Raw genomic sequence first — 57,671 nt, forward strand, 5'->3', positions numbered from 1 at the left:
CGACATCGAGATATCTGCCGAGGTGCACCGCAGCCGCCACCCTGGTAAGGGGTACCTAACTTAGCCTTACCTTAGCGGATCGGTCGAGACGTGGGTGGCGGCACCACGCGGCGGTAGCCGCACACGGTTTGCGGTGTGGTGGTACGCGTACATCAATGAAGGAGACTGTCGTGTCGGCGAACAGCTTCGACGCCCGCAGCACGCTGCAGGTGGGCGACGAGTCGTACGAGATCTTCCGGCTGGACAAGGTCGAGGGCTCCGCACGCCTTCCCTACAGCCTGAAGGTGCTGCTGGAGAACCTGCTCCGCACCGAGGACGGCGCGAACATCACCGCCGACCACATCCGAGCGCTCGGCTCCTGGGACTCCCAGGCCCAGCCGTCGCAGGAGATCCAGTTCACCCCGGCCCGTGTGATCATGCAGGACTTCACCGGCGTCCCCTGTGTCGTGGACCTCGCCACCATGCGCGAGGCCGTCAAGGAGCTCGGCGGCGACCCGGCGAAGATCAACCCGCTGGCCCCGGCCGAGCTGGTCATCGACCACTCCGTCATCGCCGACAAGTTCGGCACCAACGACGCCTTCAAGCAGAACGTCGACCTGGAGTACGGCCGCAACAAGGAGCGCTACCAGTTCCTGCGCTGGGGCCAGACCGCCTTCGACGAGTTCAAGGTCGTCCCGCCCGGCACCGGCATCGTCCACCAGGTGAACATCGAGCACCTGGCCCGTGTCGTCATGACCCGTGACGGCAAGGCCTACCCCGACACCCTGGTCGGCACCGACTCGCACACCACCATGGTCAACGGCCTCGGCGTCCTCGGCTGGGGCGTCGGCGGCATCGAGGCCGAGGCCGCCATGCTCGGCCAGCCGGTCTCCATGCTGATCCCGCGCGTCGTCGGCTTCAAGCTGACCGGTGAGCTCAAGCCCGGCACCACCGCCACCGACCTCGTGCTGACCATCACCGAGATGCTGCGCAAGCACGGCGTCGTCGGCAAGTTCGTCGAGTTCTACGGCGAGGGCGTCGCCGCGACGAGCCTGGCCAACCGCGCCACCATCGGCAACATGTCGCCGGAGTTCGGCTCCACCGCCGCCATCTTCCCGATCGACGGCGAGACGCTGAACTACCTGCGCCTGACCGGCCGCAGCGAGCAGCAGGTCGCGCTCGTCGAGGCGTACGCCAAGGAGCAGGGCCTCTGGCTGGACCCGAAGGCCGAGCCGGACTTCTCCGAGAAGCTGGAGCTCGACCTGGCCACGGTCGTGCCCTCCATCGCCGGTCCGAAGCGCCCGCAGGACCGCATCGTCCTCGCCGACGCCAAGGCCCAGTTCGCCCAGGACGTGCGCAACTACGTCAAGGACGGCGGCGACGTCGACGAGGCCAGCAAGGAGTCCTTCCCGGCCTCCGACGCGCCGGCCATCTCCAACGGCGCCCCCAGCCACAAGGTGAAGGTCACCGCCGCCGACGGCACGGAGTACGAGCTCGACCACGGCCACGTCACCGTCGCCGCGATCACCTCCTGCACCAACACCTCCAACCCGTACGTCATGGTCGCCGCCGCCCTGGTGGCCAAGAAGGCGGTCGAGAAGGGCCTGACCCGCAAGCCGTGGGTCAAGACCACCCTCGCCCCGGGCTCCAAGGTCGTCACCGACTACTTCGACAAGGCGGGCCTGACCCCGTACCTCGACAAGGTCGGCTTCAACCTGGTCGGCTACGGCTGCACCACCTGCATCGGCAACTCCGGCCCGCTGCCGGACGAGGTCTCCAAGGCGGTCAACGAGCACGACCTCGCCGTCACCTCGGTGCTCTCCGGCAACCGCAACTTCGAGGGCCGGATCAACCCCGACGTCAAGATGAACTACCTGGCGTCCCCGCCGCTGGTCGTGGCCTACGCCATCGCCGGTTCGATGAAGGTGGACATCACCCGCGAGTCCCTGGGCCTGGACCAGGACGGCAACCCGGTCTTCCTCAAGGACATCTGGCCGACCGAGGCCGAGGTCAACGACGTCGTCGCCAACACCATCGGCGAGGACATGTTCTCCAAGTCCTACGCCGACGTCTTCGCCGGCGACGCCCAGTGGCAGGCGCTGCCGATCCCGACCGGCAACACCTTCGAGTGGGACGCCGAGTCCACCTACGTCCGCAAGCCCCCGTACTTCGAGGGCATGGGCATGGAGCCGGCCCCGGTCGAGGACATCGCCGGCGCCCGCGTCCTCGCCAAGCTGGGCGACTCGGTCACCACCGACCACATCTCCCCGGCCGGTGCCATCAAGGCGGACACCCCGGCCGGCAAGTACCTCACGGAGCACGGCGTCGAGCGCCGCGACTTCAACAGCTACGGCTCCCGCCGCGGCAACCACGAGGTCATGATCCGCGGCACGTTCGCCAACATCCGCCTGCGCAACCAGATCGCGCCGGGCACCGAGGGCGGCTACACGCGCGACTTCACGCAGGACGGCGGGCCGGTGTCGTTCATCTACGACGCCTCGCGCAACTACATCGACCAGGGCATCCCGCTGGTCGTCCTGGCGGGCAAGGAGTACGGCTCCGGCTCGTCCCGCGACTGGGCCGCCAAGGGCACCGCGCTGCTCGGCGTCAAGGCCGTCATCGCCGAGTCGTACGAGCGCATCCACCGCTCGAACCTCATCGGCATGGGCGTGCTGCCGCTCCAGTTCCCCGAGGGCCACACCGCCGAGACGCTCGGCCTCACCGGCGAGGAGACCTTCTCCTTCACCGGCGTCACCGAGCTGAACGACGGCACCATCCCGAGCACGGTGAAGGTCACCACCGACACCGGCGTCGAGTTCGACGCGGTCGTCCGCATCGACACCCCCGGCGAGGCGGACTACTACCGCAACGGCGGCATCCTGCAGTACGTGCTGCGCAGCCTGATCAGCAAGTGACTTGGTCAGCGAGTGACCTGATCAGCGAGTAAGCGGTACCGCAAGGCAGTCGAGGGCCGCATCCCCGTCCGTCGGGGATGCGGCCCTCGCTGCGTCAGCCGTTTACAACCGGAGCGTACGGCGCTACCTTCCCTGACGAGTGGGATGGGAGCGCTCCCATTCCTTCGGCGGACCGGAACCCGCCGCAGGTGCGCTCCCGTCCCGCTCGGCCCCACGCACACATGCGCACGACCCGTAACCGCAGCGACGGACAGGTGTGTCATGATCCCGACAATCACGGGGCGCGCTGCCGCTCCCCGATCCCCCCTCCCCACCCGCACCAGAGCCCTCTTCCTCGTCCTGGTCTCCCTGCTCGCCACCATCCCGGCCGTCGGCCTGGTCATGACGGCGGGCGGCGAGGCGGAGGCGCACGGCACTCCCATGAAGCCCGCCAGTCGGACCTTCCTGTGCTGGCAGGACGGACTGACCGACACCGGTGAGATCAAACCGGTCAACCCGGCGTGCAAGGCCGCCGCACAGGTCAGCGGCACCACGCCGTTCTACAACTGGTTCTCCGTACTGCGCTCCGACGGCGCCGGCCGCACCGACGGCTTCGTGCCGGACGGGCAGCTGTGCAGCGGCGGCAACACCAGCTTCACCGGCTTCAACCAGCCGCGCGACGACTGGCCGCTCACCCACCTCACCTCGGGTGCGACCGTCGACTTCTCCTACAACGCCTGGGCCGCGCACCCGGGTTGGTTCTACGTCTACATCACCAAGGACGGCTTCGACCCGAAGCAGACCCTCACCTGGGACGACATGGAGGAGCAGCCCTTCCTCTCCGTCGACCACCCGCCGCTCAACGGGTCCCCGGGCACCGTCGAGGCCAACTACTCCTGGACCGGGCAGCTTCCGGAGGGCAAGTCGGGCCGCCACATCGTCTACATGGTCTGGCAGCGGTCGGACAGCGCGGAGACCTTCTACTCCTGCTCCGACGTCGTCTTCGACGGCGGCAACGGCGAGGTGACCGGCATCAAGGAGCCCGGCAACCCCCCGACCGATCCCGTTCCCGGCCAGTGCACCGCCACCCGCAGCACGACGGGCAGTTGGAACGGCGGCTACCAGTCCCAGGTGACCGTCACCAACAGCGGGAACGTCCCCATGCTCGGCTGGATGGTCGACTGGACCCTCCCGGCCGGTCAGCGGATCGACAGTCTGTGGAGCGGCAACGCCACCTACCAGGGCCAGAACGTCATGGTCCACAACGCCGACTACAACGGCGCGCTGGACCCGGGGAAGAGCGCCACCTTCGGCTACGTCGTCTCCGGCTCCGGCGGCGACAGCACGACGAGCCTGCCCTGCCGGGTCGGCTGAACCCGATGCACGACGAAGCGGGTCCGGGCCACCACGGCCCGGACCCGCTTCCCGTGCGCGGTCGGCTCGGCTCAGCTCAGGAGCTCCACCTCCGTCAGCGCCGCCTCACCGGTGAGGACCAGCCGGTAGTGGCCGTAGGCCTTCGGCTCGGCCACCGAGAAGGCCCGCGTCTGCCGGTCCCAGCGGAAGGACTCGTCCGTCCGCCTGTCCAGGTCCGTCCACGTCGTGCCGTCGGCCGACCCCTGCAGTACCCAGCCCGTGGGCGCCTTGGCGGCGTCCGAGGACGTCAGCGTGTACTGCACCGCCTTCGTCTCCCCGGTCACCGGCAGGTCGACCGCGGACACCGTGGCGCCGGTCGCCGACGTGTCGTCGAACAGGGCGCCCTCGCCCTTCAGCGCGTCCTCGCGGGGCGTGGGCACCTTGTCGTCCTGGGTGATCGACACCGGCGCCGCGTCCTTGCCGGTGCCCCACGTCGACGGACGCGGGCCCATGTCGAACTCCAGGACGCCGCCCTTCGCGATCAGCGAGTGGGGGAGCGAAGTGGAGTTCCAGCGCTTGCCGTTGACCTTCAGACCCTGCACGTAGACGTTCTTCGCGCTGTTCTTCGGCGCCTTGACGACCAGTTCGCGGCCGTTCTCCAGGTGCACGGTCGCCTTCGTGAACAGCGGGGAGCCGATGGCGTACTCGCCGCTGCCCATCACCAGCGGGTAGAAGCCGAGCGAGGAGAACAGGTACCAGGCGGACTGCTCGCCGTTGTCCTCGTCGCCGTGGTATCCCTGCCCGATCTCGCTGCCGGTGTAGAGCCGGGACAGCACCTCACGGACGTTCTTCTGGGTCTTCCAGGGCTGCCCGGCGGCGTCGTACATGTACAGGGCGTGGTGGGCGACCTGGTTGGAGTGCCCGTACATGCCCATCCGGACGTCCCGCGCCTCGGTCATCTCGTGGATGACTCCGCCGTAGGAGCCCTTGAACTCCGGGGAGGCCGTCTCCGGGGTGGCCAGGTACTCGTCGAGCTTGTCCGCGAGGCCGCGCCGCCCGCCGTAGAGGTTGGCCAGGCCGCGGCTGTCCTGGGGCGCGGTGAAGGCGTAGCCCCAGCCGTTGGTCTCGGTGTAGTCGTAACCCCACACGCGCGGGTCGTACTTCGAGGACTCCACGCGCCAGCCGCCCTTGAGATCGCGGCCCTGGAAGAAGCCGGCCTCGGGGTCGAAGAGGTTGACGTAGTCCCGGGCGCGGTTCAGGAAGTACGCGGACTCCTCCCGGTAGCGCTTGTCGCCGGTCTTCTCGTACAGGGCCTCGCCCATCTTCGCGATGCCGTAGTCGTTGAGGTAGCCCTCCAGCGCCCACGACAGGCCCTCGTGCGTCTCGGTGCCGGTGTAGCCGAGGAACGGCGAGGTCGCCATGCCCTTGCGGCCCACACCGGACGACGGGGGCACCACGGTGGCGTTCTTCACCGCCGCGTCGTACGCCGCTTCCGCGTCGAAGTCGACGCCCTTGACGTAGGCGTCCGCGAACGCCACGTCCGAGGAGGTGCCGGTCATCAGGTCGGCGTAGCCGGGGGAGGACCAACGGGAGGTCCAGCCGCCGTCCTTGTAGTGCTGTACGAACCCGTCGACCAGCTCACCCGCCTTGGAGGGGGTCAGGAAGGAGTAGGCGGGCCAGGTGGTCCGGTAGGTGTCCCAGAAGCCGTTGTTGACGTACACCTTGCCCTCGACGATCTTCGCGCCGGTGTGCGTCGGGGTGTCGGGCCCGGGCATCTTCGAGAACGGCGAGGCGTACTTGTAGGTGCCGTCGACCTTCTCGAAGCCGGAGTTCGGGTACAGGTACAGCCGGTACAGGCTGGAGTAGAGCGTGGTCAGCTGGTCCGGGGTGGCGCCCTCGACCTCGACCTTGCCGAGGATCCGGTCCCACTGCCGCTGGGCGCTCTTCTTGACCGCCTCGAAGGACCGGCCCTCGGGGACCTCCTGGCGCAGGTTGTCCTTCGCCTGGTCGACGCTGATCAGGGAGGTGGCCAGGCGCAGGGTGACCGTACGGTCCCTGCCTGCGTCGAACCGCAGATGGCCCTTGACGCCGCTCGCGTCGCCGCCGGTGACCTTCTTGTCGAACTCGCCGTACACGAACAGCCGGGTGGCGCCCGTGGACAGCCCGGACTTGACGTCCGAGTAGCCGGTGAAGGTGCCGTTCTCCTTGTCGAGGGTCAGGCCGGCCTGGTCGGTGACGTTGTCGAACAGGACGCTCGCGTCGTCGCCGGGGTAGGTGAAACGCATGACCGCCGCGTGGTCGGCCGGCGCGATCTCGGCCTTCTGGCCGTTCTCGAACCGCACCCCGTAGTAGTACGGCCGCGCGGTCTCGTTCTCGTGCCGGAAGGCCAGCTCGCGTTCCTCCCGGCCGAGGGCCGGGGTGCCGGACGCGGCGGAGGGCAGCACCTGGAAGGTCTGCCGGTCGCCCATCCAGGGGCTCGGCTCATGGCTCGCGCTGAACGCCTGGATCGTCGGCAGGTTGTCCGCGTTGTTGCCGCGCGCGTAGTCGTACAGCCAGCTCAGCGAACCGGCGTTGGTCACCGGGGTCCAGAAGTTGAAGCCGTGCGGCACGGCCGTCGCCGGGAAGTTGTTGCCGCGGGAGAAACCGCCGCTGGAGTTGGTGCCCCGGGTCGTCACCGCGTAGTCGGACAGGTGGGCCTCGGGCCGTTCGGGTTTCACCGTCGTCAGCGAGATGTCGTCCAGCCAGCCGCGGAACTTGGCGGGACCCTTGGGGGAGTCGTACGCCACCAGGATCCGGTCGACGGTCCTGCCGGCCGCGACCGAGCCGATCCGGGAGGTCACGTTGTTCCACTGGTTGACGTACAGGACCTTCGAGGAGCCCTGTCCGCGCGGGGTCAGCGGGAAGCCGTGCTGGTCGGTGGCGCGCAGGTCGCTCAGACGGGAGCCGTCGGTGAAGACCAGGTCCACGGAGACGTGGGTGGCGTCGTAGTCGAGGTCGCCGTCCGCCATGGAGGGGAAGACGCGGTAGGCCAGTTGGGTGTTCCGGCCGACCGCCACATCGACGTCGAAGACCTTGTTGTACGAGTACGCCCGCCCGTCGGCGGTGTGCCGTCCGGCGTAGCGCAGTGCACGCTTGCCGGTGAATCCGGCGCCCGACTTCGCCGTCGGGGAGCCGCTCGGGCCGCGGTCGACCAGCGAGAGCATGTCCTGCGGGACGGGACCGTCGCTGCCGCCGGTGGAGAACTGGACGTCGGCGAGCTGGAGCGCGTCCGCCCCGCCGTTCTTCGTGATCTCCAGCCGGAAGTGCCGGTACTCGGCGACGGCCGACGCGTCGAGGTCGTAGACCTTGGTCTGGAACCGCTCGGCGAACGACTCGCCCGAACGGGTGTCGAGGGTCTTCCAGTTCTCGCCGTCGGCCGACCCCTTCAGGGTCCAGTCCCGGGGGTCGCGTTCGGCGTGGTCGTTGGCCGAGGTGAGCGCGTACCGGACGATCTCGGCCGGGGCGTCCAGGTCGAACTCGGCCCAGCCGGTGGACGTGAAGGCCAGCCACTTGCTGCTGGGCTCGCCGTCGGCGAGGTTCTCCTTCACCTCCCCGGCGCCCGTGTGCTCCGAGCTGGCGCGCACGTCCGTGACGTGGTCGGTGACGTTGCCCGGTATACCGCTGCTGTAGCCGCCGTCGACGCCGGAGGCGCGCTTCTTGCCGCCCGGTGCGGTGTCGACCGTGTTCAGCCAGTCGGGGGCGGGCTCCCCCGGCTCGAACGACGAAGCGAACTCCCGGTCGGCCTTGGCCGGGGCCCCGGGCAGGGCGACCGCGACGCCCGGCGAGGCCGCTGCTACGGCGAAGGCGGTCGTCGCGACGACCGCCGGACCCCATCTGAGTCGAACTCTGTGCCGAACTCCGTGCTGCATGCGCGAGCACCCTCCCTGCGCTGGACAACGTTGTCAAAATTGCTGCGCAAGCACCAGTAGTGGGCCAAGTGGCGAGTGGTGTCAAGGGTGTTGGCTGCGGCGCTCGCGTCCGGGGGCAGGGATTCTTCCGCTGCGAAACGCGGTGACCGATCATTTTTCCGCCAGGTCTCAACTCGGAAAAGACCGGTGGTGAACCTTGTGTTCGATCTTGCTCCGTCGGAGGGAAGTGGACTATACCTGTCGGCACTCCGGGGCATTCTCACAGCACCTCGAACAGCAGACGTCCCGTACCACTGGTGCCGCCGGCACCGGCCGCACTTCCTGCACGACCCAGCTTGACCCGAACGCGGTGCCGGGAAGGATCCGGTTCACCGCCTGAGTCCTGGAGAAGGCGAGGACTTGAGCATGGGATCCACTTCCGCCGAGAACGACGGCACCCGTGACCACGGCACGCGTACCCACGGCATTTTCGGCCACAGCACCACCGGAGTCGGCCGCCGCGACCTGATCAAGCGGTCCGCGGCGCTCGGCCTGATCTCCGTACCCGCGATGGGTTTCCTGTCCGCGTGCGCCAGCGGCGGCGGGGAGGACCAGGACAAGGCCAAGGCGGGCAAGAAGACCGAGCAGAACCCGCTCGGCGTCAATGACACCGCGCAGATGGAATTCGTCCTGTTCGACGGCGGTTTCGGCAAGGAGTACGCCGAGGACGCGGTCAAGATCTACGAGAAGGCGTTCTCCGGGGCGACGGTCGAGTTCTCCGCCACCCAGAAGATCCAGTCCACCCTGCAGCCGCGGTTCAACCAGGGCACCCCGCCCGACCTCATCGACAACTCCGGTGCCGAACAGATGGACATGGGCGTCCTGGTCGGCAAGAAGCAGCTCGCCGACCTCACCCCGCTGCTGGACGCCCCCTCCTACGACGACCCGGCCAAGAAGGTCCGCGACACGCTGCGCCCCGGCATCGTGGAGATGGGCCAGTTCGACGGCGAGCAGGTCTGGATCCTGTACTACGCCTACACCGTCTACGGCGTCTGGTACTCGCAGAAGGCCCTGGACTCGCTCGACGAGCAGTACCCCGAGACCTGGGACCAGATGCTCGCGGTCTGCGCGAAGGCCAAGAAGAAGGGCATGGCGGGCTGGACGTACGCGGGCAAGTACCCGTACTACCTCCCCTTCTCGCTCTACCCGATGATCGGCAAGGTCGGCGGGCGAGAGGTGCTCGACGCCATCGACAACCTGGAGCCGAACGCCTGGAAGCACCCCGCCGTCAAGGCGTGCTTCGAGGCCTACTACGAGCTCCAGCAGAAGGGCTACGTCCTCAAGGGCACCCCGGGCCTGGACCACGTCCAGTCCCAGACCGCCTGGGCCCAGGGCAAGGCGCTGTTCATCCCGAACGGCTCCTGGGTGGAGAACGAGTCGGCGAAGGTCATCCCCGCCGACTTCGACCTGGCCGTCTCCGCGCCCACCGGTCTGGACTCCTCCGACAAGCTGCCCTTCGGCACCATCTGGGCCTCCGGCGGCGAACCCTTCGTCGTCCCCGCCAAGGCGAAGAACGGCCCCGGCGGCATGGAGCAGCTGCGCATCATGCTCAGCGAGGCGTCCTCGAAGAACTTCACCAGCAAGGTGAAGTCGCTGACCGCGTACAACGGCGGCACCGACGGCATCGAACTCACCCCGGGCCTGAAGGCCGGCGTCGCCGCGCTCGACAAGGCCGGCGAGAACGTGGTGAACCCGCGCATCCAGGACTGGTACGTGCAGCTCCAGAAGGAGAAGATCGGCGTCTCCGGGCTCGGCGAGATGATGGCCGGCCGCGCGACCCCGGCCGAGACCATCAAGAAGATCCAGGGCTTCGCCGACGAGGCGGCCAAGGACTCGTCGATCAAGCACTACAAGCACCAGTGAGAATCCGTCACCAGGGCCCGTCCGGCACACCCGTGCCGGGCCGGCCCTGGCGGCGCCCGCGCGCAGAACGGGGTCACCAGCAATGCAGCACGGCAAGTACCGGTTCATCGTGGGGTTCCTGGCGGTCCCCCTGGGACTGTACGCGCTCTTCGTCGTCTGGCCGTTCATCCAGTCGATCTACTACTCGTTCACGGACTGGACCGGTCTGAGCCCCGATTTCACGATGGTGGGGCTCGACAACTACGCACGCATGCTGGACGACGACATCTTCTGGAAGTCGTTGCGGCACAGTCTGCTGTTCGCCCTGCTGGTACCGGTGGTGACGATCGGTCTGGCGCTGTTCCTCTCCTTCATGATCAACGTGGGCGGCCGGCGGCGCCGCGGCGGACCGGTGATCTCCGGGGTCCGCGGCTCCGCGTTCTACAAGATCGTCTACTTCTTCCCGCAGGTCCTGTCGATCGCGATCGTCGCCCTGCTGTTCGCTTTCGCGTACAACCCGGACAGCGGTGCGATCAACTCGTTCCTGCGGGCGGTCGGGCTCGACGACGTCCAGCCGCTCTGGCTGGGCGATCCGGACCTCGCCCTGTGGGCCGTCATGGCGGTGATCGTCTGGTCCACGGTCGGCTTCTTCGTGGTCCTCTTCTCCGCCGGTATGGCGTCCATCCCGATGGACCTCTACGAGGCGGCGCTGCTCGACGGCGCCAACCGGATCACCACCTTCTTCCGCATCACCCTGCCGCTGCTGTGGGACACCGTGCAGTCCGGCTGGGTCTACATGGGCATCCTCGCCCTGGGTGCCGAATCGTTCGCGGTCGTGCACATCATGACGACCGGTCCCGGCGGCCCCGACTACTCGACCACCGTCATGGTCCTGTACGTGTACCAGAAGGCGTTCCGTGACGGTCAGGCCGCCTACGCCACCACCATCGGTGTCGCCCTGCTCGTCGTCACGCTGGCCTTCGCCGCCGTCGTGATGAAGCTGGGGCGGCGCGAGCGGCTGGAGTACTGATCAGATGAAGACGACCGAGACCCCCGCCCCGGTACCGGCCGATTCCGGTGTCACCGTCACCAAGACCGACAGCGCCGGCGGCGCGCCCCCCAGGGAGGAGAAGACGGGCGGCGTCCTCAACGTCTTCTCCCACGGCATTCTCGTGATCTGGGCGATCATGGTGGCCCTGCCGCTGGTGTGGGCGGTGATGACGTCCTTCAAGGACGACGCCGCCATCTTCGGCTCGCCCTGGTCGCTGCCGGACAAGCTCCACTTCGAGAACTGGTCGCGGGCCTGGACCCAGGCCCATATGAGCGACTACTTCCTCAACACCGTCCTGGTGGTGGGCGGTTCACTCATCGGCACGCTGGTGCTCGGCTCGATGGCCGCCTATGTGCTGGCCCGCTTCGAGTTCCCGGGCAACCGGTTCATCTACTACCTGTTCATCGGCGGCATGAGCTTCCCGATCATGCTCGCCCTGGTCCCGCTGTTCTACGTCGTCAACAACATGGGCCTGCTGAACACGATCCACGGGCTGATCCTGGTCTACATCGCCTACTCGCTGCCGTTCACGGTGTTCTTCCTGACCGCGTTCTTCCGGACCCTGCCCGGCACCGTGGCGGAGGCCGCGTTCGTGGACGGGGCCTCGCACACCAGGACGTTCTTCCAGATCATGCTCCCGATGGCCAAGCCGGGCCTGATCAGCGTGGGCATCTTCAACTTCCTGGGCCAGTGGAACCAGTACATGCTGCCCACCGTGCTCAACACCGACGAGGACAAGCACGTCCTCACCCAGGGCCTGGTGCAGCTGGCCGTCAGCCAGGGCTACAAGGGGGACTGGTCCGGCCTCTTCGCCGGCCTCGTGATGGCGATGCTCCCGGTGCTCGCCGCGTACATCGTCTTCCAGCGCCAGGTCGTGCAGGGCCTCACCGCGGGCGCCCTGAAATGACGTCCCGGGGCCTCCCCGGGCAGCCCGGCGGCCGTCCCGGGGCAGCCCCGCGGCCGCCTTGGGGAGCGGCCCCCGGGATCCCCTGAAGTCACCCTCTGGGTTTGCTCGTGCACCCACCGTACCCGTCCCTGGGAGCGGCGGGTGCCGACGTGTGCAAGTACTCGGAAACGGTTCAACCTCTTGACGGGAGGCGACCGGAACAGCTCATCTTAGAGTTCACTAGTTGGACACGGGATGGGGCCTCATCGAAGCGGCCCCGCGCGCAGGAGGTCGTCGTGGAGACTCCGGGGTCGCAGTCGTCGCTGCACCGAGCCAATCTGGAGCGGGTCGTTCGAGCGGTACGGCTGGCCGGCTCCCTCACCCAGGCCGAGATCGCGCGGACGACGGGCCTGTCCGCGGCGACGGTGTCCAATATCGTCCGGGAACTGAAGGAAGGCGGGACGGTCGAGGTCACGCCCACTTCGGCGGGCGGCCGCCGGGCCCGCAGCGTCTCGCTCAGCGGGGACGCCGGGATCGTCATAGGGGTGGACTTCGGGCACGCCCATCTGCGGGTGGCCATCGGGAACCTCGCCCACCAGGTGCTGGCCGAGGAGTCCGAGCCGCTGGACGTGGACGCCTCCTCGACGCAGGGCTTCGACCGGGCGGAGCAGCTGGTCAGCCGGCTGATCGAGGCGACCGGGGTGGACCGTGCCAAGGTCGCCGGGATCGGCCTCGGCGTGCCCGGTCCGATCGACGTGGAGTCCGGCACCCTGGGCTCGACCGCGATCCTGCCCGGCTGGACCGGCACCAAGCCCGCCGAGGAGCTGCGGGGGCGGCTCGGCGTGCCCGTGCACGTGGACAACGACGCGAACCTCGGCGCTCTCGGCGAGATGGTCTGGGGCAGCGGCCGGGGCGTGCGCGACCTCGCGTACATCAAGGTCGCCAGCGGTGTCGGCGCCGGACTGGTGATCGGCGGGAGGATCTACCGCGGACCCGGCGGCACGGCGGGTGAGATCGGGCACATCACGCTCGACGAGTCGGGCCCGGTCTGCCGTTGCGGCAACCGCGGCTGCCTGGAGACGTTCGCGGCGGCCCGCTATGTGCTTCCGCTGCTCCAGCCCAGCCACGGCACGGACTTGACCATGGAGGGCGTCGTGCGGTTGGCGCGCGAGGGCGATCCCGGCTGCCGTAGGGTGATCGCCGACGTCGGTCGTCACATCGGCAGTGGAGTCGCCAACCTCTGCAACCTGTTGAACCCGAGCAGGGTCGTGCTGGGCGGTGACCTCGCCGAGGCCGGTGAGTTGGTGCTCGCGCCGATAAGGGAGTCCGTCGGCCGCTACGCGATCCCCAGTGCGGCGCGTCAACTCTCCGTTCTCCCCGGAGCACTCGGGGGCCGTGCGGAGGTACTCGGCGCGCTCGCCCTCGCGTTGGGTGAAATGGGCGATTCCGCCCTGTTGGACGGCACCGCCACCGGAACCCTCACCGCGGCTTCTCCTGCCTTCACTTAGAGAACGGATGGCACCGTTGCCATCTCGTTAAGGATTTACTTCTTGACGTCGCACGCGTGGCCGAGTTGACTTCCAGCCACCTCGGCCGCACCGTCGCGGCCTCGTCAGGGAGGTTTCTGAAGTGAACACCCGTATGCGTCGTACCGCCGTCGCCATCGCCGCCGGCGCGATGGCCGTCTCTCTCGCCGCTTGCGGCAGCGCCGCCGAGTCCGGCGACAAGGGCGGCTCGAGCGAATCCGCCGCCAAGAAGGGCGACGACATCAAGGTCGGTCTGCTCCTGCCGGAGAACCAGACCGCGCGGTACGAGAAGTTCGACAAGCCCTTGATCGAGAAGAAGATCAAGGAGCTCACGAACAACAAGGCCGAGGTCGTCTACGCCAACGCCAAGCAGGACGCCAGCCTGCAGAACCAGCAGGTCGACACGATGGTGACCAACAAGGTCGACGTGCTGATCGTGGACGCGGTGGACGCCAAGGCCATCGCCGGCTCGGTGAAGAAGGCCAAGGAGGCCGGTATCCCGGTCGTGGCCTACGACCGCCTGGCCGAGGGTCCGATCGACGCCTACACCTCGTTCGACAACGTGACCGTCGGCAAGACGCAGGGCGAGGCCCTGCTCGAGGCGCTGGGCGACAAGGCCAAGAAGGGCCAGATCGTCATGATGAACGGCTCCTCCACCGACCCGAACGCCGCCCAGTTCAAGGAGGGCGCGCACGCCGCCCTCGACGGCAAGGTCAAGGTCGGCCGCGAGTACGACACCAAGGAGTGGAAGCCGGAGAACGCCAACGCCAACATGGAGGGCGCCATCTCCGCCCTCGGCAAGGACAAGATCGTCGGCGTCTACTCCGCCAACGACGGCATGGCGGGCGGCATCATCACCGCCCTGAAGGCCGCCGGCATCAAGGTTCCGGTCACCGGCCAGGACGCCGAACTCGCGGGTGTGCAGCGCATCGTGACGGGTGAGCAGTTCATGAGCGTCTACAAGCCGTACGCCCCGGAGGCCGAGGCCGCCGCCGAGATGGCCGTCGCGCTCGCCCAGGGCAAGTCGCTCGACTCCGTCGCCAAGGACACGGTCGACAGCCCCACCACCAAGGGTGTTCCCTCCGTGCTCGTCCCGGTCGTGTCGCTGACCCAGGAGAACATCAACGACACCGTGATCAAGGACGGCGTCTACACCGTCGAGGAGATCTGCACGGGCAAGTACAAGGCCGCCTGCGACAAGCTCGGTCTGAAGTAAGCAGTCCCGAAGTCCCATGAGATGTACGGGAGTCCGCACCGGGCTCCCGTACGGGACGGACTGCCGCGAACTCCGCCGGCGCCCCGCACACACCAGCCCCGCAAGCTACGCGGGGCGCCGGTCGGAACACCCCCCCAAAAAACTTCTGCACAACCTCCCGCCGGGTCAGGCGGCGAAGGAGATGGTTCACGTGTCCGCTACGCCCGTGCTGGCGTTGCGCGGGGTCTCCAAGCGTTTCGGTGCCGTCCAGGCGCTCACCGACGTAGAGCTTGAGGTCCGCGCCGGTGAGGTGGTCGCCCTGGTCGGCGACAACGGCGCCGGTAAGTCCACGCTGGTCAAGACGATTGCCGGCGTGCACCCCATCGATGAGGGCGTCATCGAGTGGGACGGCAAGGCCGTCCAGATCAACAAGCCGCACGACGCCCAGAACCTGGGCATCGCGACGGTCTACCAGGACCTCGCGCTGTGCGACAACATCGATGTCGTCGGCAACCTCTACCTGGGCCGGGAGATCCGCAAGCGCGGCGTCCTGGACGAGGTGGAGATGGAGCGCCGCTCCCGCGAGCTCCTCGACACCCTGTCGATCCGCATCCCCAGCGTCCGGATCCCGATCGCCTCGCTCTCCGGCGGTCAGCGCCAGGTCGTGGCCATCGCCCGGTCCATGCTCGGCGAGCCCAAGCTGGTGATCCTCGACGAGCCCACCGCCGCCCTCGGCGTCGAGCAGACCGCGCAGGTCCTCGACCTGGTCGAGCGGCTGCGCGAGCGGGGCCACGCGGTCATCCTCATCAGCCACAACATGGCCGACGTCAAGGCCGTCGCGGACAAGGTCGCCGTGCTGCGCCTCGGGCGCAACAACGGCACCTTCGAGGTCAAGTCGACCTCTCAGGAAGAGATCATCTCCGCCATCACCGGAGCCACGGAGAACGCCGTGACCCGCCGTGCGGCGCGTACCAATGGGGAGGTCAGCAAGTGAGCACCGAAAAGACCTCGACGCCCACCGCCGACACGGTCGAGAACACCGAGGCGGCCGCCGCGGCGGTCACCGCCGTCGACCCCCGGCTGCTGGTCCGCGAACAGGGCTTCGCCGGCTACATCGGCGAGTTCAAGCGGAAGATGAAGGCCGGTGACCTCGGGTCCGTTCCCGTCATCATCGGCCTGGTGATCATCTGGGCCATCTTCACCGGCCTGAACTCCAACTTCCTCACCGCCGGCAACTTCTCCGACATGTCCGTCGCCATGGTCGGCACGGGCATGATCGCCGTCGGTATCGTCTTCGTCCTGCTGCTCGGCGAGATCGACCTGTCGGTCGGCTCGGTCAGCGGTGTCGCGGGCGCCGCCTTCGCGGTGCTGAGCGTCACCCACGGGATGAACGAGTGGCTGGCCCTGGTGCTGGCCATCCTCACCGGCACGGCGGCCGGCGCCATCCACGGCTTCGTCTTCGCCCGCATCGGCGTCCCCGCCTTCGCCGTGACGCTGGCCGGTCTGCTGTTCTGGCAGGGCTTCATGCTGCAGATACTCGGCAGCAACGGCACCATCAACCTGGACAGCGAAGGCATCGTCGGCAAGTTCACCAGCTACTACTTCACCGACGTCGCGGCCGCCTACGGCCTCGCCCTCGTGGCCGTCGTCGGGTACTTCCTCACCGCGTTCCTGGGCAACCGCCGCCGCGAGGCCGCCGGTATCCCCTCGCGCCCGCTGAACGACATCATCGTGCGCACGGTGCTGCTGGCCGTCGTCTCCTTCGCGGTGGCGATCGTCTACAACCAGCACAAGGGCCTGCCGCTCGCCGTGGTGATCTTCCTCGCGGTGCTGGTGTTCACCGACTTCCTGCTCCGCCGCACCGCCTACGGCCGCAAGGTCTTCGCGCTCGGCGGCAGCGTCGAGGCGTCCCGCCGCGCCGGTATCAACGTGGAGATGGTCCGGATCTCGGTGTTCGCGATCGCGGGCACCTTCGCCGCGGTCGGCGGCCTCTTCGTCGCCTCGAAGATCGCCTCCGCCAACCAGGGCGCGGGCACCGGTGAGTTCCTGATGAACGTCATCGCCGCAGCCGTGATCGGCGGTACGTCCCTCTTCGGTGGCCGTGGCCGCACCTGGAACGCGCTCCTCGGTGTCCTGGTGATCGTCTCCATCCAGTACGGCCTCGCCCTCGAGGGCATCGCCTCGCCGGTGCAGTACATGATCACCGGTGGCGTGCTGCTGGCGACCGTCGTCATCGACGCGATCACCCGCAAGACGCAGAAGACCGCGGGCCGCGCCTAGCCGTCAGGCGCACTGTTTCCGCCGTGCTGTGCCCGGTACCCGTGGCGGTACCGGGCACAGCCGTGTCCCACGGCCTGGCGCAGGGCGGTCCGGGCTCGGGCGGAGCCGGACCGGGTGAGGCATGACGCACGGCCCGGACGCCGCCCGCCGGAGGGGAACATTAGACTCGTCGAGCCCGGCAACAGCTCGATCAGCTCTACTGCAAGGAGGCACGGGTGCCGCTGCTGACCCGTATCAGGGGACCGCGCGATCTGGACCGGCTCACCGCGGAGGAGCTGAGCCAGCTGGCCGAGGAGATCCGGACCTTCCTGGTCGACGCGGTCTCCAAGACCGGTGGCCATCTCGGCCCCAACCTGGGTGTGGTGGAGCTCACCATCGCCCTGCACCGCGTCTTCGAATCCCCCAGGGACAAGGTGCTCTGGGACACCGGCCACCAGTCCTACGTGCACAAACTGCTGACCGGCCGACAGGACTTCTCCCGGCTGAAGATGAAGGGCGGCCTCTCCGGCTACCCCTCGCAGGCCGAGTCCGAGCACGACGTCATCGAGAACAGCCACGCCTCCACCGTCCTCGGCTGGGCCGACGGCCTGGCCAAGGCCAACCAGCTCAGGCGGACCGGCGACCACGTCGTCGCCGTCATCGGGGACGGCGCGCTCACCGGCGGCATGGCCTGGGAGGCGCTGAACAACATCGCCGACGCCAGGGACCGGCCGCTCGTCATCGTCGTCAACGACAACGAGCGCTCCTACGCGCCCACCATCGGCGGCCTCGCCAACCACCTGGCGACCCTGCGCACCACCGACGGCTACGAGCGCTTCCTGGCCCGCACCAAGGAGGTCCTGGAGCGCACCCCGGTCGTCGGCCAGGCCCTCTACGACACCCTGCACGGCGCCAAGAAGGGCCTGAAGGACTTCATCGCCCCCCAGGGCATGTTCGAGGACCTCGGGCTGAAGTACGTCGGCCCCATCGACGGCCACGACATCGAGGCCCTGGAGTCCGCCCTCACCCGCGCCAAGCGCTTCGGCGGCCCGGTGATCGTGCACTGCCTCACCGAGAAGGGCCGCGGCTACCAGCCCGCCCTGGCGGACGAGGCCGACCGCTTCCACGCCGTCGGCAAGATCCACCCCGACACGGGCCTGCCCATCGCCAGCTCCGGTGCCGACTGGACGTCGGTCTTCGGGGAGGAGATGGTCAAGCTCGGCGAGGAGCGCGAGGACGTCGTCGCCATCACCGCGGCCATGCTCCAGCCGGTCGGCCTGGACCGGTTCGCCAAGCGGTTCCCGGACCGGGTCTACGACGTCGGCATCGCCGAGCAGCACGGCGCGGTCTCCGCGGCGGGCCTGGCCCACGGCGGGGTGCACCCCGTCTTCGCCGTGTACGCCACCTTCCTCAACCGCGCCTTCGACCAGGTGCTGATGGACGTGGCCCTGCACAAGTGCGGCGTCACCTTCGTCCTGGACCGGGCCGGTGTCACCGGCACCGACGGCGCCTCCCACAACGGCATGTGGGACATGTCGATCCTCCAGGTCGTCCCCGGGCTGCGGCTGGCCGCCCCGCGCGACGCCGACCAGGTCCGCGCCCAGCTGCGCGAGGCCGTCGAGGTCACCGACGCGCCGACCGTGGTCCGCTTCTCCAAGGGCGCGGTCGGGCCCGCCGTACCGGCCGTGGGACGCGTCGGCGGCATGGACGTCCTGCGCGAGCCCGGCACCGACACCCCGGACGTGCTGCTGGTCTCCGTGGGCGCCCTCGCCCCGATGTGCCTGGAGATCGCCGGTCTGCTCGAGAAGCAGGGCATCTCCACCACCGTCGTCGACCCGCGCTGGGTCAAGCCCGTCGACGAGGCCATGGCCCCGCTCGCCGAGAAGCACCGGGTCGTCGTCACCGTCGAGGACAACTCCCGCGTCGGCGGAGTCGGCTCGACGATCGCGCAGGCCCTGCGCGACGCCGGCGTCGACGTACCGCTGCGCGACTTCGGCATCCCGCCGCGCTTCCTCGACCACGCCTCCCGCGCCGAGGTCCTGGCGGAGATCGGGCTCACCGCTCCCGACATCGCCCGTCAGGTCACCGGCCTGGTGGCGAAGCTGGACGGCGGCCTCCCGCCCTCCCGGATCCGCTCGAACGGCACGCACGACGCGAACCCAGGCGTACGCGCCGCACGTGCCGCCGCCGACTCGGTGGAATCGGCCCGCGACTGATCCCTCCGCCGATGCGCCCGAACGGGTCGCCCGTGCCACTGTGAAGAGTGGTGAGGGCGACCCGTTCGCGTGAGGGCGCCCGCGCCGGGGCATACGAACCACGCCCCCTCTCGATCATGTCGAGGACGACACAGCGTGGGAGGTACCTGTGAGCAACACCCTCTTCCGGACGAAGAAGGTCGAGCAGTCCATCCGTGACACCGAGGAACCGGAGCACGCGCTCAGGAAGTCCCTCTCCGCGCTGGACCTGACCGTCTTCGGCGTCGGCGTCATCATCGGCACCGGCATCTTCGTGCTCACCGGCACGGTCGCCAAGAACAACGCCGGACCCGCGGTCGCGCTGGCCTTCGTGGTGGCCGGCGTCGTCTGCGCGCTCGCCGCCCTCTGCTACGCCGAATTCGCCTCCACCGTCCCGGTGGCGGGCTCCGCCTACACCTTCTCGTACGCCTCCCTCGGCGAACTGCCCGCTTGGATCATCGGCTGGGACCTGGTCCTGGAGTTCGCGCTCGGCACGGCGGTGGTGGCCGTCGGCTGGTCCGGCTACATCCACTCGCTGCTGGACAACGCGGGCTGGCAGCTGCCCGCGGCGCTCGGCACCCGGGACGGCGCCGAGGGCTTCGGCTTCGACATCCTCGCCGCCGTACTGGTGCTGGTCCTCACCGGCATCCTCGTGCTCGGCATGAAGCTGTCCGCCCGGGTGACCTCGGTCGTCGTCGCCATCAAGGTGACCGTCGTCCTCGTCGTCATCATCGCCGGTGCCTTCTTCGTGACCGCCGACAACTACGACCCGTTCATCCCGAAGGCGCAGGCCGTCCCGGCCGGCGCCGGCCTCGACTCGCCGCTCATCCAGCTGATGTTCGGCTGGGCACCGTCCAACTTCGGCGTGATGGGCATCTTCACGGCGGCCTCGGTGGTCTTCTTCGCCTTCATCGGCTTCGACATCGTCGCCACGGCCGCCGAGGAGACCAGGAACCCGCAGCGGGACATGCCGCGCGGCATCCTCGGCTCCCTGCTCATCTGCACCGTGCTGTACGTCGCCGTGTCGATCGTCGTCACCGGAATGCAGCGCTACACCGAGCTGTCCGTGGACGCCCCGCTCGCGGACGCCTTCAAGGCCACCGGCCATCCCTGGTTCGCCGGCTTCATCAGCTTCGGCGCCGCCGTCGGCCTGACGGTCGTCTGCATGATCCTGCTGCTCGGCCAGACCCGGGTGTTCTTCGCGATGAGCCGGGACGGGCTGCTGCCCCGCTTCTTCTCCCGCGTCCACCCCCGCTTCAAGACCCCGCACCGGCCGACCATCCTGCTCGGTGTGATCATCGCGATCGTCGCGGGCTTCACCCCGCTGTCGGAGCTCGCCGAGCTGGTGAACATCGGCACGCTGTTCGCCTTCGTGATCGTCGCGCTCAGTGTGATCATCCTGCGCCGCACCCGCCCCGACCTGCCCCGGGCCTTCCGCACCCCGTGGGTGCCGTTCCTGCCGATCCTGTCGGTCGCCGCCTCGCTGTGGCTGATGCTGAACCTGCCCGCCGAGACCTGGCTCCGGTTCGGCCTCTGGATGGTGCTCGGCTTCATCTTCTACTTCCTCTACAGCCGGAGCCACAGCCGTCTGGGCCAGGAGGAGAAGGCCGACTCCGGCCGGCCCGGCAAGCCGCCGGGCCCGGCCTTCCGGTAACCCGTACGGCCCCCGGCCGCCGCCCCGCCCCCTGCCCTCTCCCGGCGGTGGCGGGTCAGGGGTGGACGGCTCGGGGACCGGTCACGGTGGCGCCCAGGGCGGTCACCCGGCGGCGCAGTTCGCGGTCGGCGGTGACGACCAGGACCGGGCGCTCACCCGCCTCGGCCACCAGGTCGACCACGCGGTCGTCGCCGCTGCCCGGTGCCGCCTCCACCCGCACCCCGGGCACCGACTCCACACCCCGCGCCGCGCCCTCCACCACCAGGACGATCTCCACCGGCCCCGGACGGTCGGGCAGCCCCCGTGAGGCCAGCCGGTCCCGCAACCGCTCCGCGGCACCCCGGCGGTCCCGCCACCACCCGTCGGGCACCGACCCGACGACGTTCGCGGAGTCGACGATCACGAGCGGGGCGGCGACGCTGTGGTCCATGCGGCCAGAATCCCACGGAACGGCACCCCGCCCGAGGCGCCCGCGGACCGGCTCCGCCGGACAAGCCCTAGGGTGAAAAGGTGAACGGCGACTGGCTCCTCCGCGGCCGCGACGGCCGCCTCAGCGTCTATCTGCCGTCGGACGACGCCGTCCTGTGCCGTGCGGAACTCGCCCCCGGCGGTCCCTGGCGGGCGCCCCGTACCGTCGGCGGCGACCAGAAGCTGCGCCCGGGAGCGGCGATCGGCCAGGGCACCGACGGCTACGCCCATCTGGTCGCCTGGCGGCCCACCGGGCCCGGCCGGTCGGGCCTGGTGCACTCCACCCACTTCCGGCCCCGGCTCGCCGCCCTCGACTGGAACCCCGTCGGCCACCCCGACCAGAAGGGCGACCACACCGGAACACCGGCCGTCGCGGTCGACGCCCAGGGACGCGCACACGTCTTCGTCCGCAACCAGGGCGGCGGGGTGAGCATGCGGGCGCAGAAGGAGAAGGGCGGCTGGGACCCCTGGCACGACCTCGGCGGAGCCGACGTCCAGGGCGAACTCGCGGCCGTGACCGGCGAGTCGGGTCGGATCGAGCTGTACGCGGCGACCTTGGACGCCCTTCTGCACTGGCGTCAGGAGACACCCGGCGGGCAGCTTGTGCGGGCGGAGGAGACCGACGTACCGGTCCGTCCGGACACCCTGTGCGCGCTCGCCACCTCCGCCGAGCACACCACCCTGTTCTGCACCGACACGTCCGGCGAACTGTGCGCCTGGCGTCCCGGCGGCACACCGGTGCCGCTGTTCACCGCGGCCGGCCCCGGCCCGGTCCGCGCCGTGCGCCGTGCCACGGCGGGTCACGACTGCACGGTGCTCGCCCAGCGTTCGGCGAGCGGCAGGATCGCCTTCGCCGCGTACCCCACGCAGGCGGAGCCGTCCGGCGCCCGGTGGACCGAGTCCGGCCCTCCGTCGCCGGCCGACGCCAAGGTGGCCCTCGCCCTCGACGAGCACGAGGAGATCGTCGCCGCCACCGTCTCCCGCTCCACCGGCTCCCTCCGGCTCGCCCGCCGCAAGGACGAGCCGGGCCTGGCCCTGACGGCATGGCGCGAGGTGTGACCCGGGCGCCCACGCGGTCGGACCGTGCGGCGATCCGCTGGCTGCCCCCGTGACGAAAGCCCGTGACGAAAGCCCGTGACGGCAACCCGTGACGGCAACCCGTGACGAAAGGGGGGCGGGCCGCACGGATCGTCACCGTGCGGCCCGCCCCCCTTTCAGGGCCGGCCGGTCACGCCGGGACGCTTGCCACGCCCGGGGCCAGGAACCTCTTGCCGTTGACGCGCTCGGAGACACCCTCGCGGTCCAGGTACGGCGTGATGCCGCCCAGGTGGAAGGGCCAGCCGGCACCCGTGATCAGGCACAGGTCGATGTCCTGCGCCTCGGCGACGACACCCTCGTCGAGCATCAGCCCGATCTCCTGCGCCACCGCGTCGAGCACCCGCGCCCGCACCTGCTCCTCGGTGAGGACGGTGTCGCCCTGCTCGAGCAGCGCGGCGACCTCCGGGTCCAGCTCCGGCTTCCCGCTGTCGTAGACGTAGAAGCCGCGCTTGCCCGCCTCGACGACCTTCTTGAGGTTCGGCGAGACCGTGAAGCGCTCCGGGAAGGACCGGTTGAGCGTCTCGGACACGTGCAGCCCGATCGCCGGGCCGACCAGCTCCAGCAGCACCAGCGGGGACATCGGCAGACCGAGCGGCTCGACCGCCTTCTCGGCGACCTCGACCGGGGTGCCCTCGTCGATGACGTTCTGGATCTCGCCCATGAAGCGGGTCAGGATGCGGTTCACCACGAACGCCGGGGCGTCCTTGACGAGCACCGCGGTCTTCTTCAGCTTCTTGGCGACACCGAACGCCGTGGCCAGCGAGGCGTCGTCGGTCTGCTCGCCGCGGACGATCTCAAGGAGCGGCAGGATCGCGACCGGGTTGAAGAAGTGGAAGCCGACGACCCGCTCGGGGTGCTTCAGCTTCGACGCCATCTCCGTCACGGAGAGCGAGGAGGTGTTGGTGGCGAGGATCGCGTGCGCCGGGGCGACCGCCTCGACCTCGGCGAACACCTTCTGCTTGACGCCCATCTCCTCGAAGACCGCTTCGATGATGAAGTCGGCGTCCGCGAAGCCCTCGGCCTTGTCCAGCACACCGGAGACCAGCGCCTTGAGGCGGTTGGCCTTGTCCTGGTTGATCCGGCCCTTGCCGAGCAGCTTGTCGATCTCGGCGTGGACGTAGCCCACACCCTTGTCGACGCGCTCCTGGTCGATGTCGGTCAGCACGACCGGCACCTCCAGGCGGCGCAGGAACAGCAGCGCGAGCTGCGAGGCCATCAGACCGGCGCCGACGACACCGACCTTGGTGACCGGACGCGCCAGGTTCTTGTCCGGTGCGCCGGCCGGGCGCTTGCCGCGCTTCTGCACCAGGTTGAACGCGTAGAGGCCGGACCGCAGTTCACCGCCCATGATCAGGTCGGCGAGCGCCTGGTCCTCGGCGTCGTAGCCCTGCTGGAGATCGCCGTTCTTGGCGGCGGCGATGATGTCCAGGGCGCGGTAGGCGGCCGGGGCCGCGCCGTGCACCTTGGAGTCGGCGATGAAGCGCCCCTTGGCGACGGCCTGGTCCCAGGCCTCGCCGCGGTCGATCACCGGACGGTCGACGACGATCTCGCCCTTGAGGACGGCCGCCGTCCAGATCAGCGACTGCTCCAGGAAGTCCGCGCCCTCGAAGATCGCGTCCGCGATGCCGAGTTCGTGGACCTGCACGCCCTTGAGCTGCTTGTTCTGGTTGAGGCTGTTCTCGATGATGACCGAGACGGCCTTGTCCGCGCCGATCAGGTTCGGCAGCAGCGCGCAGCCGCCCCAGCCGGGGACCAGGCCGAGGAAGACCTCGGGCAGGGAGAAGGCGGGGATGGCCGCGGACACCGTGCGGTAGGAGCAGTGCAGGCCGACCTCGACGCCGCCGCCCATGGCCGCGCCGTTGTAGTACGCGAAGGTGGGCACGGCGAGCTTCGACAGCCGCTTGAAGACGTCGTGGCCGCCCTTGCCGATGGCGAGCGCGTCCTCGTGCCGCTTGAGCAGCTCGACGCCCTTGAGGTCGGCGCCGACGGCGAAGATGAACGGCTTGCCGGTGATGCCGACGCCGACGATCTCGCCGTCCGCGGCCTCCTTCTCGACCTGGTCGACGGCGGCGTCCAGATTCGCCAGCGACTGGGGGCCGAAGGTGGTCGGCTTGGTGTGGTCCAGCCCGTTGTCGAGGGTGATGAGCGCGAAGCGGCCCGCGCCCAGGGGCAGTTCGAAGTGGCGTACATGGGAGGTCGTGACGACCTCGTCCGGGAACAGCGCGGCGGCGCCCTTCAACAGTTCTGCGGTGGTGCTCACTTGTCCCCCTCGAAGTTCGGGTTCTCCCAGATGACCGTCGCGCCCATGCCGAAGCCGACGCACATGGTGGTCAGGCCGTAGCGGACGTGCGGCTGCTCCTCGAACTGGCGGGCCAGCTGCGTCATCAGCCGGACACCGGAGGAGGCCAGCGGGTGGCCGAAGGCGATGGCGCCGCCGTACTGGTTGACGCGCGCGTCGTCGTCGGCGATGCCGTAGTGCTCCAGGAAGGCCAGCACCTGGACGGCGAAGGCCTCGTTGATCTCGAACAGGCCGATGTCGGAGATGGACAGCCCCGCCTGGGCGAGCGCCTTCTCCGTGGCCGGGATCGGACCGTAGCCCATGACCTCCGGCTCGACGCCCGCGAAGGCGTACGAGACCAGACGCATCTTCACCGGGAGGCCGTTCTCGCGGGCGAAGTCCTCGGAGGCGATGAGCGAGGCGGTGGCGCCGTCGTTGAGACCGGCCGCGTTACCGGCGGTGACCCGGCCGTGGACGCGGAACGGCGTCTTCAGTCCGGCCAGGTTCTCCAGGGTGGTGCCCGGACGCATCGGCTCGTCGGCGGTGACCAGGCCCCAGCCCGTCTCGCCGGCTGACCCCGCGGCGGAGCCGCTGTCGGGCACAGCGGTGCGGCGCACCGAGACCGGTACCAGGTCGGCCTGGATCTTGCCGTCGGCGTACGCCTTGGCGGCCTTCTCCTGTGAGCGGACCGCGTACTCGTCGGCGCGCTGCTTGGTGATCGTGGGGTAGCGGTCGTGCAGGTTCTCCGCAGTCATGCCCATGAACAGGGCGGACTCGTCGACCAGCTTCTCGGAGACGAAACGCGGGTTGGGGTCCACGCCCTCGCCCATCGGGTGGCGGCCCATGTGCTCGACACCGCCCGCGATGGCCACGTCGTACGCGCCGAAGGCGACGGAGCCGGCCACCGCGGTCACGGCGGTCAGGGCGCCCGCGCACATGCGGTCGATGGAGTAGCCCGGAACCGAGGTGGGCAGGCCCGCGAGGATGCCGGCGGTGCGGCCGATGGTCAGGCCCTGGTCGCCGATCTGCGTGGTCGCGGCGACCGCGACCTCGTCGATCTTCTTCGGGTCGAGTCCGGGGTTGCGGCGCAGCAGCTCCCGGATCGCCTTCACGACGAGGTCGTCGGCACGGGTCTCGTGGTAGATGCCCTTGGGGCCCGCCTTGCCGAACGGGGTGCGGACGCCGTCGACGAAGACGACGTCCCTGACGGTACGAGGCACGATGGCTCTCCTCCAGGGTGCGGGATGGCACTGCTGCGTTGCGCTGAGCGCGCGCTCAGAGCCTATGCTACTTGTGGGTAATGTAGCTGCCCAGCCCCACGGAACCGAGCGGTGAAGCTCACACTCCTGGCGGAGTCGTCGCACCACGCGGTGTCAGGACCGCGGTCGGTACGGACGTGAACCCGCTCTGAGGATCTTGGCGTGATCTCGACGTCGCTGTTCTGTTTCAAGAGCCCTTCCGGGCGCACGGGAAACCGTCTCGGCGGGCGCGATCCCGGCCGTCCTCTCCCCGTACCCGCCCCGCGGCAGGCGCCGCCGACGGCGCTCAGACCCCTCCCGAACCGCCGGAGACCAATGCGGCGACCAGTACCGGGGTCACCTGCTCCACCTGCCACGGCCGCGCCCCGTACCCGGCCAGCACCGCCGCGACGGACTCCCTGTCGGCGGGCTGCGGGGGCTCCCAGCACACCCTGCGCACCGTGTCCGGGGTGATCAGGTTCTCCTGCGGCATGTTCAGCCGCTCGGCGAGCGCGCTCACCCCCGCGCGGGCCGCGGAGAGCCGGGCGGCGGCCACCGGGTCCTTCTCCGCCCAGGCGCGCGGCGGCGGCGGACCGGTCACCGGCTGTCCGGGCTGCGGCAGCTGCGACTCGGGCAGTGCCCTCGCCCGGTCGACGGCCGCCTGCCACTGCTCCAGCTGGCGCCGTCCCACCCGCGCCCCGAACCCGTTCAGCGCGGCCAGGGCGTGGGCGTTGGCCGGCACGGCGAGCGCGGCCTCGACGATGGCGGCGTCGGAGAGCACCTTGCCCGGGGAGACGTCCCGGCGCTGCGCGATCCGGTCCCGGGCCTGCCACAGCTCCTTGACGACGGCCATCTGCCGGCGCCTGCGCACCTTGTGCATGCCGGAGGTGCGCCGCCAGGGGTCCTTGCGGGGCTCCGGCGGCGGTGCCGACGCGATCGCCTCGAACTCCTGCAGTGCCCACTCCAGCTTGCCCTGCCGGTCCAGTTCCTTCTCCAGGGCGTACCGCAGGTCGACCAGGAGCTCGACGTCGAGGGCGGCGTAGCGCAGCCAGGGCTCGGGCAGCGGGCGGGTGGACCAGTCGACGGCGGAGTGGCCCTTCTCCAGGACGAAGCCGAGCACGTTCTCGACCATCGCGCCGAGGCCGACCCGGGGGAAGCCGGCCAGGCGTCCGGCCAGTTCGGTGTCGAAGAGGCGGCCGGGCAGCATCCCTATCTCGCGCAGGCAGGGCAGGTCCTGGGTGGCGGCGTGCAGCACCCACTCGGCGCCGGACAGCGCCTCGCCCAGGGCGGACAGGTCCGGGCAGGCGACGGGGTCGATCAGGGCGGACCCGGCGCCCGCACGGCGCAGCTGGACGAGGTAGGCGCGCTGGCCGTAGCGGTAGCCGGAGGCGCGCTCGGCGTCTACGGCGACCGGGCCGGTGCCCGCGGCGAAGGCGGCGATCACCTCGTCGAGGGCGGCCTCGCCCGCGATCACGGGCGGGATGCCCTCACGCGGTTCGAGCAAGGGGGTCGGCGCCTCCGTAGCAGGTGATCCGTTGTCGTCCGGAGGGGCGCCTCCGGTGGTTCGCAGGGAACTGTCTGCTGCGGTGTCGTGGGCGTCGGTCACCTGTCAAGAGTAGCCATGCCGTGAAGGCGCCTGCCGACGGAACGTTCCGTCGGCAGGCGCCGGGGGGTCGTAAACCAGTCAGGTCGGTGAATGTTCGGCGGAGGGGGAGCGGAGCGAAGGGGAACGGCGGGGGCTGCCGGGGAGCGCGGCGGGGCGTCGAGGTCAGTGGATGATGCCCGTGCGCAGGGCCACCGCCACCATTCCCGCGCGGTCGCCCGTACCGAGCTTGCGGGCGATGCGGGCGAGGTGGCTCTTGACGGTCAGCGCGGACAGGCCCATCGAGACGCCGATGGCCTTGTTGGACTGGCCCTCCGCCACCAGCCGCAGCACCTCGACCTCACGGCCGGACAGTTCGCGGTAGCCGCCCGGGTGGCTCGGAGCACCCGGGGGGCGGCGGTGCAGACGGGCGCCGGCGCCGATGGGAGCGGCTCCGGGGCGGGAGGGGAGCCCGAGGTTGGTGCGGGTCCCGGTGACGACGTAGCCCTTCACTCCGCCCGCGAGGGCGTTGCGCACGGCGCCGATGTCGTCGGCGGCGGACAGGGCGAGGCCGTTGGGCCAGCCCGCCGCTCGGGTCTCGGAGAGGAGGGTGAGGCCGGAACCGTCCGGCAGATGGACGTCGGCGACGCAGATGTCGCGGGGGTTGCCGATGCGGGGACGAGCCTCCGCGACGGACGAGGCCTCGATCACGTCGCGCACGCCGAGCGCCCACAGATGGCGGGTGACGGTGGAACGGACGCGGGGGTCGGCCACGACCACCATGGCGGTCGGCTTGTTCGGGCGGTAGGCGACCAGGCTTGCGGGCTGCTCGAGGAGAACGGACACCAGGCCTCCTGGGGTGGCGGGACGGGGCCGGCTCGTGGGGGTGGAGCCGGGCTCAACCGTGCTTTCAAGGTCACAGTCGTCTTCGGCACCAAACCCGGTCTCCTTTAGAGAGTGATCACGATCTGGTGAGTAACAATATGCGCAATTCGGACACGCGGTCGATCATTCGAAGACCGAACGGTTTCGGTCGGCGTCGCAACACTTCCGAAAGTGGCCGTATCGACAAAGAGATCGGCATGTGTGATTGCCGGGGGCTCCGGTGGGGAAGCTCAGCGCGACTGCGGCCCCCTCCGCTGGGGGAGCGTCACCACCGACGCGTCCCCCGGAGCCGCCGGGGGCAGCCCGGCGACCTGGGCCAGCAGATCGCACCAGGCGACCAGATGGGTGGCGGTGTCCGGCGCCCCGCCCAGGCCCTCCCGCGGCGTCCATGAGGCACGGATCTCGATCTGCGAGGCGGCGGGGCGCTCGGACAGCCCGCCGAAGTAGTGCGAACTCGCCCGCGTGACCGTGCCGCTGGGCTCGCCGTACGACAGGCCGCGTGCCGAGAGCGCGCCGGTCAGCCAGGACCAGCACACCTCCGGCAGCAGCGGATCCGCCGCCATCTCCGGCTCCAGTTCCGCGCGCACCAGCGTCACCAGCCGAAAGGCGCCTTGCCAGGCGTCGTGTCCGGCCGGGTCGTGCAGCAGCACCAGCCGGCCGTCCGCCAGCTCCTGCTCGCCGTCCACGACCGTCGCCTCCAGCGCGTGCGCGTAGGGGGCGAGCCGGGTGGGCGCGGGCGTGGCCTCCACCTCGATCTGTGGTCGCAGCCGCGCGCCCCGCATCGCGTCGACGGCCGTCCGAAAGGGCAACGGGGGCGCCGCGCCCCCCTGCCCGAGGTTCTCCCCGGTGTCCTTCGCTTCGTCCATACCACCCTTGCCGTCCGACAATCGTCCTTGAGCCGCAGCCATGCGGGGAAGATTAAGGGGAACGCGGCCTCGGCGCGGGGAAGGACACCCACGGCGCAGCACGGTGTCCGGATCGTGTTCGTCCCGGGCGCGGCGCACGGGCGCCGTGCGCCGGGTGGCCTGCGGTGCGGGGTCACCGGCGGACCATGCGAGACTGGCCGGTGTGAGTGCCAATGTCAGCCCCCGGGGCAAGCAGCCGACCCAGACGTACGACAGTGCCTTCCTCAAGGCGTGCCGGCGTGAGCCGGTTCCGCACACTCCGGTGTGGTTCATGCGGCAGGCGGGCCGCTCACTGCCGGAGTACCGCAAGGTGCGCGAGGGCATCGCGATGCTCGACTCCTGCATGCGCCCCGACCTCGTCGCCGAGATCACGCTCCAGCCGGTCCGCCGGCACAACGTCGACGCGGCGATCTACTTCAGCGACATCGTCGTCCCCCTCAAGGCCATCGGTATCGACCTCGACATCAAGCCCGGCATCGGCCCCGTCGTCGAGGAGCCCTTCCGCACCCGCGCCGACCTCGCCCGGCTGCGCGACCTCACCCCGGAGGACGTCTCCTACGTCACCGAGGCGTACGGTCTGCTGACCGCCGAGCTGGGCTCCACCCCGCTGATCGGCTTCGCGGGCGCCCCGTTCACCCTCGCCAGCTACCTCATCGAGGGCGGCCCGTCCCGCACCTACGAGAACGCCAAGGCGATGATGTACGGCGACCCGGAGCTCTGGGCCGACCTCCTCGACCGCCTCGCGGACATCACCGCCGCCTTCCTCACCGTGCAGATCGAGGCCGGCGCCTCCGCGGTCCAGCTCTTCGACTCCTGGGCCGGCGCGCTCGCCCCCGCCGACTACCGGCGCTCGGTGATGTCCGCCTCGGCCAAGGTCCTCGACGCGGTGTCCGGTCACGGCGTCCCCCGCATCCACTTCGGTGTCGGCACCGGCGAACTCCTCGGCCTGATGGGCGAGGCCGGCGCGGACGTCGTGGGCGTCGACTGGCGCGTCCCCATGGACGAGGCCGCCCGTCGCGTCGGCCCCGGCAAGGCGCTCCAGGGCAACCTCGACCCGACCGTGCTGTTCGCCGGCACCGAGGCCGTCGAGGCGAAGACCCGCGAGGTCCTGGCCCAGGCGGAGGGCCTCGAGGGCCACATCTTCAACCTCGGCCACGGCGTCATGCCGAACACCGACGCGGACGCCCTGACCCGCCTGGTGGACCACGTCCACACCCTCACCACCCGCTGACCGGCCCCACCTGGAGTCCGTTCACAGCGGCACCCGCGTCCGCAGCGGCACCGGGCGTCTGCTTCTCCGCCTCCTGGAACTCCCGGAGGAGATCGGCGAAGCAGGCCCGGTGGAGGCGTTCGCGGTCGTCGTCTCCGAGGTGCCCGCCCGTTCCGCCGCCGTGTTCACGCGTTCGCGCTTCGCGGGACCGAGCGTCGTCCTCAGCCGTGAGGCGGCACCCCGGCAGCAGAGCCGCGGCACGGCCGTGCTGTAGCGGAACGCGAATGTCGCCACCGGCAGCGCGGGCGCGGCCAACGCCGCCGAGTTCGAGCAGGCGCTGCACACCGTCGCACTGCGCCTCGTACGCGACATCGCCTCGGACGGCGAGGGGGCGAGCAGGCTCATCGAGGTCCGGGTCACCGGGGCCCGCGACGACGCGCAGGCCAAGCGGGTCGGCAAGAGCGTGGTCAACTCGCCCCTGGTCAAGACGGCCGTGCACGGGGCCGACCCCAACTGGGGCCGGGTCGCGATGGCCGTCGGCAAGCTCGAGGACGAGACCGACATCGAGCCGCACCGGGTGCGGATCCGGTTCGGCGACCTTCCCATGCACCCGGAGGAGCCGACCGACGCGCTGCTGGAGCAGGCCGCGCGGTGCCTGACCGGCGACGAGGTGGTCATCCGGGTGGACCTCGGCATCGGCGAGGGCGCGTTCACCGTGTACGGCTGCGATCTCACCGAGGGCTACGTGAAGATCAACGCCGACTACACCACCTGAGCCCGGGATCGATCTCCGCTCATCCGTGCGATGGCGCCCCTCTTCCAGGGTGCACGGCGCCGGCACGCCCGGTCGCTGCCCAGTCCGTTTCACCACGAGCTCAAGAGCGTGACCTTCGCACTGCCGCCCCCCCCGGGCTCGGGTTACGTGGTGCTGCCCGTCTTGCTCGCGGTGCGCTGTTGGAGCTGTCACGGGGGCCGGAACAACCCGGGCTCGCGGGTGGACGTCATGCCACGCCGCCCATCGGCATCGAGGGTGATGGGCCGTGGGCGAAGGGCGTGAAGTGCGCGGGGGTGTGGTCGATGGGCAGGTCGGGACGCCAGGCCGTCAGGATGTGTGCACTGCACACGAACAGGCCGTCGGGAAGCTGGTCCAGGGGATGCCAGGCCCAGTCGCCGACGCTCTCGTCCGGCTGCGTGGCCGGCTGTCCCCGCCAGGCGTGAACGAGGGCACCCACCGTGACCCGCAGGACGTCTTCGACGTGGTCGACGAGCGTTCCCAGGAGCCTGACGTCGGCAGGGCGGGCGATCAGGCCGGTCTCCTCGCGGAGTTCGCGGACCACCGCGGCTTCGAGGGATTCCCCGGCCTCGACGGTTCCGCCGGGCAGTTCGAGGGTGCCGCGCCGATGGCGGCCCAGGAGCAGTCCCTGCGCGCCAAGGAGGATCGCGCCGACACCCACGGCCGCGTGCGCCTGCGGTGGCTTGGCACTGCGGGGGCGGCTGGAAACCCGCGCCGGCCGGTCGGGCAGGCGTCGGGCCCGGATGAGCTGCTGGATGACCGGGGCACTTTCCTCGGGGTGGTGCAGCAGGTCGACGGCCTCGACGCGGAAGCCGTACTCGGTGAGCAGGTCCCCCCACAGTTGCGGCGCGAGGACCCACATCCGAGTCGGCAAGGGGGGATCTTCGTGCAACAGGATCATCTGCTCGCGCGGTGCCGGTTCCGTGGACGGGCCGCGGCCGTGCAGGTCGGTGTGCAGGAGCGAAAGGATCAGCGGCGCGCCAGGGCGCAGACCGTCGCGCAGTGCGGGCAGCACGCGGTGCGGGTCGATGAAGGCCAGGGTGCCGATGGCGTACGCGGCGTCGAACGGTTCGGACCGGGCGAGGTGTTCGACCACATCTCCGTGCGTGAACTCCACGCCCTGCACATCCGCGTGCGTGGAGACGGCGCGCTCGTGCTGGGTCGGCGACAGTTCGATCCCGGTGACGCGAGCGCCGTGGGCCCGGGCGAGATGCACGGCGTGGTGGCCGGCCCCTGAGCCGATGTCCAGGACACGCCGGCCGGTGATGTCGCCGAGGACTTCAACACCCGGTCCGACCCCCTCCCAGGGCGTCCAGGACAGGTGGTCGGGGACGGGCGGCGTGTAGCCGCGAGCCAGCTGGCGCCGGCCGTAGATCTTCCAGGCTCGGGTGTTGATGTTCTCGACGGGCACGGTGTCTCCTCGGTGGGCAGCGTGACGCGGATCAGGTATGCGTGATGAGGTAGGCCGGGCCTTCGCCGCGCCGGGCTCGTTCGATGGCGTCGAGACGGGCGAAGGCCAGGGGCGCAGGGCGAAGCAGTGGTACGACTCGTCGAGCTGCGTCACGTCCGCCCGGGCCCAGCCGGCGGTGAGGAGTTCCGCCTCCGCGGCGTTGACCTCCCATGGTTCGGCCTCGCCGCGCCGGGGACTGTGCACGGAAGTGGCCACCCGGAAAATACCTCCCGGGGCGAGGAGTTGACGCACCCGGGACAGGAACGCGTGCTTGTCCTGGACCCAGCGGTAGACCAGTCGGCAGGTGATGAGCGCGAACGCCGGTTCGGGCAGGTCGGCCAGGTCGTCGGTGTCGAAGTCGAAGTGCCTGAAGTCAAGGCCGGGGTGCTCGTGGCGGGCGGCGGAGAGCGCGCTGGGTGCGCAGTCGATCCCGGTCGGCCGGTAGCCGAGTTCGGCAAGCGCCCGCACGAGTGCCCCGTCTCCGGAGCCGATGTCGAGGGCGGGTCTCCCACGACCGATGCCTACCTGCCGGTTCAGGGCTTCTCGCTCCGGCGCGTCGATGCTCCGGTAGCGGCGGCCGGATTGCCACAGCGGCTTCCAGTACGCGCCGGCCTCGCCCGCCTTGACGGGTCCGCGCGCTCGGGTGCGGTGCGGAGTGTCGACCACTGCGTTCCTCCCGTGCGGTGTCAAGCGGGTTCGGGCGCGTTCGGTCCGCTGCTCAGGGGCGCGGACTGCGCGTGCGAGGAGTGGCCGGCGGCTGTCCTCCCGGGCCGGCTCAGATCGCGGTCCGCGATGCGCCGCATGTGCTGGGCGAAGACCGCCTCCGCGTCGGGGTTCATGCGCATCAGGGCGACCATGCCGGTGACGATGACGTCGCAGACCTCGGATTCGACGTCCTGCCAGGTGTGGGAACGGCCCTTGCGGGGGTTCTGCCCGGCTGCGCCGATGGCGGCTTCGGCGACTTCGCCGGCCTCCTCCTGGATCTTGAGGAGTTGGAAGAGGACTCGCTGCTCGTGGGGGAGTGTGGAATGGTCGTCGAGGCGGCCGGCGAGGTCCGTGATCGTCTGCCAGGTGTCGGTCATGTGGGTCTCGATTCCGTGAGTGGGTCAGCGGTCCTTGGCCAGGGCGACGAGGTCGGCGAACTGGCCGCCGGCGTTCACCAGGTCGTCGTACGTGCCCTGTTCGACGACGCGGCCTTTGTCCATCACGAGGATGCGGTCGGCGAGCCGGGTGTTCTCCAGCTGGTGCGTGACGACGATCGTCATGCGCTGGGGTGCGAGGCGCTTGATCTGCGTGAAGATCGCGTGCTCGCCGCGGGCGTCCATCTGCGAGGTGGGCTCGTCCAGGATCATGAGCGGTGTCTGCCGGTACAGCGCGCGGCCACACACGAGCCGCTGCCACTGACCGCCCGACAGTTCGGCGCCGCCGAACAGCTCTCGGGCCAGGAGGGTGTCGAGTCGACGGGGCAGCTTCTCGATCTCCTCGCGCATGCCGACGGCGTCGATGGCGTCCCACACCGGCTCGTCGTCGTGGGTGCGGGGCCGGCCCAGGGTGATGTTCTCGCGGGCCCGCAACGGCCAGCACGCGAAGTTCTGCGGAACGAGTGAGGTGCGGCTCCACACGGCGTCGGGGTCGGCGTCGGCGAGATCGACGCCGTCCCACAGGACGCGCCCCTTGTCGGCGAGCACGATCCCGGTGATGAGTCTGGTCAGGGTGGACTTGCCGGAACCGTTCGCGCCGACGACGGCCAGGATCTCGCCGCGGCGCAGGGTCAGGGAGATCCCTGCGACGGCCGGATCCTCCTTGCCGGGGTAGTGGTAGACGGCCTCCTCGATACGGATCTCGTCGACCCGCTCCGGGATCGTCAGCTCACCCCGCTTCGGGGCGCGTTCGTGAGCGAGGCCGAGGAACGCCCGCATGTCGGCGAGGTAGAGCGAGGTGTGGAACAGGGCGGCGCCGTTGATGACGACCTGGGCGAGCGCGGCGAGCGCGGTCTGGACGGCGACCACCGCGGTGGCCGCTACGGGCAGGGCGATGCGGCCGGTGACGGAGAGACCGGCGAGGGTGGCCCAGGTGCACATCAGGAAGAAGCCGCCCAAGGCGCCGGCGGACAACTGGATGCGCAGCATCTGCGGCGCCGCTTCGAGGGTGCGCCGGTCGATGCGGTCGGACAGGGCCTGGTACCAGTAGATCTGGTAGCCGGTCATGCCGTTGGCGCGGACCTCGTCGCCGAAACGGGAGTGAGTGGCCCAGCTGCGCATCATGGCCCGTACGTTGCGGTCGCCGAGGTTGAGGAAGTGCGTGCGGTAGTCGACACGGGCCGACAGCACGGCCCCCACGCCGGCGGGCAGCACGGCCAGGAGAAGCACCGGCAGCATCAGCGGATGCAGTGCGGTGATGACCCCGCCGGCGGCGATCATGCGGACCAGGGCGGACATGAACCGCTGCGCGTCCTGCACCATCAGGCGGGTGCGGGTGACCCCGATCTCGGCCGCCTCCTGCTGGTCGGAGAAACCGTCCCTCCCGTAGGCGGACGACTCCACACGCAGCACGGCGGAGACGAGCGCGACGTCGGCTTCGGTGGTCAACAGCGGCGTGATGCGTCCGTCCGCGTACGAGGACAGGAGGCCGCAGATCCGGCCGGTGCCCGCGGCCAGGGTCACCACGATCAAGGCGGGGACCGCGCCGTGCAGACGTTCGGAAACGGTGCCGCTGCCGAGGACGTGCGTCATGGCGCGGGCGGTGGAGGCCAGGACGACAGCGGCGGCGATGCCGGTGAGTACCTGGCACACGAGGAGGAGTACGGAGCCGGTCCTGTCGACGGCCCACGCCTTGCGTGCGGTGTGGGCCAGTACGGAGGGCAGGCGTCGGCACATCGTCCCGAAGCCGGCGTCCTCCAGCGGGTTCTGGCCGAACTTGCCCTCGAAGCTGATGGTGGCCGGCGGTGGAGGGGGAGGCGTCTTCGGGGTTTCGGTCGAGGCGGCAGTCACAGTCACCTGGTCCCTCCATGGGGTCGGTGCCGTACCTGGATGGCTCGGCGGTGCACGGCTCAACGACGCTGATCGGGATTCGAACGCGCTCGATTCCGGACGGCGTGGACCCCTTGCGCCGCACGGTCTGTACGGCCCTGGGCCCGCTATGTCGCCCCTGGGCGGCGGTCCGGAATGGCCGAATCGCCGACGCTTGAAACCCCTGTGACGAATGAGGTCTCGAGCGGCCGACCACCCGAAGGCGACGGATGCCGGCACCGCCCGAGCAACCAATGAATCTGCTGCCTCTCCGCCGTCTGGAAGGTGGAGGCCGAGCAAACTCGGGTCCTGGCGGGGCGGGGCGGGGCGGGTCGAGGGTGGCGGGGTGGCCTGCCCCGAGTTGAGCAGATGACGCACCAGGACGTGCGGCGCGCCGCGGGTCGGGCAGTGCAGCTTTGCCCGAATCGTGTGGAGGTGGGCGGAGACGGTGTTCGGGGTGGTGGCCATGACGGTTTTCCTGGTTGGTTCGGCCTCAGGGTGAGGCCGGGCGCAGGTGCACGGGCAGGGTCTGGTGTCCGTTGCTGATCAGCGAAGGCAGCGGCTTCAGTTCGGCCGCGGGGACGGCGAGGCGGATCTCGGGGAACCGGTCGAACAGCTGCTGCAGGGCGGTGGCGACTTCGAGGCGGGCGAGTGGGGCGCCGAGGCAGAAGTGCACGCCGTGGCCGAAGGCCAGGTGGTCCTTCGTGGGCCGGGTGAGGTCGAAGCGGTCGGCGGACTCGCCGTGCCAGTCGGGGTGGCGGTTGGCGGCGGCGTAGGAGGCGAGGATCGCCTCGCCTGCGGCGATGGTCTGTCCGTCGGGCAGGGGGAGGTCCGTGAGGGCGTAGCGCAGGGGCAGGTGCTTGACGGCGGGTTCGTGCCGCAGGGTCTCCTCGACGAGGTCGCTCCAGTGGGCACGGCCGGCGCGGAGGTGGCCGAGCTGCTCCGGGTCGGTCAGCAGGGCGGTGACGGCCTGGTCGATGACGTTGACGGTGGTCTCGTACCCGGCGCTGATCATCAGCAGGAGCGTGTCGCGCAGTTCTCCGTCCGTGAAGCCGCCGCCGTCGCCCTCGTCGTCGCGGGCCGCGATGAGCAGGGAGGTCAGGTCGTCGCCGGGCCGGGCGCGTTTGGCCGCGATCAGCTGGTCGAGGGCCCCGTACAGGGCGGCGGTGTTCGCAGCGGCCTGCTCGGTGGTGAGGGTCGTGGCGAAGACACCGTCGACCATGGAGCGAAAGCCTTGGCGCTGGTTCTCGGGGACGCCCATGAGCTGGCCGATCACCGCGATCGGCAGCGGGTAGGCGAGCTGTTCGCGCAGGTCGACGTTCTCTTCGGCGGGCAGGGTCTCGAGGGCGTCGAGGAGGCCGGTGACGATCGCTTCCACGGCCGGTCGCATGGCCTGGATGCGGCGGGCGCCGAAGGCCGGTGCGACCATCCGGCGCAGCCTGCGGTGGTCGGCGCCGTAGGCGGTGAACATGTTGCTCACCGCGATCCACAGGGCGAGGGGCCAGGTGGGGACGGTGTCGGCGAAGGGCGGCCAGTGGGCGTGGCCGTCCTTGGAGACCCGCGGGCTGGTGAGTAACTGCTTGAGGAGAGCGGGGTCGGTGACCGACCAGGCGGTCACGCCGAGGATGTCCACCCGGGTGGCCGGGCCGCGGGCGCGCAGGGCCCGGTGCTCGGCGTGGTGGTCGGACGCTGCGGGGTCGAGGACGAGTATCGGCTGCTCGGGCACGGAGGGCTCCTTCATCGGGTGGCCGGGACGAGGACGGGCAGGGCTTCCAGGGCGCGGTGGAAGGGGCCGGGGCGCCGGCGCCTGCTGCTGCCACACGCGCGGGTTCGCGGGGATCCGGTGTTGGTGGAGGTCATGGCCGGGACTCCAGGGATGCGGCTGTGCGGGGCGCGGTGAGGTACTCGGTGAGGGTGATGAGTGCGTAGGGCGAGGAGGTGCGGTCGCGGGCATCGCAGGTGGTCAGCGGGATCCGTGCGTCGAGTGCGAGGTCTTGGCGTAGTTCGCTCGCCTCGTAGGCCGGGGCGTCGGGGAAGGTGTTGATCGCGACGGCGTACGGGGTCTTCTGGGCTTCGAGCAGGTCCAGGGCTCCGTGGCAGGCGTTCAAGTCTCGGGTGTCGGCCAGGACCAGGCAACCCAGCGTCCCGCTGACCTACGAGCTTCAGGACCACTTCGCCGAGGTCGTGACGGAGCGCAACGACAGCGCGCACTGGAATATTGGGCATCCCCGGCGAGGCCCACCCCGATCCTCGTTCACAACTGCGGTAATCCAAGCCCGAATGCTGAAGATCATTTTCAGTGGGTCGCCGAGGGGCCGGACATACGCTTGGGTCCGCGGGCGAGGCCTGCGCAACAGCACGCTTGTGAATACGAGTCGGGAGTGCCGGCGGCGCATTCGGATGTCGCCGCCGGAAGGGTAATGGCGCTGCGGCTTTCAGTGCCTGGCTTGAATGGAGACATTACTGCGAAGTTCGATGGACTCGCGGGCGGTGAAGTCATCGATCGCAGGAGTGGGGCACTTCCTTGGGCTTCAGAATCAATGATTGACGAAGTCAGGCGCCAGGCTGGTGCAGCCGCATTCATGGCCTTAGACCGTGTCCTACGTGGTGAGGCGGACGAGGCGTTTGTAGCAGCACAGCGCGGCGGCGAGTCCGAGAAAGGCCAGGTAGTTGCGGGGATTCCGTTCGTAGCGGGGGCTGAGTCGGCGGTAGCCGGACAGCCACGACATCGTCCGCTCGACCACCCACCTGCGGCGTCCCGGCCGTTCGCCGGACTCGACGCCCCTGCGCGCGATGCGCACGCCGATGTGCTTGCCCCATAGCCATTTCCGCAGGTGAGGAACGTCGTACGCCTTGTCGGCGTGCAGCCGCTGGGGCTTGAAGTAGCGGCCTCTACGCGGGTCGTGTCTCGTTTGGTGACCGGCGACCATCGGCTTCAGCGCGAGGCTGTCGTGGGTGTTCGCCGCGGAGAGGCCGACGAGAAGAGGCAGTCCGTTCGCATCCGACAGAACGTGCATCGTGGAACCCGGCCTGCCCCGGTCCACGGGGCTCGGACCGGTGAGTTCGCCCCCTTTTCAGCCCTCACGTGGGCGGAGTCGAGCACGGCCCGCGACAGGTCGAGCAGGCCGGCGTCGTCCGGGCGGTGCGGGATCTCCTCGTGCAGCCGACCCCACACACCGGCCCGCGACCAGATCTGGAACCGGCGGTGGGCGGTCGACTTCGAGATCCCGAAGCACGGCGGCAACGCCCGCCAGGCACAGCCGGACACCAGCACGTAGATGATCGCGGCGAACAGCGTCTCATCAGGCGTGTCCGGTGTCCCGCCGCCCTGCGGCCGCACCCTCGACGGCGGGATCAGCGGCTCCGCGATCTCCCACAGCCAGTCCGGAGCAATCCAACTCCACGTATCCCGCCCCATGATGAGCCCAACGACGCCTCACCACGTAGGACACGGTCTTACTCGGCAGGGTTCCAGGCCATCGTGAACGGCGGGTGCCCAGGTTGCGGGCAGGAGGGCGAGTGCCCGGGAGGTGGACCCTGGCCGGTCAGGCGGACGGGCTCAGCGCCGCGGTGAGGCGCTCCGCGGCGGCGACGACGGCGGGGGCGGCTGCCTCCGCCAAGTCCTGATGATGAGTCAGGACGGTCACCGCGGCGGGCTGCTCGTCGGACCGGGCGCCCACGGGTGAGGCGACGCCGAAGATACCGGGCAGGACTTCCTCACTGGTGACCGCGTACCCGCGGAAGCGGACGTCGGCGATCCGCTCGGGCTCATCGGGTGTGGGGTCCGCGGCGGCCAGCAGGGCGAGGCCGCCGGCGCCCCGGTCGAGGGGGTCCCGGTTCCCGATGCGGTACGAAAGCCGGGCGCCGGAGCCGGGCGGCTCGACGACCGCGACGGCCACCGCCTCCATGCCGTCACGGACGACGAGGCAGGCGGTGGCGCCCAGTTCCGCGGCGAGGTCACGTAGCACGGGCTGAGCCGTGTCGAGCATCGGGGGGCGGGACTGCTGGGCCAGGGTGAAGAAGGCGACGCCGATGCGGTACCGGTTGGCCTCGTCCTTGGCCGCGAAGTTCTGCCGCACCAGTGCCGTCAGCAGCCGGTACGCGATGGACCGGTGAACGCCCAGCCGGGCCGCGATGTCGCTGGCCGTCACCCCCTGCGGCTCCTCGGCGATCATGCGCAGCGCCATGAGCCCCCGCTCCAGCGTCTGTGAACCCTCGGCAGCCACCCCGTACCCCTTCCAACAGGCCCTTCTCCGTGCGCAAGAGGAACTTTCTCCCCTTGACCCCTTGACGTAGGGACATTATCGCGACGAAGGTGTTGCAACATTCGTAACGCGCTGTTTCGATATTTGCAACAACTGGGGAGTGTGTCCTCGTGTACTTCGAGCCGCACCGTCACGACTTCGTGGACTTCGCCTCTGCAGCGCCCGGCGCCGACCCCGAGCAGGTCGTGGTGGCCGGAGCGGGCCCCGTCGGCCTGGCCGTCGCCCTGGGCCTGGCCCGCCGCGGAGTCGCCGTCACCGTGCTGGAGGCCGGTGACTCGGTCTGCCACGGCAGCAGGGCCATCTGCCTCTCCCGCCACTCCATGGAGGTCCTGGACCGCATCGGCGTGGGCGGGGAGTTCACCCGGCGGTCCCTGTCGTGGACCACGGGCCGCAGCAACTACCGCGACACCGAGGTGCTCGCCTTCGCCATGCCGCACGACGAGACGGACGTCCGTGAGCCGATGGCGAACATCTCCCAATCGGTCGCCGAGCAGATCCTGCTCGACGCCGCCCTTGCCGAGCCGCGGATCAAGCTGCGCTGGAAGAGCAGGGTCACCGGCGTCACCCAGGACGACGGCCAGGTCACCGTCGAGGCTGAGACCCCGGCCGGACCGCGTGTCCTGCGCGCCCGCCACCTCGTCGCCTGCGACGGCGCGCACAGCGCGGTCCGCAAGGCGCTCGACGTCCACCTCGAGGGCACCAGCTACGAGGGCCGGTACGTCATCGCGGACATCCACTGGGAAAGCGAACTGCCCACCGAACGGCAGGCCTGGTTCGATCCGCCGTCCAACCCGGGCCAGACGATCCTGCTGCACCGCCAGCCCGACGACATCTGGCGCATCGACTACCAGATCGACGCCGACGAGGACCCCGAGGAGGCGATCCGCGAGGAGAACGTCCGCGCCGTGATCACCCGTCACCTCGAGTGGCTCGGCACCAGGAAGTCGTGGACCCTGGAGTGGTCCAGCCTGTACCGCGCTCACGCCCGCGCCCTGGGCTCCTTCCTGCACGGCCGGGTCCTGTTCGCCGGCGATGCCGCCCACCTGGTGCCGATCTTCGGCGTGCGTGGCCTCAACTCCGGTCTGGAGGACGCCGACGTCTACGCCTGGGCGCTGGCCGCCGTGGTGAAGGGTGAAGCGGACGAGCGGATCCTGCGCACCGTCGCCGACGAGCGGCGGGACGCCTGGCGGCAGAACGTCGAGCAGGCCGAGAAGTCCACGCTCTTCATGACGCCCGGCACCGACGGCTACCGGCTCACCCGGGACGCCGTCCTGCAGCTCACCCTGAAGCGGCCCGTGCTGCGGCACCTGATCAATCCGCGCCAGTCCAGCGCCACCCACAGCCGGAACTCCGCACTCACCTTCACCACCACGTCGGCGACGAGCGGCCCGTTCCCCGGTGATCCGCTGCCCGACCTCAAGGTCACCCCGGTCGGCGGAGCGAAGACCGGCCTGCACGCTCTGCGGGGCGCGAAGTTCTCGCTGATCGCCGCTGCCACCGCCGAGGAGGCGGCCCGGGTTGTGGGCGAGCTGGCCGGTGTGCTGCCGGTCACCGCGCTTGCCACCGAGGGTGGGCCGGCCGACGGCGTTCCGGTCCTGGGCGCCGAGACTGCCACCCGCCTCGGCCTGGCGCCCGGAGAGGCACTGCTCGTCCGCCCCGACGGCCTGGTGCTCGCCCGGATGCGCACCGACGCGTCGACGGCCCCGCTGATCCGGCACCTCACCGACCAACTCGCCGCAGGAGGAGCGCGATGACCGCCATGACCACCGAGCCCACCCCGCAGTCCCTGCAGTCCGTGGCTCCCGTTCAGGACGACGAGGCCCGCGCGATCGCCCATGCCGAAGCCGTCTGGCGGGCCCTGAGCGAGGCGATCGACCGGGTCGGAGAGGAGGGCCGGGTGCCCTTCCTGGTCCGGCTGTCGCTGCTGGCCGCCCTCGACCACGGCACGCCCGAGCGGTTCGCCGCCCTGGTTTCGGAGGCCGAGGAGACTGCCTGACGTCCGCCCGGACCACTCCGGACCGGGGGCGGCTTCTGCACTCCGGTGCGCCGACCACACCGGCACCGCCTCGCGGCACACGCTGACAGGCCCTACTACGAAAGGAGGCCGGGTCATGGTCCACTACCGCAGCCTCGGCAGCATTCCCCCGAAGAGACACACCCAGTTCCGTCCCGAAGGCGACACCCTCGCCTTCGAGGAGCTGATGGGGGAGGAGGGATTCTCCTCCGACTCCTCCCTGCTCTACCACCGGCACATCCCGTCCGCGATCACCGACTCCACCGTCTGGGAGCTTCCCGACACGGCGACGGTCCCCAATCACCCCATGAAGCCACGTCACTTGAGGCTGCACGAGCTGTTCAAGGACGACGCCTGGCAGGACACCGACGTGGTCACGGGGCGTCGTCTGGTGCTCGGCAACGGTGACGTGCGCATCTCCTACGCAGTGTCCGGCCGGGCCTCGCCGCTGTACCGCAACGGCGTCGGGGACGAGTGCGTGTACGTCGAGTCCGGCGCCGCCCGCGTCGAGACGGTCTTCGGCGTTCTGAACGCCCGCGCCGGGGACTACGTGGTGATCCCGCGCGCCACCACCCACCGCTGGATCCCCCAGGGGGACGAACCGCTGCGCACCTACTGCATCGAGGCCAACAGCCACATCGCGCCGCCCAAGCGCTACCTGTCCCGCTACGGCCAGTTCCTCGAGCACTCCCCGTACTGCGAGCGCGACCTGCACGGGCCGACCGAGCTGGTCGAAGGCGCAGGCACCGACGTCGAGGTCCTGGTCAAGCACCGCGGGGCGGGCGGCGCGATCGTCGGCACCCGGTTCCTGCAGGCCCACCACCCGTTCGACGTGATCGGCTGGGACGGGTGCCTGTACCCGTACACCTTCAACATCGAGGACTTCGAGCCGATCACCGGCCGGATCCACCAGCCGCCGCCGGTCCATCAGGTCTTCGAAGGGGAGGGGTTCGTCGTCTGCAACTTCGTGCCCCGCAAGGTGGATTACCATTCGCTGGCCATCCCGGTGCCGTACTACCACTCGAACGTGGACTCCGACGAGGTCATGTTCTACTGCGGCGGCGACTACGAGGCCCGTAAGGGCTCCGGCATCGGCCAGGGCTCCGTCTCGCTGCACCCGGGAGGCCACAGCCACGGCCCGCAGCCCGGCGCCTACGAGCGCTCCATCGGCGCCGAGTTCTTCGACGAACTCGCCGTCATGGTGGACACGTTCCGCCCGCTGGAGCTCGGCGAGGGCGGGCAGGCGTGCGACGACGGCGTATACGCCTGGAGCTGGGCGGGGCGGCGAGCATGACGGTCCCGCACGCACTACTGGACGCGCTGGTCGACGACGCGGGCCTGTTCCCGCCCACCGCGCTGCCCATGGACCGGGCGGTCGAGCGGCACCGCGCAGACGCGGCGGCCGGGGAGGCAATGCACACCCACCGCTTCCTCGTTCCCGCGTCCCGGCTCGGCGAGCTGCGCTCCCTGCTGCGCGACGGCGAGGTCTTCGAGCTCGGTCTGATCGCGGACCAGGACGCCGAGACCCTCGCCACGGCCTGCGCGCAGATCCTCGCCGACCCACGGCTGCGGCTCGCCCTCCTCGAAGTGCCCCTCAAGGCCTTCGGCGAGGACGAGCACACCGCCCTGGACGCGGTGTCGGCCACGTTGCAGGACGTGCCCGGCGAGGTGCCCCTGTACGCGGAGCCGGTCGTGCAGGCACACCCCGAGCCACTGCTCACCGCGCTCGCCGCGCACGCCGGAACCCGTCCCCTCGGCGCCAAGCTCCGCTGCGGCGGGGTCCGCGCCGAACTGTTCCCGTCGGTGGAGCAGGTCGCCGCGTTCGTGTGCGCCTGCGTCGCGGCCGGGGTGCCGTTCAAGGCGACCGCCGGACTGCACGAGGCGGTCCGCCACACCGCGCCGGAGACGGGTTTCACCCACCACGGCTACCTCAACCTGCTCCTCGCCACGGCCACCGCTGCCGACGGTGGGGACGAGGCTGCCGTACGAGCCGTCCTGGAGATCGAGGACGGCGGCGAACTCGCCCGCCGCGCCGACACGCTGACCGGGGAACAGGCCGTCGCGGCGCGCCACGCGCTCGTCTCGTACGGCTCCTGCTCCACCGCCCGTCCCGTCAGCGAGGCGCGGGCCCTGCTCAACACCCCTGTGAAGGAACACGAATGACCACCACCTGGGTCACCGTCCCCGACGGCTCACCCTTCCCGATCCAGAACCTCCCCTACGGCGTCTTCACCCCGAAGTCCGGCGGTGGGGCACGCGTGGGCGTCGCCATCGGCGAGCAGGTCCTCGACCTGGCCGCAGCCCTCGGCGACGACACCTTCGCGCGGGGCTCCCTGAACGCCTTCATGGCCCAGGGCCGTGCCCGCTGGCAACAGGTCCGTGCCGACATCACCCGGCTGCTGACCGACGCCACGGCCCGCCCCGCCGTCGAGCCACACCTGCACGCGCTCGCCGACGTCGGTCTCGGCATGCCGTTCGAGGTCGCCGACTACGTCGACTTCTACGCCTCCGAGCACCACGCCGCCAACATCGGCCGCATGTTCCGGCCGGGCAGCGACCCGCTGACCCCGCAGTGGAAGCACCTCCCCATCGGCTACCACGGCCGGGCCGGCACCATCGTGCCGTCCGGGACACCGGTGGTGCGACCCAACGGGCAGAAGCGGCCCGCCGACGGCGGACTGCCCGGCTTCGGCCCGTCCTCGCGCCTCGACATCGAGGCCGAGGTCGGTTTCGTCGTCGGCACCCCGTCGGAGCTGGGCAGGCCCGTCGCCGTCGATGCCTTCCGCGAGCACGTCTTCGGCGTGACGCTGGTCAACGACTGGTCCGCGCGCGACGTCCAGAGCTGGGAGTACGTGCCGCTCGGCCCGTTCCTCGGCAAGTCATTCGCAACCTCCGTCAGCTGCTGGGTGGTTCCGCTCGACGCCCTGGAGGCCGCACGGGTCGCCCCGCCGGCGCGTGAGCACGAACTCCGCCCGTACCTGACCGAGAAGGAGAACTGGGGCCTCGACCTCACCCTCGAGGTCCGCCTCAACGGCCACCTGGTGGCCACCCCGCCGTTCTCCGCCATGTACTGGACACCCGCCCAGATGCTCGCCCACATGACGGTCAACGGCGCCTCGCTGCGCACCGGCGACTTCTACGCCTCCGGGACCGTCTCGGGCCCCGAGGAGAACCAGCGGGGCTCCCTCATGGAGCTCGCCTGGGGCGGCGAGACCCCGGTGACACTGCCCGACGGCTCGATCCGTACCTTCCTCGAGGACGGCGACGAGATCACCATCACCGCCACCGCCCCGGGCGCCGACGGCACCACCATCGGATTCGGCGCCGTGACCGGCCGCATCGAGCCGGCCGTGGAGGCGTGAACATGGACAAGACAGTGGCGTCCGCGGCCGAGGCGATCGCGGACATCCCCTCCGGTGCCACCCTCGCCGTCGGCGGTTTCGGCGTCTGCGGCGTGCCGCAGGAGCTGATCGACGCCCTCCACGAGCAGGGTGCCGGCGACCTGAGGGTGGTCTCCAACAACTGCGGCACCGACGACCACGGCCTCGGCATCCTGCTCCGGGCCGGGCGGATCAGCCGGGTCACCGGCTCCTACGTCGGCGAGAACAAGGAGTTCGCCCGCCAGTACCTGGCCGGCGAACTGGAGCTGGAACTCGTCCCCCAGGGCACGCTCGCCGAACGGCTGCGCGCGGGCGGCGCCGGCATCCCGGCCTTCTACACCCCGGCCGGCGTGGGCACCGCCGTCGCCGAGGGCGGCGTGCCGTGGAGGTACGCGGCCGACGGCTCGGTCGCGGTCGAGTCCCCGACGAAGGAGACCCGTGTCCTCGACGGCGAGACGTATGTTCTGGAGCGGTCCATCACCACGGACTTCGCCCTGGTGCGGGCCTCGAAGGGCGACCGGCACGGCAACCTCGTCTTCGACAGGACCACGGCCAACTTCAATCCGCTGTGCGCGACGGCCGGCCGGGTGACCGTCGCCGAGGTCGAGGAACTCGTCGAGCCCGGTGAGATCGCCCCCGAACACGTCCACCTGCCCGGCATCTTCGTGCAGCGCGTGGTCGAGGTGCGAGAGCGGGGCGCCAAGCCCGTCGAGAAGCGAACCGTCCGCGAAGGGAGCGCCGTCTGATGGCCTGGACCCGCACCGAGATGGCGGCCCGCGCCGCCCGCGAACTGGCCGACGGCCAGTACGTGAACCTGGGCATCGGCCTGCCCACCCTCGTTCCCGATCACCTGCCCGATGACGTCCATGTCGTCCTCCACTCGGAGAACGGGATCCTCGGCACCGGTCCCTACCCCACCCCGGACGCCGTCGACCCCGACCTCATCAACGCGGGCAAGGAGACGGTGACCGTGGTCGCGGGCGCCGCCTTCTTCGACTCGGCGCTGTCCTTCGCCATGATCCGTGGCCGCCACCTGGACGTCGCCGTCCTCGGCGGCATGCAGGTCTCTGCGCGCGGCGACCTCGCCAACTGGGCGGTCCCCGGGAAAATGATCAAGGGCATGGGCGGCGCGATGGACCTCGTGCACGGTGCCCGCCGCGTCATCGTCCTGATGGAACACGTGGCGAAGGACGGCAGCGCCAAGCTGGTCGAGTCCTGCACGTTGCCGCTCACCGGCCGGGGCTGCGTCCATCGCGTGGTCACCGACCTCGGCGTCCTCGACGTCACCGATGAGGGCTTCCGGCTCGTCGAGCTCGCCCCGGGAGTCACCGAGGAGGAACTCCGCGACAGGACGGGCGCGCCGGTGCTCGCCCCCGCCGCCGTCTGACCCGCGTCCGCAGCCACCGAACGGGCCGCCCCGGGACATCGGGACGGCCCGTTCGTCAGTGGGTGAGGCCCGGACCTGTCGCCCAAAGCCGTTTCTCACATGGCCAGTTGGCGATTGTTCCGGATATGGGGAGTGGGTGGGGATGGGTTATGCCGGACGGTTTGTGGGAGTTGGCCCGTCACGCTCGTTCCGGAGTCCCCACAGGGCCCACTTGAGGCAGGGTGGTGTCCGCGCCCCCGACCGGCGCGGACCGGTTCGCCGCCGCTTCGGCGCGGCGGGTGTACGACGTCGCGCCCCGGCCGCCCGCCGAGGGCGGCCGGGTGGTTGTCGCCGCCCCAGTAGTGGCTGAACCTCCGACCAGTGCGCCTGGATCTGCTTGATCCGGAGGAAGCGAGAAGACCGCCGATGGCGATGAAGGACTGCTCGGACGAGTTCAAGACCGATGCCGTGGCCCTGTACGGGTCCACGCCCGGGGCGACGTACAAGAACATCGTCGCCGACCACCGGGACGCCTACGGGGTGAAGCGGCTTTACGAGGTCTTGGACCTGAACCGGTCCAGTTACCAAAACGCGCCGCAGCCCAACTCGCCTCGCTGGTGTCCTGACGAAGCCCGGCGCCGGGTTCTCAGAGGTGATCGCTCGGGACGCCGATGGCTGCGACCGCGTCCAGCACGTGCGGGATCGCTCGGTCGGCGAGCTGCGGATCCGAGGTGACCACGTTGATCGCCGCCCGGACCGGCCAGCCGGGCAACGGTGCCGCGATGCCGTGCGCGCCGACGTTCACCTCTCCGTGGGTGACGATGTAACCGGCGTCACGGATCCCCTGTACACGCTCCGGCTCGGAGGCGCGCGGGGGGCCGGCGGCGAGACAGGCCAGGCCCCCGGAGCCGTGGTCGAGCGGGTCGCGGCTTCCCTTGCGGTACCAGAACAGCGGACCGTCGGTGGGGGGTTCGGCCACGACCGTGGTGACCGCCGCCGTGCCGATGGCCTCGACGAGGCTCGCGGTGGCGTCCAGCTTCTGCGCCAGGCGCTGGAGGACGGGCTCGGCGATGGTGCGCAGGCTGGGGCCGGCGTCGCCGAGGAGCCCGGCCACGGTCGGGCCCACGACGTAGCGGCCGTCGTCGTCGCGCGCGGCGAACCCCGTCCGGTGCAGGGAGACGAGGAGTCGGTGCGCGATGGAGCGGTGGAACCCGGTCGCGGTCGCGACCTGACTGGTGTTCAGCCCCCCGGAGTGGCGGCTGAGTTCGATCAGAATCGCAAGGCCGCGCTCCAGGGTCTGCGAGCCACCGCCTTCGGGCTCGTTCGACGGCGTCATGACACCTCTCCGGGAATCAGGGGCTAGACCGTGGGAAGGATCTTGCCACGGACCTCTCCGAGGCCGATACGGCCTCGGGCGCCGGGCGCGGAGTAGCGCAGGACCACCTCGTCGCCGTCCTCGAGGAAGGTGCGCTCCTGCCCGCCGGCGGTCCATGTCTCCTTGCCTCCCCAGGACAGTTCGAGGAACGAGCCGCACTGGCGCCTCTCCGGGCCGGAGATGGTGCCCGAGGCGTAGAAGTCGCCGACCCGCAGTGAGGCGCCGTTGACGGTGAGGTGGGCCAGCATCTGCGCGGGCGACCAGTACATGCAGGAGTACGGCGGGCGTGCCACGACCGTGCCGTTGACCTCGACCTCCACATCGATGTCGTATCCCGAGGGGCCCTTCTCCTGCAGATACGGCAGAACGGCCGGGTCCTGGCCGGGAAGGTCGACGCGGGCGTGCTCGAGCGCGGCGAGCGGGGTGACCCACGCGCTGACGGTGGTGGCGAAGGACTTACCGAGGTTCGGGCCGAGCGGGACGTACTCCCAGGCCTGGATGTCGCGGGAGGACCAGTCGTTGACGCCGGTGACACCGAAGACGGTCTCGGCGAACTCCGAGGTGGCGACCCGCTGGCCGAGCGGGACCGAACGGCCCACGACGAAGCCGAGTTCGGCCTCGATGTCCAGGCGCAGCGACGGCCCGTAGACAGGCGCGGGGTCGGTCGGGGCCTTGCGCTGACCGGCGGGACGGCGCACCGGTGTCCCGGAGACGACGATGGATCCGGCACGGCCGTGGTAACCGACCGGAAGATGGCGCCAGTTGGGCATCAGGGCATCGCCGTCGGGGCGGAAGATCCGACCGACATTGGTGGCGTGGTCGACGGAGGCGTAGTAGTCGACGTAGTCGGCGACCTCGAACGGCAGGTGCAGGGTGGCATCGGCCAGCGGCACGAGCCGTACACGGTCGCGGTACGCGGTGTCGGTGAGCAGCTCGACGGCCCAGGAGCGGACCGCTGCCCAGGTCGCCGGACCGTCGGCCATGAGCGGGTTCAGCGCGGCGGTGTCGAGCAGCACCGTCCAGTCGGGGCGCAGAGCGGTGGCCGCGGCGCCCAGGTCGAGTACGTGGTCCCCGATCCGGACACCGATGCGCGGGCCGGACTCCGCGGTGGAAAAGACGGCGTACGGGAGGTTGTCGACGTCGTACGCGCTGCCGGCCGCAACCTTGACCCAGGTGACGGGAGGAGTACTCATGTGGAGAGCCCTTCGGTATCGGTGTTCCGGGTGACGAAGTGACGGTCAGGCGGTGGCCGGATCGAGCATGCACAGGACGACCAGGTCCTCGAGCGGTTCGAGAACGCTGCAGGACCCGTACGAAGTGAACGTCGACCGCGCGGCGGCGGCGTCGACCGCGGGGAGTGCGGTGACCGCCCGGGCCAGCGTGCCCGGGTCGCGCTCGGCGAGAGCGGCGCGGACGTCGGACAGCGGGGCTCCGGCGCGGGCCCACGCGGTGGCCAGCAGCACGTTGAGGTAGCCGTGGTGCTCGAACCCGGTCTCGCGCCCCGTGTGCCGGACCGCTTTGTGGAGCCCGGCCGTGCACTTGAAGGCGGCGCCTGCGGCGACGGCGTCGTGGATCCACGCGGCCACCTCGCTCTCGGTGGGGAAGGCAGCGGCCTCGGTGCCCCCGGTACGGAACTTCAGCCGGAAGCCGTGTCGGGTGACCGCGGCGAGGGTCTGCTCCCATGCGGGGCCGCCGGGGCGCGGCACCTCGACGTACACGGTGCCGGAGAGGCCGAGCGCGGCCAGCTCGTCGACCTGAGCGGGCACGGGCAGCGCGGGATTCGGCTTGACCTCCAGGGCGGCGAGCACGAGGCGGTCGGTCGCGGCGACGGCGTCGAGCGCGGCCGGGACGGCTGCTTGCCCGGCCACGACGCTCACCCGCAGACCCGCTGGGAACAGCTGCGGCGTGGCGAGCCGGGCCAGGTCGTCGAGGTCGGCCGCGGCGACGACGAAGGGGCCGACCAGATCGGTGTGGGTGGACGTCAGGTGCCCGGCGTGCTCGGCCACGGCGCGCGGCAGCGGCGCCAGGCCGGGAGGGAAGACCGCGGCGTCGTCCACGAGATGTCGGAAGACGAGAGGTATTGACACGGGCCGCACCCTAACTGAAGATCTTCGAAATGCGAACACGCGGTGTTCTTTTATCGGTCACTCGATTTTCGGTCACTCATTTCATCGGTCAACACGCCGGAGGGGTCATGGCGTACTACCGTCGAGTCGGCACGGTGCCGCCGAAGCGGCACACGCAGTTCCGTGATGACGCGGGAAAGCTCTACTACGAGGAACTGATGGGGGAGGAGGGGTTCTCCTCCGACTCGTCGCTGCTGTACCACCGGAGCGTCCCGTCGGCGATCGTCGCGAGCGAGATCTGGGAACTGCCCGACCAGTCGACGGTCGTCAACCATCCGCTCAAGCCCCGCCATCTCAAGCTGCACGACCTGTTCGACGCGGATGAGGCGAAGACCATCGACGCCGTGACCGGGCGCAGGCTCGTGCTCGGCAACGGCGACGTGTGCATCTCCTACGTCGTGGCCAACGAGGCTTCGCCGCTCTATCGCAACGCGATCGGCGACGAGTGCGTCTACGTCGAGGCCGGCACCGGCGTGGTCGAGACGGTGTTCGGCGTGCTGCCCTACCGAGCCGGCGACTACGTGCTGCTGCCCCGCGCCACCACGCACCGCTGGGTCCCCGACGTCACCGACGGACCGAGCCGGCTGTACCCGATCGAGGCGAACAGCCACATCGCGCCGCCCAAGCGCTACCTGTCGAAGTACGGCCAACTGCTCGAACACGCGCCCTACTGCGAACGGGACCTGCACGGGCCGACCGGGATCCACCTGGCCGAGGGACGCGACGTGGCGGTGCTGGTCAAGCACCGCGGTGGTCGGCACGGAGTGGTCGGCACCCGGTTCGTCTACGACACGCACCCCTTCGACGTCGTGGGCTGGGACGGCTGCCTGTACCCGTACACCTTCAACATCGAGGACTTCGAGCCGATCACCGGGCGGGTCCACCAGCCGCCGCCCGTCCACCAGGTCTTCGAGGGCGACAACTTCGTCATCTGCAACTTCGTGCCACGCAAGGTGGACTACCACCCGCTGGCCGTCCCGGTGCCGTACTACCACTCCAACGTCGACAGCGACGAGGTCATGTTCTACGTCGGCGGTGCCTACGAGGCACGCAAGGGCTCCGGCATCGGCATCGGCTCGGTCTCGCTGCACCCGGGCGGACACGCCCACGGCCCGCAGCCGGCGGCGATCGAGGCGTCCCTCGGAGCGGAGCACTTCGAGGAGTCCGCGGTCATGGTCGACACCTTCCGCCCGCTCGAACTGGGCGAGGGCGGACAGGCCGTTGACGACCAGCAGTACGCGTGGGTCTGGGCAGGCCGGCAGGCGTGAGCCGCCAACTGCCGCGCCCGACAAGCGATCAACCAACCGTAAAGCGCCTTCCAAAGGACCGATCCATGAAAAACCTGGCCACCGAACCGACGCCGTCCAGCGAGTCGGCGGCTCTGTCGCCCCCGGCCGCCGCGAGCCCCCATTCCACATTCAAGGTCATCCGAGCGGCGGTCCTCGGCACCATCGTCGAGTACTACGACTTCGGCATCTACGGCTACATGGCCACCCTCATCGCGACGCACTTCTTCGTCGAGAGCGACCCGAACGCGGCGCTCCTTTCGACCTTCGCCGCGTTCGCGGTGGCGTTCTTCCTCCGGGCGCCCGGCGGCGTCCTCTTCGGCCACGTGGGCGACAAGTACGGCCGTAAGAAGGCGCTCACCTGGACCATCCTGCTGATGTCCGTCGCCACCGCCGCGATCGGCCTGATCCCCTCGTACGCCACACTCGGCCTCTGGGCGACCTGCCTGCTGGTGCTGTGCCGCTGCCTCCAGGGCTTCGCGGCCGGTGGTGAGCTCAGCGGCGCGAACGCCTTCGTGTCCGAGCACGCGCCGGCGCACCGACGGGCCTTCCACACCTCGTTCGTCAACACCGGCACCTATCTCGGCTCGCTGTTCGCCTCGCTCGTCGCGCTGGTGCTCACCGTCAGCGTCAGCGAGGAGATCGTGCGCGCCTGGGCCTGGCGCATCCCGTTCCTCCTCAGCCTGTTCATCGGCGTGATCGGCCTCTACATCCGCAGCCAGCTGCCCGAGACCGAACAGTTCGAGGCCATCCAGGACAGCGAGACGGTCGAGGTCGCGAAGTACCCCATCGCCGAGGTGTTCGCGCAGGCGTGGCGCCAGATCGTGCTCGTCATCTTCCTCGGGGCGCTGATCGTCGGCGGCTACTACGTGGCCGGCGTGTACGCCGCCAGCTATCTGCAGACCGAAGGCGGTCACTCGGCCGACTTCGCGTTCACGTCGACGTGCCTCGCCATGGTCGCCGCCGTCATCAGCCTCCCGGTCGCCGGGTACGCGGGTGACCGTATCGGCCGCCGGCCCGTGTTCTTCCTGGGCAGCGGCGTCACCGCGGTCATCGCGCTGCCGGCCTTCATGCTGATGCGCGACGGCAGCCCGGTTTCCGCCGTCCTCGCCCAGTGCTCTCTGACCTTCTTCATCGGGCTCGTCAACGGTGTCTCGTTCGCGACGTACGCCGAGATCTTCCGGGCGCGATACCGCTACAGCGGTATCGCGATGAGCAACAACGTCACCAACATGGTGCTCGGCGGTACCGCGCCGTTCATCGCCACGCTTCTGATCAATGTCACCGGAAACAACCTCGCGCCGGCGGGCTACATCATCGCGACCGCGCTCATGACCTTCGGCGCCACCTTCTTCCTCAAGGAGACCCGCGGGACGGAGCTGCAGCTGTGAGCCCCGTGCCGACCGACCGACGACGCTTCGAGGGCCGTTCGGTCGTGGTCACCGGCGCCGCCGGCGGCCTGGGCCGGGCCGACTGCCTGGCGCTCGCCTCCGAGGGGGCGCACGTCTGGGCCGCCGACCTCGACGTGACCGCTGCCGAGGCGCTCGTCCCCGAACTCACAGCGGCCGGTGGGTCAGGGCGGGCCGTCCAACTTGACGTCGCCGACGCTGACTCGTGGGGCATGCTCGCGGGCGAGGTGGAGGCCGCAGGGCCGCTGCACGGCTTGGTCAACAACGCCGGTGTCAGCCTGCGCGCCGGCATCGCCGACACCACCGTCGAGCAGTGGCGCCGCGTCATGGACGTCAACCTGTCCAGCGTCTTCTACGGCCTCAAGACGCTCACCCCCGCTCTGGCGCGGGGCGCGCAGGACGGCGGCGCGGCCGTCGTGAACATCTCCTCCATCGCCGGCATGGTCGGCTACTTCTCCGCCACGTACGGCACCAGTAAGTGGGGCGTACGCGGGCTGTCGAAGGTCGGCGCGCTCGAACTCGCCGCTCTCGGTATCCGCGTCAACTCGCTGCACCCGGGCCTCACCAGCACGCCACTGCTGCACCAGGCCGCCGACACCACCTTCGTGGACGAGAGCCTGCGGTCGGTCCCGGTCGGCAGGCTCGCGACCCCCGAGGAGATGGCGCGCGTGGTCGCGTTCCTGCTGTCCGACGACGCCACGTACATCACTGGCGAGGAGATGGTCGTCGACGGCGGACTGACGTCCGGCGGGCTCTACCACCGCATCCTCGCGGGTCTGGAGGAAAAGCCGTGACCCCCCTGCTCGAAACACTCCTCGAGGTCCAGCACCTCTACGCCGCCCAGTCGCATGCCATCGACACCGGTGACGCCGAGGCATGGGCCGACACGTTCGTCGCCGACGGGGTCTTCGACTCCCCGACATACGACAAGCCGGTCACGGGCCGCGACGCACTCGTCGACTTCGCCCGCGACCTGCACGCCGCGGCGCCGCACCTGCACCACGCCATCACCAACGTGCTGGTCCGGCCCGCGGCCGAGCCTGGCGAGTACGACGTACGCGCCAACCTCCTCATCGTCACCACCCACGACCTCGCCTCCGGGGCGGCCCGGATCGACCGCATCACCACGATCGACGACCGGCTGCGCCGCACCCCCGACAACCCCGCCGAACTGAGGCTCGTACACCGCCGCGTGACCCGCGACGGCGCCGCGCCCGAACCATCCGCATCCCGCCTGAAGGAGCACCCGTGAGCACCCAGACCCCCGAAGACAATCCGGGCCGCGTCAACCACGACGCCCTGCCCGCCCTCAACCCCGAGCTGGTCGGCCGCACCGTCGTCGTGACCGGAGCCGGCCGTGGCATGGGCGCGCTCTTCCTGGAGGAACTGGCCCGTCGCGGTGTCAACGGCGTCGGCGGCGACCTCGACCAGGAGGCGATGGCATCCGTCGCCGACAAGATCAACGCCAACCTGGCCGGCGTCGACGGCGCAGGCCGCGTGGTCGGCGTGGGCGCCGACGTCACCGACCCCGCCGCCGGCGACGAACTGGTCGCCACCGCCCTGCGCGAGTTCGGCCGGCTCGACCTGTGGGTCAACAACGCCGGTGTCTTCCCGCAGGCGGAGTTCACCGACATCACGCCGCAGCAGCTATCGCTCACCTACGGCGTGAACGTCAACGGTGTCGTCTACGGCGGCCAGGCGGCCGCCCGCCACTTCCGCACCGTCGACGGCGGCGTGATCGTGAACATGGCCTCGGTCGCCGCCGTACGCGCCCGGCCGACCCGGGCCTCGTACAACTCCTCGAAGGCCGCGGTGAAGCACCTCACCACGTGCATGGCCGTCGAGCTCGGCCCCGACAACATCCGCGTCAACTCGATCGCGCCGGGCTTCATCGACACCGAGATGACCCGCTGGGTCCGCGACGACCAGGCTGCCATGAACCGGGCGCTCACCACCGTCCCGCTGCGCCGCCTCGGCGCGCCCATGGAGGTCTTCGGCGCCCTGTACTTCCTGCTCTCCGACAGCGCCCGGTACGTCACCGGCGCCAACATTCCCGTGGACGGCGGTTCGCAGCATGTCTGAGTCCGACACCATCGCCTACACCTACGACTACGACGTCATCGTCGTCGGCGCGGGCGGCGCCGGTCTGGCGGCCTCGGTCTCGGCCGCCCAGGCGGGCGCACGGGTGCTGCTCCTCGAGTCCGAGGACGAGATCGGCGGCTCCACCCAGCTGTCCGCCGGGCTGCTGACGGCCTCGGCCACCAGCGTCCAGCAGAGCCTCGGGGTCGAGGACTCGCCACTGCGCATGTTCCAGCACTACATGGACCTCAACGGCTGGCGTCTCCGGCCCGGCCCGGTCCGGATGTTCTGCGAGGAGTCCAGCGCGGTCGTCGACTGGCTGCTCGACCTGGGCGTCGAGATACCCGCACAGGTCTCGCGCAGCGCCCATGAACCGGGGCTGACCCGTGCCGGAGTGGAGGACGTCTGGCGCGGCCACGTGCCCAAGGACCAGGGCTACGGCCTGGTGCAGGTGCTCGACAGGGCCCGCGCCCGGCTCGCCGTGGACCTCGCCCTCGGCAGCCGGGTCGAGGACCTGGTGATCCGCGATGGTGTCGTCCGCGGCGTCGTCCTGGACGGCGAGGAGGCCACCGCAGCCGCCGTCGTCATCGCCAGTGGCGGCCTGGCGGCCGACCCGGAACTCGTCCGCCGATTCCTCCCCGACGCCGAGATCGCCGGCGACGCGCTGTTCGTGGTCGCCGCGCCGGGCTCGCGGGGCGACCACATCGGCCTCGCCGAACGGCACGACCTGGCGCTGTTCGGGCAGGGCTGGGGCCTCCTCCTGGTGACCGCCGAGTTCCAGCGCTACCACCACTGGCAGAGCGGTTTCCCGCCCGCCTCGCGCATCAACGTCGGCCTCGACGGGCGGCGTTGCATGGACGAGGACGCCCCCTACGCGGTCAGCCCGGGCATCCTCAAGGACCACGGCGGCTGGGTCTGGTCGGTGTTCGACGACGCGGCCCGTACCGGACTGCCGGGCGGCTACGCAGACTGGACCGCGGACCGGATCCTGGAGGAGGTCGCCAAGGGCGTCGTGCTGCGCGCCGACACTCTGGAGCAGCTCGCCGACCTGATGGACGTACCGGCGGACCACCTGGTCGCGAGCGTCGACCGGTTCAACGAGCTGTTCGCCCAGGGGCGCGACGAGGACTTCCTGCGCCACGAGTCCCTGGCCGCCAAGGGCGCCGACCCGCACCTCGCGCCGATCGCCACCGGACCCTTCTTCGCGGTGAGGATGCTGCCCGCAGAGCTGGTCTGCACCCACACCGGACTCGAGATCGACACCAGGACGAGGGTCCTCAGCGCCGAGGGCCGGGCGGTCCCGGGGCTGTATGCGGCCGGCGAGGCCGCCGGGGGCATCCTCGGCGAGCGCTACGTGGGCGGCGGCAACTCCGTCGCCCACGCACTGGTCCTGGGCCGAGTCGCCGGCCGAGAGGCGGCCGCACATGCCGCCGCACTGTCACCCCGAGTCGAGGAGATTTCCGCATGAGTCGCGCCGACGACCGTTTCGAGATCCAGGACGTCCTGTTCCGCTACGCCCGGGCGGTGGACCGGCTGGACCACGACGCCATCGCGGCCTGCTACTTCGACGACGCCATCGACGTCCATGGTGCCTACACCGGTGACGCTTCGGGCCTCGTCGAGGACATCCGTGGCCGCCACCGCACCATCGACTCCTCCCAGCACTTCATCTCCAACGTGCTGGTGGAGTTCACCGGCGAGAACAGCGCCGACGTCGAGTCGTACTGCCTGTGCTTCCTGCGGCAGGCCCCCGCCGAGCCCGGCGGGGAGCAGGACTTGGCGATCATCCGCTGCCGGTACGTCGACCGGTTCGAGCGGCGCGACGGCTCCTGGGGCATCGCCGACCGGGTGGTCGTGTTCGACGAGTCCCGGGTCGTCCGCATGACCGACGCCCTCGACCCCGCATGGGTCGCCTCGCAGCGCGACGGGTCGGACCCGGTCTTCACGTGGGGGCATCGCACTCCCGTGCAGGCGCAAGCGTAGGTCGTGAGCAGTACTCGAGTGCCCCAAGACCTTGGGGTACGGGCCGTGACGGGCGCCGGGCGCCGCCTCCGCAGTGACGACCAACAGGCGCACCCGGAGGCGGGCGCCCCCCTGGGGTGAGAGAACACAGACACGCAGGCGGGCAGGAGCCACGGACTGCATGGGGTCATGTGTGACGGGTGTGCCGGTCACCCCCAGGCCGGTCACCCCCAGAGAGAGCGCCGCTTACAGAGCCTCGGGGATGGGCTTGATCCGCTTTGACGGACACTCCTGATCAAGGGCTTCGGCCTCGGAGGGATGATGTCCATCATGGAGAGCACGGGGTGCCCATCTGCCCTTCCATCCCGACCTGCTCAAGTGGGCCATGGACGCGGGGGGCGGACGTGTGTGTCACCAGCATCCACAAGATGGGCAGTGGCCTGGAGCAGGGTTCCGTCTTCCATCTCCAGGGCGAACTGATCGACCCGGCCGCGCGGTCTGCGCCCCCGATCCGACCCTCCCCGCCGACATCGCCACCTGCTCGTCCGCCCCAGCCGATACGCGCCGTCGCTCGGTTCTCGGTTGCGGAGACCAGGGCGCCTGCGTCGTGCTGGCCTCGGAAGGGCCCTGGTCGCTGGTCCGGCGGCCCGAGAAACCGCACTGAATTTCGGGAA

At 70.2% G+C, this 57,671-nt stretch carries 44 protein-coding genes and 3 pseudogenes; 30 read left to right on the forward strand and 17 right to left on the reverse strand.

Annotation, left to right across the window (positions count from 1 at the left end):
* The first annotated feature begins 170 nt into the window (after window positions 1-170).
* Complete coding sequence (acnA, locus tag ACVW19_RS26990; RefSeq protein WP_457462483.1) at window positions 171-2,894, forward strand: aconitate hydratase AcnA; 2,724 nt, start codon at window positions 171-173, stop codon at window positions 2,892-2,894.
* Window positions 2,895-3,155: 261 nt separating this feature from the next.
* Window positions 3,156-4,247, forward strand: coding sequence for a lytic polysaccharide monooxygenase auxiliary activity family 9 protein (locus ACVW19_RS26995; protein WP_457462485.1), 1,092 nt, complete (start codon window positions 3,156-3,158; stop codon window positions 4,245-4,247).
* Between the two features lie 71 nt (window positions 4,248-4,318).
* Here ACVW19_RS26995 and ACVW19_RS27000 read toward each other — a convergent pair whose 3' ends face one another.
* Window positions 4,319-8,134, reverse strand: coding sequence for a GH92 family glycosyl hydrolase (locus ACVW19_RS27000; protein WP_457462487.1), 3,816 nt, complete (start codon window positions 8,132-8,134; stop codon window positions 4,319-4,321).
* 405 nt (window positions 8,135-8,539) lie between these two features.
* Between ACVW19_RS27000 and ngcE the strand changes: the two genes are divergently transcribed.
* The 9 genes from ngcE to ACVW19_RS27045 all read left to right on the forward strand — a co-directional run bounded on the left by ngcE (window position 8,540) and on the right by ACVW19_RS27045 (window position 20,820).
* Window positions 8,540-10,036, forward strand: coding sequence for an N-acetylglucosamine/diacetylchitobiose ABC transporter substrate-binding protein (ngcE, locus tag ACVW19_RS27005; RefSeq protein WP_457462489.1), 1,497 nt, complete (start codon window positions 8,540-8,542; stop codon window positions 10,034-10,036).
* A gap of 82 nt (window positions 10,037-10,118) precedes the next feature.
* On the forward strand, window positions 10,119-11,045 hold the full coding sequence (locus ACVW19_RS27010) for a carbohydrate ABC transporter permease (RefSeq protein WP_457462491.1): 927 nt from the start codon (window positions 10,119-10,121) through the stop codon (window positions 11,043-11,045).
* Between the two features lie 4 nt (window positions 11,046-11,049).
* Window positions 11,050-11,973, forward strand: coding sequence for a carbohydrate ABC transporter permease (locus ACVW19_RS27015; RefSeq protein WP_457462493.1), 924 nt, complete (start codon window positions 11,050-11,052; stop codon window positions 11,971-11,973).
* A gap of 275 nt (window positions 11,974-12,248) precedes the next feature.
* Complete coding sequence (locus ACVW19_RS27020; RefSeq protein ID WP_457462495.1) at window positions 12,249-13,460, forward strand: ROK family transcriptional regulator; 1,212 nt, start codon at window positions 12,249-12,251, stop codon at window positions 13,458-13,460.
* Window positions 13,461-13,593: 133 nt separating this feature from the next.
* Window positions 13,594-14,694 (forward strand): substrate-binding domain-containing protein, encoded by a 1,101-nt coding sequence (locus tag ACVW19_RS27025; RefSeq protein WP_457464800.1) that lies wholly within the window; start codon window positions 13,594-13,596, stop codon window positions 14,692-14,694.
* A 181-nt stretch (window positions 14,695-14,875) separates the two neighbouring features.
* Window positions 14,876-15,667, forward strand: a complete 792-nt coding sequence (locus tag ACVW19_RS27030; RefSeq protein WP_181383847.1) for an ATP-binding cassette domain-containing protein — start codon at window positions 14,876-14,878, stop codon at window positions 15,665-15,667.
* Window positions 15,664-16,953, forward strand: a complete 1,290-nt coding sequence (locus tag ACVW19_RS27035) for a sugar ABC transporter permease (protein WP_457462498.1) — start codon at window positions 15,664-15,666, stop codon at window positions 16,951-16,953. The genes ACVW19_RS27030 and ACVW19_RS27035 overlap by 4 nt, the downstream gene beginning before the upstream one ends.
* A 215-nt stretch (window positions 16,954-17,168) precedes the next feature.
* The gene (gene dxs, locus ACVW19_RS27040) at window positions 17,169-19,148 is read left to right on the forward strand and encodes a 1-deoxy-D-xylulose-5-phosphate synthase (RefSeq protein ID WP_457462500.1); all 1,980 of its coding nucleotides are present in this window, start codon (window positions 17,169-17,171) and stop codon (window positions 19,146-19,148) included.
* 148 nt (window positions 19,149-19,296) lie between these two features.
* Complete coding sequence (locus ACVW19_RS27045; RefSeq protein ID WP_457462502.1) at window positions 19,297-20,820, forward strand: amino acid permease; 1,524 nt, start codon at window positions 19,297-19,299, stop codon at window positions 20,818-20,820.
* 55 nt (window positions 20,821-20,875) lie between these two features.
* On the opposite strand, the gene ACVW19_RS27050 is transcribed toward ACVW19_RS27045, so the two are convergent.
* Window positions 20,876-21,250 carry an NTP pyrophosphohydrolase gene (locus ACVW19_RS27050; protein WP_457462504.1) on the reverse strand — a complete coding sequence of 125 codons (375 nt, stop codon included), beginning with the start codon at window positions 21,248-21,250 and terminating at the stop codon, window positions 20,876-20,878.
* 80 nt (window positions 21,251-21,330) lie between these two features.
* Here ACVW19_RS27050 and ACVW19_RS27055 point away from each other — a divergent pair, with 80 nt between their 5' ends.
* Window positions 21,331-22,347 carry a hypothetical protein gene (locus tag ACVW19_RS27055; protein ID WP_457462506.1) on the forward strand — a complete coding sequence of 339 codons (1,017 nt, stop codon included), beginning with the start codon at window positions 21,331-21,333 and terminating at the stop codon, window positions 22,345-22,347.
* Between the two features lie 169 nt (window positions 22,348-22,516).
* Here ACVW19_RS27055 and ACVW19_RS27060 read toward each other — a convergent pair whose 3' ends face one another.
* The 5 genes from ACVW19_RS27060 to ACVW19_RS27080 form a co-directional block, all read right to left on the reverse strand.
* Window positions 22,517-24,646 (reverse strand): 3-hydroxyacyl-CoA dehydrogenase NAD-binding domain-containing protein, encoded by a 2,130-nt coding sequence (locus ACVW19_RS27060; protein ID WP_457462508.1) that lies wholly within the window; start codon window positions 24,644-24,646, stop codon window positions 22,517-22,519.
* Window positions 24,643-25,884, reverse strand: coding sequence for a thiolase family protein (locus ACVW19_RS27065; protein ID WP_457462510.1), 1,242 nt, complete (start codon window positions 25,882-25,884; stop codon window positions 24,643-24,645). Before ACVW19_RS27065 ends, ACVW19_RS27060 begins: the two co-directional genes overlap by 4 nt.
* Window positions 25,885-26,209: 325 nt before the next feature.
* Window positions 26,210-27,508, reverse strand: a complete 1,299-nt coding sequence (locus tag ACVW19_RS27070; protein WP_457462512.1) for an HRDC domain-containing protein — start codon at window positions 27,506-27,508, stop codon at window positions 26,210-26,212.
* Window positions 27,509-27,670: 162 nt separating this feature from the next.
* Window positions 27,671-28,330, reverse strand: a complete 660-nt coding sequence (locus ACVW19_RS27075; RefSeq protein WP_457462514.1) for a LuxR C-terminal-related transcriptional regulator — start codon at window positions 28,328-28,330, stop codon at window positions 27,671-27,673.
* Between the two features lie 269 nt (window positions 28,331-28,599).
* Window positions 28,600-29,277: a DUF3000 domain-containing protein gene (locus ACVW19_RS27080; RefSeq protein WP_457462515.1), complete on the reverse strand. Its 678-nt coding sequence runs from the start codon at window positions 29,275-29,277 to the stop codon at window positions 28,600-28,602.
* Window positions 29,278-29,437: 160 nt separating this feature from the next.
* On the opposite strand from ACVW19_RS27080, the gene hemE reads away from it, so the two are divergent.
* From hemE to ACVW19_RS27095, 3 genes and pseudogenes are all read left to right on the forward strand, one after another.
* Window positions 29,438-30,505, forward strand: coding sequence for a uroporphyrinogen decarboxylase (gene hemE, locus ACVW19_RS27085; RefSeq protein ID WP_457462517.1), 1,068 nt, complete (start codon window positions 29,438-29,440; stop codon window positions 30,503-30,505).
* A gap of 109 nt (window positions 30,506-30,614) precedes the next feature.
* On the forward strand, window positions 30,615-30,758 hold the full coding sequence (locus tag ACVW19_RS27090; protein WP_457462519.1) for a hypothetical protein: 144 nt from the start codon (window positions 30,615-30,617) through the stop codon (window positions 30,756-30,758).
* 15 nt (window positions 30,759-30,773) lie between these two features.
* Window positions 30,774-31,259 (forward strand): annotated as a pseudogene (locus ACVW19_RS27095) (bifunctional ornithine acetyltransferase/N-acetylglutamate synthase); the annotation flags it as partial.
* A 226-nt stretch (window positions 31,260-31,485) separates the two neighbouring features.
* On the opposite strand, the gene ACVW19_RS27100 reads toward ACVW19_RS27095, so the two are convergent.
* The 7 genes and pseudogenes from ACVW19_RS27100 to ACVW19_RS27130 form a co-directional block, all read right to left on the reverse strand.
* Window positions 31,486-33,393 carry a bifunctional class I SAM-dependent methyltransferase/NUDIX hydrolase gene (locus tag ACVW19_RS27100; protein WP_457462521.1) on the reverse strand — a complete coding sequence of 636 codons (1,908 nt, stop codon included), beginning with the start codon at window positions 33,391-33,393 and terminating at the stop codon, window positions 31,486-31,488.
* A gap of 20 nt (window positions 33,394-33,413) precedes the next feature.
* Window positions 33,414-33,809 (reverse strand): MazG-like family protein, encoded by a 396-nt coding sequence (locus ACVW19_RS27105; protein WP_457462523.1) that lies wholly within the window; start codon window positions 33,807-33,809, stop codon window positions 33,414-33,416.
* Window positions 33,810-33,833: 24 nt separating this feature from the next.
* On the reverse strand, window positions 33,834-35,717 hold the full coding sequence (locus tag ACVW19_RS27110; RefSeq protein ID WP_457464802.1) for an ATP-binding cassette domain-containing protein: 1,884 nt from the start codon (window positions 35,715-35,717) through the stop codon (window positions 33,834-33,836).
* A 511-nt stretch (window positions 35,718-36,228) separates the two neighbouring features.
* On the reverse strand, window positions 36,229-37,461 hold the full coding sequence (locus tag ACVW19_RS27115; RefSeq protein ID WP_457462525.1) for a cytochrome P450 family protein: 1,233 nt from the start codon (window positions 37,459-37,461) through the stop codon (window positions 36,229-36,231).
* 130 nt (window positions 37,462-37,591) lie between these two features.
* Window positions 37,592-37,882, reverse strand: a pseudogene (locus ACVW19_RS27120) (ATP/GTP-binding protein); the annotation flags it as partial.
* A 453-nt stretch (window positions 37,883-38,335) separates the two neighbouring features.
* Window positions 38,336-39,153 (reverse strand): IS5 family transposase gene (locus ACVW19_RS27125; RefSeq protein WP_457462527.1). Its coding sequence is split into 2 segments (ribosomal slippage): window positions 38,336-38,811 and window positions 38,811-39,153, totalling 819 coding nucleotides; the frame shifts between segments, so codons are not numbered across the junction.
* Window positions 39,154-39,280: 127 nt separating this feature from the next.
* Complete coding sequence (locus ACVW19_RS27130) at window positions 39,281-39,961, reverse strand: IclR family transcriptional regulator (RefSeq protein WP_457462528.1); 681 nt, start codon at window positions 39,959-39,961, stop codon at window positions 39,281-39,283.
* Window positions 39,962-40,110: 149 nt separating this feature from the next.
* Here ACVW19_RS27130 and ACVW19_RS27135 point away from each other — a divergent pair, with 149 nt between their 5' ends.
* The 7 genes from ACVW19_RS27135 (at window position 40,111) to ACVW19_RS27165 (ending at window position 46,781) form a co-directional block, all read left to right on the forward strand.
* The gene (locus ACVW19_RS27135) at window positions 40,111-41,754 is read left to right on the forward strand and encodes an FAD-dependent monooxygenase (RefSeq protein ID WP_457462530.1); all 1,644 of its coding nucleotides are present in this window, start codon (window positions 40,111-40,113) and stop codon (window positions 41,752-41,754) included.
* Window positions 41,751-41,996, forward strand: a complete 246-nt coding sequence (locus ACVW19_RS27140; protein ID WP_457462531.1) for a hypothetical protein — start codon at window positions 41,751-41,753, stop codon at window positions 41,994-41,996. Before ACVW19_RS27135 ends, ACVW19_RS27140 begins: the two co-directional genes overlap by 4 nt.
* Window positions 41,997-42,111: 115 nt before the next feature.
* Complete coding sequence (locus ACVW19_RS27145; RefSeq protein WP_457462533.1) at window positions 42,112-43,308, forward strand: cupin domain-containing protein; 1,197 nt, start codon at window positions 42,112-42,114, stop codon at window positions 43,306-43,308.
* On the forward strand, window positions 43,260-44,177 hold the full coding sequence (locus ACVW19_RS27150) for a hypothetical protein (protein WP_457462535.1): 918 nt from the start codon (window positions 43,260-43,262) through the stop codon (window positions 44,175-44,177). Before ACVW19_RS27145 ends, ACVW19_RS27150 begins: the two co-directional genes overlap by 49 nt.
* Window positions 44,174-45,376 (forward strand): fumarylacetoacetase, encoded by a 1,203-nt coding sequence (gene fahA, locus ACVW19_RS27155; protein ID WP_457462536.1) that lies wholly within the window; start codon window positions 44,174-44,176, stop codon window positions 45,374-45,376. The genes ACVW19_RS27150 and fahA (ACVW19_RS27155) overlap by 4 nt, the downstream gene beginning before the upstream one ends.
* Window positions 45,377-45,378: 2 nt before the next feature.
* Complete coding sequence (locus ACVW19_RS27160; protein WP_457462538.1) at window positions 45,379-46,140, forward strand: CoA transferase subunit A; 762 nt, start codon at window positions 45,379-45,381, stop codon at window positions 46,138-46,140.
* Entirely contained in the window at window positions 46,140-46,781 is a 642-nt protein-coding gene (locus ACVW19_RS27165; RefSeq protein WP_457462539.1) for a CoA transferase subunit B, read from the forward strand. The genes ACVW19_RS27160 and ACVW19_RS27165 overlap by 1 nt, the downstream gene beginning before the upstream one ends.
* A gap of 625 nt (window positions 46,782-47,406) precedes the next feature.
* Here ACVW19_RS27165 and ACVW19_RS27170 read toward each other — a convergent pair.
* The 3 genes from ACVW19_RS27170 to ACVW19_RS27180 are packed head-to-tail and all read right to left on the reverse strand — an operon-like array spanning window position 47,407 to window position 50,222.
* Window positions 47,407-48,096: an IclR family transcriptional regulator gene (locus ACVW19_RS27170; protein ID WP_457462541.1), complete on the reverse strand. Its 690-nt coding sequence runs from the start codon at window positions 48,094-48,096 to the stop codon at window positions 47,407-47,409.
* Between the two features lie 23 nt (window positions 48,097-48,119).
* Window positions 48,120-49,328, reverse strand: coding sequence for a fumarylacetoacetase (fahA, locus tag ACVW19_RS27175; protein ID WP_457462543.1), 1,209 nt, complete (start codon window positions 49,326-49,328; stop codon window positions 48,120-48,122).
* Between the two features lie 45 nt (window positions 49,329-49,373).
* Window positions 49,374-50,222 carry a hypothetical protein gene (locus tag ACVW19_RS27180; RefSeq protein ID WP_457462545.1) on the reverse strand — a complete coding sequence of 283 codons (849 nt, stop codon included), beginning with the start codon at window positions 50,220-50,222 and terminating at the stop codon, window positions 49,374-49,376.
* Between the two features lie 107 nt (window positions 50,223-50,329).
* Here ACVW19_RS27180 and ACVW19_RS27185 point away from each other — a divergent pair, with 107 nt between their 5' ends.
* The 8 genes and pseudogenes from ACVW19_RS27185 to ACVW19_RS27220 form a co-directional block, all read left to right on the forward strand.
* Complete coding sequence (locus tag ACVW19_RS27185; protein ID WP_457462546.1) at window positions 50,330-51,529, forward strand: homogentisate 1,2-dioxygenase domain-containing protein; 1,200 nt, start codon at window positions 50,330-50,332, stop codon at window positions 51,527-51,529.
* Between the two features lie 65 nt (window positions 51,530-51,594).
* Window positions 51,595-52,938 (forward strand): MFS transporter, encoded by a 1,344-nt coding sequence (locus ACVW19_RS27190; RefSeq protein ID WP_457462547.1) that lies wholly within the window; start codon window positions 51,595-51,597, stop codon window positions 52,936-52,938.
* A complete protein-coding gene (locus ACVW19_RS27195) occupies window positions 52,935-53,750 on the forward strand; it encodes an SDR family NAD(P)-dependent oxidoreductase (protein ID WP_457462549.1) in 816 nt (271 codons plus the stop codon). The genes ACVW19_RS27190 and ACVW19_RS27195 overlap by 4 nt, the downstream gene beginning before the upstream one ends.
* A complete protein-coding gene (locus ACVW19_RS27200) occupies window positions 53,747-54,208 on the forward strand; it encodes a nuclear transport factor 2 family protein (RefSeq protein ID WP_457462551.1) in 462 nt (153 codons plus the stop codon). The genes ACVW19_RS27195 and ACVW19_RS27200 overlap by 4 nt, the downstream gene beginning before the upstream one ends.
* Window positions 54,205-55,038, forward strand: a complete 834-nt coding sequence (locus ACVW19_RS27205; RefSeq protein WP_457462553.1) for an SDR family NAD(P)-dependent oxidoreductase — start codon at window positions 54,205-54,207, stop codon at window positions 55,036-55,038. Before ACVW19_RS27200 ends, ACVW19_RS27205 begins: the two co-directional genes overlap by 4 nt.
* Window positions 55,031-56,503: an FAD-dependent oxidoreductase gene (locus ACVW19_RS27210; protein ID WP_457462554.1), complete on the forward strand. Its 1,473-nt coding sequence runs from the start codon at window positions 55,031-55,033 to the stop codon at window positions 56,501-56,503. The genes ACVW19_RS27205 and ACVW19_RS27210 overlap by 8 nt, the downstream gene beginning before the upstream one ends.
* Complete coding sequence (locus ACVW19_RS27215; protein WP_457462556.1) at window positions 56,500-57,018, forward strand: nuclear transport factor 2 family protein; 519 nt, start codon at window positions 56,500-56,502, stop codon at window positions 57,016-57,018. The genes ACVW19_RS27210 and ACVW19_RS27215 overlap by 4 nt, the downstream gene beginning before the upstream one ends.
* A 316-nt stretch (window positions 57,019-57,334) precedes the next feature.
* A pseudogene (locus ACVW19_RS27220) lies at window positions 57,335-57,488 on the forward strand (ornithine decarboxylase); the annotation flags it as partial.
* Between the last annotated feature and the right edge of the window lie 183 nt (window positions 57,489-57,671).

The sequence above is a fragment of the Streptomyces sp. TE5632 genome (assembly GCF_054061295.1).

What these genes read in the sequence shown, in the direction of transcription:
- fahA (WP_457462536.1), top strand. Translation starts at nt 44,174, where the DNA reads ATGACCACCACCTGGGTCACCGTCCCCGACGGCTCACCCTTCCCGATC.
- ACVW19_RS27140 (WP_457462531.1), top strand. Translation starts at nt 41,751, where the DNA reads ATGACCGCCATGACCACCGAGCCCACCCCGCAGTCCCTGCAGTCCGTG.
- ACVW19_RS27210 (WP_457462554.1), top strand. Translation starts at nt 55,031, where the DNA reads ATGTCTGAGTCCGACACCATCGCCTACACCTACGACTACGACGTCATC.
- ACVW19_RS27025 (WP_457464800.1), top strand. Translation starts at nt 13,594, where the DNA reads ATGCGTCGTACCGCCGTCGCCATCGCCGCCGGCGCGATGGCCGTCTCT.
- ACVW19_RS27000 (WP_457462487.1), bottom strand. Translation starts at nt 8,134, where the DNA reads ATGCAGCACGGAGTTCGGCACAGAGTTCGACTCAGATGGGGTCCGGCG.
- ACVW19_RS27030 (WP_181383847.1), top strand. Translation starts at nt 14,876, where the DNA reads ATGGTTCACGTGTCCGCTACGCCCGTGCTGGCGTTGCGCGGGGTCTCC.
- ACVW19_RS27160 (WP_457462538.1), top strand. Translation starts at nt 45,379, where the DNA reads ATGGACAAGACAGTGGCGTCCGCGGCCGAGGCGATCGCGGACATCCCC.
- ngcE (WP_457462489.1), top strand. Translation starts at nt 8,540, where the DNA reads ATGGGATCCACTTCCGCCGAGAACGACGGCACCCGTGACCACGGCACG.
- ACVW19_RS26995 (WP_457462485.1), top strand. Translation starts at nt 3,156, where the DNA reads ATGATCCCGACAATCACGGGGCGCGCTGCCGCTCCCCGATCCCCCCTC.
- ACVW19_RS27145 (WP_457462533.1), top strand. Translation starts at nt 42,112, where the DNA reads ATGGTCCACTACCGCAGCCTCGGCAGCATTCCCCCGAAGAGACACACC.
- fahA (WP_457462543.1), bottom strand. Translation starts at nt 49,328, where the DNA reads ATGAGTACTCCTCCCGTCACCTGGGTCAAGGTTGCGGCCGGCAGCGCG.
- ACVW19_RS27165 (WP_457462539.1), top strand. Translation starts at nt 46,140, where the DNA reads ATGGCCTGGACCCGCACCGAGATGGCGGCCCGCGCCGCCCGCGAACTG.
- ACVW19_RS27015 (WP_457462493.1), top strand. Translation starts at nt 11,050, where the DNA reads ATGAAGACGACCGAGACCCCCGCCCCGGTACCGGCCGATTCCGGTGTC.
- ACVW19_RS27190 (WP_457462547.1), top strand. Translation starts at nt 51,595, where the DNA reads ATGAAAAACCTGGCCACCGAACCGACGCCGTCCAGCGAGTCGGCGGCT.
- ACVW19_RS27105 (WP_457462523.1), bottom strand. Translation starts at nt 33,809, where the DNA reads ATGACCGACACCTGGCAGACGATCACGGACCTCGCCGGCCGCCTCGAC.
- ACVW19_RS27185 (WP_457462546.1), top strand. Translation starts at nt 50,330, where the DNA reads ATGGCGTACTACCGTCGAGTCGGCACGGTGCCGCCGAAGCGGCACACG.
- ACVW19_RS27215 (WP_457462556.1), top strand. Translation starts at nt 56,500, where the DNA reads ATGAGTCGCGCCGACGACCGTTTCGAGATCCAGGACGTCCTGTTCCGC.
- ACVW19_RS27170 (WP_457462541.1), bottom strand. Translation starts at nt 48,096, where the DNA reads ATGACGCCGTCGAACGAGCCCGAAGGCGGTGGCTCGCAGACCCTGGAG.
- ACVW19_RS27050 (WP_457462504.1), bottom strand. Translation starts at nt 21,250, where the DNA reads ATGGACCACAGCGTCGCCGCCCCGCTCGTGATCGTCGACTCCGCGAAC.
- ACVW19_RS27010 (WP_457462491.1), top strand. Translation starts at nt 10,119, where the DNA reads ATGCAGCACGGCAAGTACCGGTTCATCGTGGGGTTCCTGGCGGTCCCC.
- ACVW19_RS27080 (WP_457462515.1), bottom strand. Translation starts at nt 29,277, where the DNA reads ATGGCTGCGGCTCAAGGACGATTGTCGGACGGCAAGGGTGGTATGGAC.